Source organism: Streptomyces hainanensis (assembly GCF_004348415.1).
GTDB lineage: Bacteria > Actinomycetota > Actinomycetes > Streptomycetales > Streptomycetaceae > Streptomyces > Streptomyces hainanensis.
Genome location: NZ_SMKI01000003.1, coordinates 1 through 43,783, shown reverse-complemented (window position 1 = coordinate 43,783; position 43,783 = coordinate 1). Strand labels below are relative to the sequence as shown.

At 74.0% G+C, this 43,783-nt stretch carries 35 protein-coding genes and 1 pseudogene; 30 read left to right on the top strand and 6 right to left on the bottom strand.

The window, feature by feature from the left end; translation table 11 throughout:
- Positions 1-48 precede the first annotated feature (48 nt).
- From E1283_RS00670 to E1283_RS00635, 9 genes are all read left to right on the top strand, one after another.
- Positions 49-990: a sugar phosphate isomerase/epimerase family protein gene (locus E1283_RS00670; RefSeq protein ID WP_132815405.1), complete on the top strand. Its 942-nt coding sequence runs from the start codon at positions 49-51 to the stop codon at positions 988-990.
- Between the two features lie 193 nt (positions 991-1,183).
- Positions 1,184-3,286 (top strand): PQQ-dependent sugar dehydrogenase, encoded by a 2,103-nt coding sequence (locus E1283_RS00665; protein ID WP_207930246.1) that lies wholly within the window; start codon positions 1,184-1,186, stop codon positions 3,284-3,286.
- A 93-nt stretch (positions 3,287-3,379) separates the two neighbouring features.
- Positions 3,380-4,585, top strand: coding sequence for an inositol-3-phosphate synthase (locus E1283_RS00660; protein ID WP_132815401.1), 1,206 nt, complete (start codon positions 3,380-3,382; stop codon positions 4,583-4,585).
- The gene (locus E1283_RS39635; RefSeq protein WP_341829897.1) at positions 4,582-6,033 is read left to right on the top strand and encodes an SCO3242 family prenyltransferase; all 1,452 of its coding nucleotides are present in this window, start codon (positions 4,582-4,584) and stop codon (positions 6,031-6,033) included. The genes E1283_RS00660 and E1283_RS39635 overlap by 4 nt, the downstream gene beginning before the upstream one ends.
- Complete coding sequence (locus E1283_RS38000) at positions 6,030-6,875, top strand: sugar phosphate isomerase/epimerase family protein (RefSeq protein WP_207930244.1); 846 nt, start codon at positions 6,030-6,032, stop codon at positions 6,873-6,875. The genes E1283_RS39635 and E1283_RS38000 overlap by 4 nt, the downstream gene beginning before the upstream one ends.
- A complete protein-coding gene (locus tag E1283_RS37995) occupies positions 6,872-7,540 on the top strand; it encodes an EboA domain-containing protein (RefSeq protein ID WP_207930243.1) in 669 nt (222 codons plus the stop codon). The genes E1283_RS38000 and E1283_RS37995 overlap by 4 nt, the downstream gene beginning before the upstream one ends.
- Positions 7,540-8,403, top strand: coding sequence for a TatD family hydrolase (locus tag E1283_RS00645; protein ID WP_132815399.1), 864 nt, complete (start codon positions 7,540-7,542; stop codon positions 8,401-8,403). Before E1283_RS37995 ends, E1283_RS00645 begins: the two co-directional genes overlap by 1 nt.
- Positions 8,404-8,440: 37 nt before the next feature.
- A complete protein-coding gene (gene eboE / locus E1283_RS00640) occupies positions 8,441-9,628 on the top strand; it encodes a metabolite traffic protein EboE (RefSeq protein WP_132815397.1) in 1,188 nt (395 codons plus the stop codon).
- A complete protein-coding gene (locus E1283_RS00635; protein ID WP_132815395.1) occupies positions 9,625-11,007 on the top strand; it encodes an alkaline phosphatase family protein in 1,383 nt (460 codons plus the stop codon). The genes eboE and E1283_RS00635 overlap by 4 nt, the downstream gene beginning before the upstream one ends.
- An 81-nt stretch (positions 11,008-11,088) precedes the next feature.
- On the opposite strand, the gene E1283_RS00630 is transcribed toward E1283_RS00635, so the two are convergent.
- Both E1283_RS00630 and E1283_RS00625 read right to left on the bottom strand, forming a co-directional pair.
- Positions 11,089-12,564, bottom strand: coding sequence for a helix-turn-helix domain-containing protein (locus tag E1283_RS00630; protein WP_132815393.1), 1,476 nt, complete (start codon positions 12,562-12,564; stop codon positions 11,089-11,091).
- Positions 12,565-12,717: 153 nt separating this feature from the next.
- Positions 12,718-13,626, bottom strand: coding sequence for a LysR family transcriptional regulator (locus tag E1283_RS00625; RefSeq protein WP_132815391.1), 909 nt, complete (start codon positions 13,624-13,626; stop codon positions 12,718-12,720).
- A 97-nt stretch (positions 13,627-13,723) separates the two neighbouring features.
- On the opposite strand from E1283_RS00625, the gene E1283_RS00620 reads away from it, so the two are divergent.
- The 3 genes from E1283_RS00620 (at position 13,724) to E1283_RS00610 (ending at position 15,391) form a co-directional block, all read left to right on the top strand.
- Positions 13,724-14,104, top strand: coding sequence for a YybH family protein (locus tag E1283_RS00620; protein WP_132815389.1), 381 nt, complete (start codon positions 13,724-13,726; stop codon positions 14,102-14,104).
- A 71-nt stretch (positions 14,105-14,175) separates the two neighbouring features.
- Positions 14,176-15,003, top strand: coding sequence for a transporter substrate-binding domain-containing protein (locus E1283_RS00615; protein WP_132815387.1), 828 nt, complete (start codon positions 14,176-14,178; stop codon positions 15,001-15,003).
- 22 nt (positions 15,004-15,025) lie between these two features.
- Positions 15,026-15,391, top strand: coding sequence for a PH domain-containing protein (locus E1283_RS00610; RefSeq protein WP_132815385.1), 366 nt, complete (start codon positions 15,026-15,028; stop codon positions 15,389-15,391).
- A gap of 20 nt (positions 15,392-15,411) precedes the next feature.
- Here the strand turns inward: E1283_RS00610 and E1283_RS00605 are convergent, their stop codons facing one another.
- Entirely contained in the window at positions 15,412-16,836 is a 1,425-nt protein-coding gene (locus E1283_RS00605) for a glycoside hydrolase (RefSeq protein ID WP_132815383.1), read from the bottom strand.
- Between the two features lie 119 nt (positions 16,837-16,955).
- Between E1283_RS00605 and E1283_RS00600 the strand changes: the two genes are divergently transcribed.
- From E1283_RS00600 to E1283_RS00560, 9 genes are all read left to right on the top strand, one after another.
- The gene (locus E1283_RS00600; RefSeq protein ID WP_132815381.1) at positions 16,956-17,501 is read left to right on the top strand and encodes a GNAT family N-acetyltransferase; all 546 of its coding nucleotides are present in this window, start codon (positions 16,956-16,958) and stop codon (positions 17,499-17,501) included.
- Positions 17,502-17,668: 167 nt separating this feature from the next.
- The gene (locus E1283_RS00595; protein ID WP_132815379.1) at positions 17,669-18,472 is read left to right on the top strand and encodes a TIGR03936 family radical SAM-associated protein; all 804 of its coding nucleotides are present in this window, start codon (positions 17,669-17,671) and stop codon (positions 18,470-18,472) included.
- A gap of 205 nt (positions 18,473-18,677) precedes the next feature.
- The gene (locus tag E1283_RS00590; RefSeq protein WP_132815377.1) at positions 18,678-22,739 is read left to right on the top strand and encodes an Rne/Rng family ribonuclease; all 4,062 of its coding nucleotides are present in this window, start codon (positions 18,678-18,680) and stop codon (positions 22,737-22,739) included.
- A 274-nt stretch (positions 22,740-23,013) separates the two neighbouring features.
- Positions 23,014-23,343, top strand: coding sequence for a 50S ribosomal protein L21 (gene rplU, locus E1283_RS00585; RefSeq protein WP_132815376.1), 330 nt, complete (start codon positions 23,014-23,016; stop codon positions 23,341-23,343).
- Between the two features lie 12 nt (positions 23,344-23,355).
- The gene (gene rpmA / locus E1283_RS00580; protein ID WP_132815375.1) at positions 23,356-23,616 is read left to right on the top strand and encodes a 50S ribosomal protein L27; all 261 of its coding nucleotides are present in this window, start codon (positions 23,356-23,358) and stop codon (positions 23,614-23,616) included.
- A 177-nt stretch (positions 23,617-23,793) separates the two neighbouring features.
- The gene (gene obgE, locus E1283_RS00575; protein ID WP_132815373.1) at positions 23,794-25,248 is read left to right on the top strand and encodes a GTPase ObgE; all 1,455 of its coding nucleotides are present in this window, start codon (positions 23,794-23,796) and stop codon (positions 25,246-25,248) included.
- A 164-nt stretch (positions 25,249-25,412) separates the two neighbouring features.
- Positions 25,413-26,951 carry an SDR family NAD(P)-dependent oxidoreductase gene (locus E1283_RS00570; protein ID WP_425086116.1) on the top strand — a complete coding sequence of 513 codons (1,539 nt, stop codon included), beginning with the start codon at positions 25,413-25,415 and terminating at the stop codon, positions 26,949-26,951.
- A complete protein-coding gene (locus E1283_RS00565; protein WP_132815369.1) occupies positions 26,948-29,029 on the top strand; it encodes a hypothetical protein in 2,082 nt (693 codons plus the stop codon). Before E1283_RS00570 ends, E1283_RS00565 begins: the two co-directional genes overlap by 4 nt.
- A gap of 48 nt (positions 29,030-29,077) precedes the next feature.
- Positions 29,078-31,843, top strand: a complete 2,766-nt coding sequence (locus tag E1283_RS00560; RefSeq protein WP_341829896.1) for a CDP-glycerol glycerophosphotransferase family protein — start codon at positions 29,078-29,080, stop codon at positions 31,841-31,843.
- Between the two features lie 45 nt (positions 31,844-31,888).
- Here E1283_RS00560 and E1283_RS00555 read toward each other — a convergent pair whose 3' ends face one another.
- A complete protein-coding gene (locus E1283_RS00555; RefSeq protein WP_132815367.1) occupies positions 31,889-32,968 on the bottom strand; it encodes an acyltransferase family protein in 1,080 nt (359 codons plus the stop codon).
- A gap of 77 nt (positions 32,969-33,045) precedes the next feature.
- Between E1283_RS00555 and E1283_RS00550 the strand changes: the two genes are divergently transcribed.
- Complete coding sequence (locus E1283_RS00550) at positions 33,046-33,642, top strand: alpha/beta hydrolase family protein (protein WP_132815365.1); 597 nt, start codon at positions 33,046-33,048, stop codon at positions 33,640-33,642.
- Here the strand turns inward: E1283_RS00550 and E1283_RS00545 are convergent.
- The gene (locus E1283_RS00545) at positions 33,596-35,743 is read right to left on the bottom strand and encodes a hypothetical protein (RefSeq protein WP_132815363.1); all 2,148 of its coding nucleotides are present in this window, start codon (positions 35,741-35,743) and stop codon (positions 33,596-33,598) included. The genes E1283_RS00550 and E1283_RS00545 overlap by 47 nt on opposite strands.
- Before the next feature lie 272 nt (positions 35,744-36,015).
- Between E1283_RS00545 and proB the strand changes: the two genes are divergently transcribed.
- The 5 genes from proB to E1283_RS00520 all read left to right on the top strand — a co-directional run bounded on the left by proB (position 36,016) and on the right by E1283_RS00520 (position 41,301).
- Positions 36,016-37,137 carry a glutamate 5-kinase gene (proB, locus tag E1283_RS00540; RefSeq protein WP_243744513.1) on the top strand — a complete coding sequence of 374 codons (1,122 nt, stop codon included), beginning with the start codon at positions 36,016-36,018 and terminating at the stop codon, positions 37,135-37,137.
- Between the two features lie 314 nt (positions 37,138-37,451).
- Complete coding sequence (locus E1283_RS00535) at positions 37,452-37,856, top strand: hypothetical protein (protein WP_132815359.1); 405 nt, start codon at positions 37,452-37,454, stop codon at positions 37,854-37,856.
- A gap of 89 nt (positions 37,857-37,945) precedes the next feature.
- Complete coding sequence (locus E1283_RS00530; protein WP_132815357.1) at positions 37,946-39,229, top strand: glutamate-5-semialdehyde dehydrogenase; 1,284 nt, start codon at positions 37,946-37,948, stop codon at positions 39,227-39,229.
- 49 nt (positions 39,230-39,278) lie between these two features.
- Positions 39,279-40,046, top strand: coding sequence for an SCO2584 family spore wall biosynthesis protein (locus E1283_RS00525; RefSeq protein ID WP_132815355.1), 768 nt, complete (start codon positions 39,279-39,281; stop codon positions 40,044-40,046).
- Between the two features lie 151 nt (positions 40,047-40,197).
- Positions 40,198-41,301 carry an SCO2583 family membrane protein gene (locus tag E1283_RS00520; protein ID WP_132815354.1) on the top strand — a complete coding sequence of 368 codons (1,104 nt, stop codon included), beginning with the start codon at positions 40,198-40,200 and terminating at the stop codon, positions 41,299-41,301.
- Here E1283_RS00520 and E1283_RS00515 read toward each other — a convergent pair.
- Positions 41,261-42,454 (bottom strand): M48 family metallopeptidase, encoded by a 1,194-nt coding sequence (locus tag E1283_RS00515; RefSeq protein WP_132815353.1) that lies wholly within the window; start codon positions 42,452-42,454, stop codon positions 41,261-41,263. The two genes, E1283_RS00520 and E1283_RS00515, sit on opposite strands and share 41 nt — an antisense overlap.
- A gap of 145 nt (positions 42,455-42,599) precedes the next feature.
- Here E1283_RS00515 and E1283_RS36940 point away from each other — a divergent pair, with 145 nt between their 5' ends.
- The 3 genes and pseudogenes from E1283_RS36940 to E1283_RS00505 form a co-directional block, all read left to right on the top strand.
- Positions 42,600-42,761 carry a hypothetical protein gene (locus E1283_RS36940; protein WP_165955962.1) on the top strand — a complete coding sequence of 54 codons (162 nt, stop codon included), beginning with the start codon at positions 42,600-42,602 and terminating at the stop codon, positions 42,759-42,761.
- Between the two features lie 9 nt (positions 42,762-42,770).
- Entirely contained in the window at positions 42,771-43,442 is a 672-nt protein-coding gene (nadD, locus tag E1283_RS00510; protein ID WP_243744512.1) for a nicotinate-nucleotide adenylyltransferase, read from the top strand.
- Positions 43,443-43,462: 20 nt separating this feature from the next.
- Positions 43,463-43,783 (top strand): annotated as a pseudogene (locus tag E1283_RS00505) (LytR family transcriptional regulator); the annotation flags it as partial.

Here is a 43,783-nt window from a genome sequence, read left to right as displayed (position 1 = left end):
GCACCCACCCCCACGTGACACCACCCCCCAGGAAACACAGGAGCCGTCATGTGTTACGGATTCGACGGAGACAGATCCCTCACCGACTCACTCGCCGCCCGGGGCCTGGGCCGCCGCACGCTGCTGCGCGGCGCCGCCCTCGGCGCGATCGGCGCCGGCGCCGCCTTCGCCGCCGCCCCGACCGCCGTCGCGCACGGCAACGGGCACGGCCACGGCAACTCCCTCGTCCCGCGGAGCAAGATCAGCGTCCAGCTCTACACGCTCCGCGCGGACCTGGGCGGCGCGGCCGGCTACGACGCCACCCTCCGCTCGCTCGCCAGGATCGGCTACCGCAAGGTCGAGCAGGCCGGCTACTACGGCCGCACCGCCCGCGAACTGCGCCGCTTCCACGACAGCCTCGGCATCCGCACCACCTCCAGCCACGACGGGATCAGCGCCGACGACGCGGCCCTCGCCACCAAGCTGGAGAACGCCCGCATCATGGGCCAGAAGTACCTCAACGTGCCCTACCTCGCGTCCACCAACGCCGAGGACTGGTACCAGTGGGCCGAGCGGATGAACGTCGAGGCCCGCGCCGCGCGCCGCCACGGGCTCCACTACGGCTACCACAACCACGCCCACGAGTTCACCACCGACCTGGGCCGTGGCCGCACCCCGTGGGACATCCTCACCCGCGAACTCGACCCGCGCTACGTCCACCTGGAGATAGACCTCTACTGGACCGTCCGGGCCGCCGTCGAACTCGGCGAGCGCGACGTCGAGCGCTTCTCGCTCGACGTCATCCGCCGCGCCCCGCAGCGCGTCATCCAGTTCCACGTCAAGGACCGCAGCCGCACCGACGGCGACATGGCGGACCTCGGCACGGGCGTCATCGACTTCCCGAAGATCTTCCGCGCCCACAAGGTCGACGAGTACATCGTCGAGAACGACACCCCCGACGTCACGCCGCTCCAGTCGGCCGAGGTCGGGTACGACTACCTCGCCTCGTAGCGCGGTCCGGGCCGCGCGCCCGGGCTGACCCCTTCGACACCAGCCGCACTCCCCCCACGCACCCCCCTCGCTCCTGGTGGCGGCCGCTCCGGCCGCCACCAGGCAAGGCCCTGCCGTCTCGCTGGCACGAGCGGCACGGGCAACGAACCGTCGGCCATTCGCGCACGAAGAGGTAGCAATGCGAAGGAAAACCATGCCGACCCTCGTGGCGGTGATGGCGACCGCGCTGTTGAGCGTACCCGCTGTCGCCTACGCCCACGAGGGCCACGAGCACCCCCCCACCGAGCCCTCGACCTCCGAGTTCCAGAAGGTCACCCTCAACAGAACGCCCGGCGAACCCATCGACCTCGCCGTGCTCCCCGACGGCAGAGCGATGCACACCACCCGCAACGGGCAGGTGTGGATCAACAACCCCGACAACGGCCTCAACACGCTCGCGGCCGAGATCGACGTGTACGCGCACGACGAGGAGGGCCTGCAGAGCATAGCCGTCGACCCCGGCTTCAACGGCCGCTCCAACAGCTGGGTCTACCTGTACTACGCGCCGCCGATGGACACCCCCCTCGACGACCCGACCACCCCCAACGTCAACGAGGGCGACGCGCCCCTGACCGGCGACCCCGAGGACTTCGAGCCGTTCGAGGGCGTCACCCGGCTCTCCCGCTTCCAGCTGCGCGGCGACACGCTCGACCTGTCGACCGAGCAGGAGATCCTCGACGTCCCGGCCGACCGCGGCATCTGCTGCCACGTCGGCGGCGACATCGTCTTCGACCGCGCCGGCAACCTGTACCTGGCCACCGGTGACGACACCAACCCGTTCTCCTCCGGCGGCTACACCCCGATCGACGAGCGGGCCAACAGCAACCCCGCCTACGACGCCCAGCGCAGCTCCGCCAACACCAACGACCTGCGCGGCAAGGTGCTGCGGATCAAGGTCAACCGGGACGGCTCCTACTCCGTCCCGCGCGGCAACCTGTTCCGGCCCGGCACCGAGGGCGCCAGGCCCGAGATCTACCTGATGGGCCTGCGCAACCCGTTCCGGATCGAGATCGACCCGCAGACGGACGCGCTGTACATCGCCGACTACTCGCCCGACGCACGCGCCGACGACCCGGCGCGCGGGCCGGCGGGCACCGGCAAGTGGTTCTCGGCGACCCGCGCCGGCAACCACGGCTGGCCCTACTGCGTCACCCCCGAACTTCCCTACGTCGACTACGACTTCGCCACCAACACGTCGGGCGAGACCTTCGACTGCGCGGCGCCGGTGAACGACTCGCCGCGCAACACCGGACTCCGTGAACTGCCCCCCGTGGCGCAGCCGCAGGTGTGGTTCGGCTACGGCGAGTCGGCGGAGTTCCCGGTGCTCGGCACCGGCGGCATCGGCCCGATGGCCGGCCCCGCCTACGAGTACGAGCGTCGGGTCGCCAACCGGCCCAACTCCCGTGCCTGGCCCCAGGAGTACGACGGACAGGCGCTGTTCTACGAGTTCACCCGCGACCGCGTCTGGGGGATCGACCTCGACCGCGGGAACAACCTCTCCGGCATCGAGGAGGTGCTGGCCGACGTCGACTTCTCCTCGCTGATCGACATGGAGTTCGGCCCGGACGGCGCGCTCTACGTCCTCGAGTACGGCAAGGGGTACTTCGCCCAGAACCCGGAGGCCCAGCTCGCCCGCATCGACTACGTCGGCGACGGCAACCGCACCCCGGTGCCGCAGATCTCGGCGGACGTCACGGGCGGCCAGGCGCCGCTGACCGTCAACTTCTCCAGCGAGGGCACCACCGACCCGGACGGCGACCGGCTGCGCTACGCCTGGGACTTCGACGTGGACGGCCGGATCGACTCCCGGGAGGCCAACCCGAGCTTCACCTACACCGAGGACGGCGTCTACCGGGCCTCCGTGCGGGTCACCGACCGGACCGGCCGGGCCGCCTCGGCCGACGTGCGGATCGTCATCGGCAACCAGGTGCCCGAGGTCTCCTTCGTCACCCCGACCACCGGCCAGGAGTTCTCCTTCGGCGACACGATCCCCTTCGAGGTGACCGTCGCCGACGACCAGCCGATCGACTGCTCCCGGGTCTCCGTGACCTACAGCCTGGGGCATGACGACCACGCCCACGCCCTCACCACCGCCCGTGGCTGCACGGGCACGATCACGACCGCGCTCGACGACTCGCACGACCCGGAGCACGACAACCTCCTGGGCGTGTTCACCGCCAGCTACACCGACCCCGGCGTGAACGGGCTTCCCCCGCTCACCGGCACCGCCGAGGTCGCCCTCAACCCGGTGTTCTGACCGGGCGCGGGTGAGCCCCGGCCGGGCCCCGGTGTGACACCGGGGCCCGGCCGGGGCAACCCCATGGAAACACCCTTCAGGAGGTCAGCAGACATGTCCCCGCACCCTCAGCCGTCTTCCTCGTCGCCTCCCTCCTCCTCGCTCACGCCGCGCGTCGGGGCCTGGTTCGTCGGCGCCCGGGGCTCGGTGGCCACCACCGCCACCGTGGGCACCCTCGCGCTGCGCGCCGGGCTCGGCTCACCCGACGGCTGCGTCGCGGAACTGCCGGAGGTCGCCGTCGCCCGACCGCCGGCGCTCGGCGAACTCATCACCGGCGGCCACGAGTTGGGGCACGGCTCGCTGGCCAAGCGGGCCGAGGAACTGGCCGCGGGCGGCGTCTTCCCGGCCCACCTCGCCCGCGCGCTCAGCGCCGAACTCGCCGAGGCCGACGGCCGAATACGCCCCGGCGCCGGACCCGGCGGGGAGACCCAGCGGGCGGCCGCCCGCCGCATCCGGGACGACATCGTCGCCTTCCGGGACCGGCACGGCCTCGACCGGGTCGTCGTCGTGGACGTGTCGAGCACCGAGCCGCCGGCCCCCGACACGGCGGCGCTGCGCGACCTCGACCAGCTCGAACGGGCCCTGGACGCGGGGGAGTCGCCGCTGTCGGCGTCCTCGCTCTACGCCTACGCCGCCTACCGGGCCGGCTGCCCCGTCGTCGCCTTCACCCCCAGCCCGGGGCCGCGCCCCGCCGCGCTCGTCCAACTCGCCGCCCGCGAGGGCCTGCCGTGGGCCGGCTCGGACGGCAAGACCGGCGAGACGCTGCTCAAGTCCGCGCTCGCCCCGATGTTCGCCAGCCGCGCCCTGACGGTGCGGTCCTGGACCTCCGTCAACCTCCTGGGCGGCGGCGACGGCCGCACCCTCGCCGACCCGGCGGCCGCCGAGAGCAAGCTGCGCACCAAGGGCCAGGGCCTGGAGGCGATCCTCGGCCACCCCGTCGACGGTCCGATGCACATCGACTACGTCGCCGACCTCGGCGACTGGAAGACCGCCTGGGACCACGTCTCCTTCGAGGGCTTCCTCGGCACCCGGATGCAGCTCCAGTTCACCTGGAGCGGCTGCGACTCGGCGCTCGCCGCGCCGCTGGTGCTCGACCTGGTGCGGCTGACCGCGCGCGCCCAGGCCGCCGGCGAGACCGGCCCGCTCGCCGCCCTGGGCTTCTTCTTCAAGGACCCGGCGGGCGACGACGTCGCCCACGACCTGGGCACCCAGTGGCGCGCCCTCACCGCCTGGTGCGCGACGCTCGGGGAGCGGGCGTGAAGCTCCGTGACGCCGCCGAACTCGTCCGGCTGCCGGCCGCGTTGACCGTTCCGGGCGACAGCCTGGCCGGCGCGGTGTCGGCCGGCTGGCCCTACGGCCGCCGCACGTGGGCGGCGCCGGCCGCCTCCGCCTGCCTCTACCTGGCGGGCATGGCCCTCAACGACTTCGCCGACGCGGACCTGGACGCGCGGGAGCGGCCCGAACGGCCGATCCCGTCCGGGCGCGTCGACGCCTTCGAGGCCCTGGGCCTCGCGGCCGGGCTGACCGCCGCCGGCCTCGGCCTCGCCGCGGTGGCCGGCGGCCGGCGCGCCCTGCGGGTCGCGGTGCCGCTGGCCGCGACGGTCTGGGCCTACGACCTGTGGGCCCAACGCAACGCGGCGGGCCCCGCGTTCATGGCCGCCGCCCGTGGCCTCGACGTCCTGCTCGGCGCCGGCGGCAACGCCTCCGCCGCCGCGCTGCCGGCGCTCGCCGTCGCCACCCACACGGCGGGCGTCACGACCCTCAGCCGTGGCGAGGTCCACGGCGCCGGCCGCTTCACGGTCGCCGCGGCCCTCGCCGGCACGACCGCGGCCACCGTCCTGGCCGCGCTCGGCGCGGCCAGGACGGCCCGTCAGCCGGGCGCCGCCGTCGCGGCGGCAGCGGCCGCGGGCGGCCCACCGCCGCCCTCGCGCGCCCCGGGCACGCGTGCGGCCGGCGGCGGGGCCGCCAGGGGCGCGCGGGCCGCGTTGGCCGCGCTGCGCGCGGGCGTCGAGCGCCTTGCGGCCCCCGCGCCTGCCGGCCCCCGGGGCGGCAGGCGGCCTGCCGCCGGCACATCCACCGGTTCGCGGGGCGGCGGAGCCGCCGCGGGCGTTCGCGCGACCGTGGCCGCGCCGCGTGCCGGCGCCGCCGGCTCCGCGGACCTCTCTCGGCCCGCGCCGCGTGCCGGCGCCGCCGGTTCGGCGGCGGCGGTCGCCGTCGCGGCGGCGGAGGCCGCACGCGGCGCTGTGCGGGCGCCGCGCGCCGCGCGGGCTGCCAGCCCGCCTGCGGCCCGCGCCGGGGCCGCCACGGGCCTTCGTGGGGCCCTGCCGGCGCTGCGCGCGGGCGTTGAGCGCCTAGCGGCGCCCGCCCGCGGCGCGGAAGTCGCCGCGCGGCTCGCTGCCGGCACCACCACCGGCCCACCCGGCGGCGCGGCCGCCGCCCGTGTCGCGACGCCGCCCGTCGTCGCGGTCGGCGCGACGGCCGTGGCCGTCGCCTGGTACGTCGGAGGCGTCGGGCGGGCGCAGTTGGCCGCCGCGCGGGCGGCGGGGGACGCCGGCGTGGTGCGGGCCGCGACCGGGACGGGGGTGCGTGGCGGCATCAGGTTGCAGGCCGCGCTGCTCGCCGGCGCCGGGGCGCCGGCCGCCGCGGCCGCGTTGTCGGCGCTCGGCCCGCTCGCCCGTCTCGCCTCCCGAAGGGTCTCGCCCACATGACCACGGAACTCCGCTTCGGCTACGGCACCAACGGCTTCGCCAACCACCGCCTCGACGAGGCCCTGGCCGTCATCGCCGGCCTCGGCTACGACGGTGTCGCGCTGACCCTCGACCATCCGCACCTGGACCCGTTCGCGCCCGAACTCGCCGCCCGCACAGCCGCGTTGGCGCGCAGACTCGACGATCTCGGGCTCGGCGTCGTCGTCGAGACCGGGGCCCGCTACGTCCTGGATCCCTGGCACAAGCACGAGCCGACGCTCGTCTCCGCCGACGGCCGCGACCTCCGCGTCGACTACCTCGAACGCGCCGTGCGGGTCGCCGCCGACCTCGGCGCCGAGGCCGTCTCGTTCTGGTCCGGCACGCTGCCCGCCGGCACCTCGGAGGAGGAGGGCTGGCGGCGGCTCACCGCCGGCACCGCCCGGGTGCTGGAGGCCGCCGAACGGCACCACGTGCGCTGCGCGTTCGAGCCCGAGCCCGGCATGTTCGTCGACACCCTCGCCGGCGTCGCCGAGCTGCGCCGTCGGCTCGGCGACCCGCCCGCGCTGTGCGTGACCATCGACCTCGGGCACACCGTGTGCAACGAGGACGCGTCGACCGCCGACTGCGTCCGCGACGTCGGCCCGCTGCTCGCCAACGTGCAGGCGGACGACATGCGGCGCGGGACGCACGAACACCTGGAGTTCGGGGACGGCGAGATCGACCTGCCCGCCGCCCTCGACGCGCTGCGCGAGGTCGGGTACCGCGGGCTCGTCGCCGTCGAACTGCCCCGGCACGCGCACGCCGCGCCCACCGTCGCGGCCCGCGCGCTCGAGGCGCTGCGCAAGGCGGAGGCGGCCCGATGACGACTCCCGCCGCCGCGGCGCGGCTCGCCGAGCTCGTCACCCGGGTCACCGAGCACCCGAACCAGCTGCCGACGCTGTTCCCCGCCGTCGCGCGGCTGGTCGGCCGGGGCCCGACCGACCCGGCCGACCGGGACGGACTGCTGACCCTCCGCGTCGAGGACGACGCCCGCGTCACCCTGCTCGCCGCCGCGGCCGGCTCCGGCCGGCTGGACACGAACCAACTCGCCGCGCTCCTCACGGAGTTGTACGAGGAGGGCGACGGGGACGAGCGGCGTGCCGTGCTCCGCGCCCTCGACCGACTCGACGCCGTCGACCCGCGGGTCGGGCGCCGGCTCGTCGAGGACGCGCTCCGCAGCAACGACCCGCGGCTGATCGCCGCCGCCATGGGCCGGTTCGCCGCCCGACACCTCGGCGCCGACGCCTGGCGGCACGGCGTGCTCAAGTGCCTGTTCGTCGGCGTGCCGTTGGCGGCCGTCACCGACTGGGCCGACCGCGTCGACAGCGAACTCGTCCGCATGACGGCGGACTTCACCGCCGAACGGGAGGCCGCCGGCCGCACCGTCCCCGAGGACGCCCGTCGGATCCTCGCCGCACCCCGCCCCGACCCGGGCCCCGAGCCCTCCGAAGACCCCGAACATCCACAAGCGCGTGAAGGGGAGCGCTGATGCGCATCTTCGACCCCCACATCCACATGACGTCCCGCACCACCGACGACTACCAGGCGATGTACGACGCCGGCGTGCGCGCGGTGACCGAGCCGGCGTTCTGGCTCGGCCAACCCCGTACCTCCGTCGGCTCGTTCCGCGACTACTTCGACGGCCTCGTCGGTTGGGAGCGGTTCCGCGCCGCGCAGTTCGGCATCACCCACCACTGCACCGTGGCGCTCAACCCCAAGGAGGCCAACGACCCGCGCCTGGCCGGGGTGTTGGACCTGCTGCCCCGCTACCTGGCCAAGGACGGCGTGGTCGCCGTCGGCGAGACCGGGTTCGACGCGATGACGGAGGCCGAGGAGACCGTCTTCGTCCGCCACCTCGGCCTCGCCGCCGAACACGGCCTGCCCGTGCTGGTGCACACCCCGCACCGCGACAAGGTCGAGGGCACCCGCCGCAGCCTCGAACTCGTCGCCGGTTCCGGGCTGCCGCCCGGCATGGTGCTGATCGACCACCTCAACGAGGTGACCGTGGGCCAGGTCGCCGAGGCCGGCTGCTGGATGGGCTTCTCGATCTACCCCGACACCAAGATGGACGAGCACCGGATGGTGAAGGTGCTCTCCGAGTACGGCCTGGACCGGATGATCGTCAACTCCGCGGCCGACTGGGGGCGCAGCGATCCGCTGAAGACCCTGAAGACCGGTCGCGCGATGCTCGACGCCGGGTTCGGCGAGGACGACGTCGACCGGGTGCTGTGGCGCAACCCCGTGGAGTTCTACGCCCAGAGCGGCCGGCTGCTGCTCGACGACGCCCAGGCGGCCGACCCCACCGCCACCTGGGAGGGCAACTCCGTCCTGCGCGGACAGCGCCCCGTCTGAGTACCGGAAGGATCGAAGGAACGAAGGAGCCGACGACATGACGTTCCGACACCGCGACGGCACCCGCGTGCACCTCGCCTACTGCACCAACGTCCACCCCGCCGAGGACGCCGAGGGGCTGCACCGCCAACTCCGCGTCTTCGGCGCCGGCGTCCGCGCCCGCCTCGGCACCGACCGGCTCGGCCTCGGCCTGTGGCTGCCCGCGCCGCTGGCCGCCCGGCTGGCCGCCGAGCCGGCCGAACTCGACCGACTGCGCGGCGCCCTGGACGAACACGGCATCGAGGTCGTCACCCTCAACGCGTTCCCCTACCGCGGCTTCCACGCGCCGGTGGTCAAGAAGGCCGTCTACCGGCCCGACTGGACCGAGGATGAGCGGCTGCGCTACACGCTGGACTGCGCCCGCGTGCTGGCCGCGCTGCTGCCCGACGACGCCGCCCGGGGCAGCGTCTCCACGGTGCCGCTCGCCTGGCGCGAGCCGTGGGACGCCGGCATGCACGCCGCCACCCGAGCCCAACTCGACCGGCTGGCCGAGGGGTTGGCCAAGCTGGAGGCGGAGACCGGCCGCACCGTCCGGGTCGCGCTCGAACCCGAGCCCGGCTGCGTCGTGGAGACCGTCGACGAGGCCGTCGAGCTGCTGGCCGGCGTCGACACCCGGCGGATCGGCGTCTGCCTCGACACCTGCCACCTCGCCGTCGCCTTCGAGGACCCGAGCCGCGCCCTGGCCGCGCTCGCCGAGGCCGGCCTGCCCGTCGTCAAGGCCCAGGTCTCGGCGGCCCTGCACGCGGCCACCCCGGCCGACCCGGAGACCCGCGCCGCGCTGTCCCGCTACACCGAGGACCGCTTCCTGCACCAGGTCCGCGAACTGCCGGCCGAGGGCGGCGTGGTGGCCCGCGACGACCTGCCGGAGGCGCTGACCGGCCCCGAGCCGCTGCCCGCCGCGGGACCCTGGCGGGTGCACTTCCACGCCCCGCTGCACCAGCGCCCGGAGCCGCCGCTCGACACCACCACGGACCATCTGGAGCGCACGCTGGGCGAGTTGTTCGGCGGGGACGAGGCGCGCACCGACCACCTGGAGGTCGAGACCTACACCTGGTCGGTGCTGCCCGAGCGACACCGGCCGACCGACGACGCCGAGCTCGCCGCCGGCCTGGCGGCCGAACTGCGCTGGGCCACCGGCGCGTTGCACCGCGCGGGCCTCACCACCGAGAAGGAGGAGCGGCCATGACCGCCGACCCACAACGCGTCCTGCTGCTCGACGTCGTGGGCCTCACGCCCCGGCTGCTGGAGCACACGCCCCACCTCAGGGCCGTCGCGGAGCGCGGCTGGCAGGCCGAGTTGGCGACCGTGCTGCCCGCCGTCACCTGCTCCGTGCAGTCCACCATGCTCACCGGGCTCCCGCCGTCCGGGCACGGCATCGTCGGCAACGGCTGGTACTTCCGCGACGTCGGCGAGGTCCACCTGTGGCGGCAGCACAACCGTCTGGTGGAGGGCGAGAAGGTGTGGGAGACGGCGCGCCGCGCCAGGCCCGGCTACAAGGTGGCCAACGTCTGCTGGTGGTACGCGATGGGCGCCACCACCGACTGGACGGTCACGCCGCGCCCGGTCTACCACGCGGACGGCCGCAAGTCCCCCGACTGCTACACGCGGCCGGTCGAGCTGCACGACGAACTCACCGAGGAACTCGGCCCGTTCCCGCTGTTCCACTACTGGGGCCCGACCGCCTCGCTGCGGTCGAGCGAGTGGATCGTGGCCGCCACCCGCCGGCTGATGCCGCGCGCCGACCTGACGCTCTCCTACGTGCCGCACCTGGACTACGACCTCCAGCGGTACGGCCCCGACAGCCCGCAGGCCGCCCGCGCCGCCGCCGACGTGGACCGGATTCTGGCGCCGCTGCTGCACGACGCGAAGGAGACCGACACCCGGGTGCTGGTGGTCAGCGAGTACGGCATCACGCCGGCCAGCCGCCCGGTGCACGTCAACCGGGCGCTGCGTCGGGCCGGGCTGCTGGAGGTCTACACCCAGGAGGGCATGGAGTACCTGGACCCGTGGGTCTCCCGCGCCTTCGCGGTGGCCGACCACCAGGTGGCGCACGTCTACGTCGCGGACCCCGCCGACGTGCCGGCCGTCGCCAAGCTCTGCGCCGACCTGCCGGGCGTGGACCAGGTGCTCGACCGGGAGGGGCAGGCGGCGTACGGCCTCGACCACGAGCGGTCGGGCGAGCTGGTGCTGGTCGCCGAGCCCGAGTCGTGGTTCAGCTACTACTACTGGCTGGACGACGAGCGGGCCCCCGACTACGCGCGCGGCGTCGACATCCACCGCAAGCCCGGCTACGACCCGGCCGAGCTGTTCTTCGACCCCGCCGACCCGCGCGCCAGGCTGCGCGCCGGGCTCGGCCTGGCCCGGAAGAAGGTCGGCCTCCGCTACACCACCAACGTGGTGCCGTTGGACGGTCGTTGGGTGGGCGGCACGCACGGCCGGCTGCCGGCGGACCCGGCCGACGGACCCGTGCTGCTGTGCGACGCGTCGACGGTCCGCCGCGACCACGTCGCCGCCGCCGACGTCCGCGACCTGGTGCTGGAACTGGCCGGCCTGCGGGAGGGCTGACCGGGTTCGTCGAGACGGCGACGGAACGCGGCGGAACGCGGCGGAACGCATCGCGCTCCGCCGCGCCGCTGCCGCGCCCCGTCAGGCCACGGTGAGCACGGGGGTGTCGCGGGTGATGCGCAGCGCGTGGACGAGGTCGTGGACGCCGGAGCCGGTGTTCAGCAGATCCCGGTGGAGGAGCCGTTCCGCCGCCCGCACCCGCGCCCGGACCGTGTTCCGGCTGATGCCGAGGCGCGCCGCGGCCCGCTGGGCGTCCGCGTTGGCGTCGATCCAGGCGCGCAGGGTGGAGTCGAGGTCGCGGTGCCCGTCCTCGTGCAACGGGCTGAGGAACGCCTCGGCCCACACGACGGCGGGCTGGGTGCGGAGCAGCGCCTCCAGCGTGGGCGCGACCGGCTCCCCGCCGCCGTTGGACCCGGGGCCGACGACGGCCAGTGCCAGGGCGAGGGCCGCTCGCGTGCTGACGTCGTTCAGGTCCGCCCCGAGCGCCTCCTCCACGCGGCGGACATGCGCCCGGACCGTGTTGCGGCTGATGCCGAGCAGCCTGGCCACCCCCGCCTGCGGCACGTCCGTCGCGAAGCGTGCCACCTTGACCGTCAGCCGGGGCGCGCCGCTCAGCGGGCGCAGGAAGGAACGGGCCCAGGCGAGGGCCTCCCGCTCGGGAAGCAGGGACACGAGCGCCGCCTGGCCCCGGTAGTCGGCGATCCGGTTGGGCGCGTTGCGGGCGACCGCGAGGGCGTTGGACGCCTGCGCGTACGCGTCCGCCGCCGCGGCCAGTGGATGCGGGCCGCTGACGCCGAGCGAGTACCGCGGGTTCTCCCGCACCAGCCGGCGCAGCGTCCCGCGGTGGCTGACGGTGTCGTCGGCGTCCTCGGCCAGCACGCAGATCAGGTGGTGGTTGTAGACGGGGCAGCGCACCAGCAGATCGGGGCCGTGGAAGCCGAGCTCGTCCTGGAACACCTCGGAGATCCGGTCCCGGTCGGTCGGCCCGCACCGCAGCAGGTAGACGCGGACGGCGGCGGCGTCCAACAGCGGTGGCACGGCGCCCGCCATCATGCGGCGGGCCAGGAACGGGTGCCCTTCGAGCAGGGCGCTCAGAACCGCGAACCGCAGCTGACGTGCCCAGCCCTGGTGGTTCCTGGACAGCGCGGCCGCCGCGCGCGACCCGTGCAGCGCGGCCAACACGCCGCCGGCGGCCGAGACCAACGAGCGTGCCTCACCGGGCAGTTCCGACGAGCTCGTCACCACCAGCACCGGATGCGGAACCCGCGGCCCGAGTGCCTGGCACCGCACCCACCGACCGTCGGCCCGCTCGGCGGCCGCGGCCACGTAGCCGCCGGCCAGCCGGGGGAACACCCGCGCCAACCAGTCCGGTATCCGCGCCGGGAACCCCGGCGTGCCCGCCACCACGGTCCCGCCCTCGGCGAGCAGCCCGACCTCCGCGCCGATCCGCCGCCCCAACCACCCGACGACCAGCCCGAGGTCGGGGGCGCCGTCCCGGGACATCTGACGCGTCAACTCGCGCAGCAGCTCGTGTTCTCCCCCGCCCAGCTCGGCCATGTTCCCCCACTTCGGCGGACCGCCCCGGCTCCCCTCCGAGCCGTGGAACCCGGACTCCCCTCAGGGGACCACACCACCGGCCGGCGGTTCCAGGCCGTCCGACGTGGGCCGACGCCGTCCGACGCCGTCCGGCGCCGTCCGGCGCGCCACGTGTCAACGCGGCGGATCCTGGTGCGGCCACGCCGCCGTGCCGAAGCTGCGGCGGCAGGCCGTGAGGAAGGCCCGGGTCGCCGGGCCCGCCGGGTCCCGCCAGACCAGGGCCAGGAGGGCCGGCGTCTCGGCGTCGGTGACGGGCCGGGACGTGAGGCGGTCGGCGTAGGCCGGGGCCATCGACTCGCTCAGCACGGCGACGCCGAGGCCGCGGGCGGCCAGGTCGGCGATCGCGTCGGGGGCGGTGGCCTGGAGCGCGATGGTGGGGAGCAGGCTGCGCGCGGCGCAGGCGCGGTCGAAGGCGCTGCGCAGCCCGGTGCCGGGCGGCATGCAGATGAGCGGGTGCGCGACGAGGTCCCGGAGCCTGAGCCGCCGCTGGGCGGCGAGCGGATGGCGGGGTGGCACGGCGGCGACCAGGCGTTCGCTGAGCAGGGTCAGCGAGCCGAGGTCGGTCGGCGCGGCGGTGGCCGTGCCGACCAGCGCCAGGTCCGTCGTGCCGGCGCGGACCCCGTCGACCAGCCGGTCCGAGGCGTCCTCGACGAGGGAGACCGAGACGCCGGGGTGGGCCCGGTGGAAGGTGGCCAGCGCGTCGAACAGCGGGGTGATCGTGCAACCGACGACCATGCCGAGCGTGAGCCGGCCCCGGATCAGGCCCGTCACCTCGCCCACCGCCTCGCCCACCGAGGCGGCCGCCGCCAGCGCCGCCCTGGCCGGCTCCAGCGCCGCCTTCCCCGCCACGGTGAGGGTGACGGCGCGTCCCGAGCGGTCGAAGAGCTCGGCGCCCAGCTCCCGCTCCAGCTGCCGGACCTGGGCGCTCACGCCGGACTGGCTGATGTTCACCCGCTCCGCCGCCCGGGTGAAGTTCCGCTCCTCGGCGACCGCCACGAAGTACTCGAGCTGCCTCAGTTCCATAAGCGCTGATTCTAGTAGTCAGCAGATCCATCTGTTGGACTTCTGGCACGCGGGCGACCAGGCTGGGTGTGTCGGACCCCGAAGGAGGAACCACCCCATGACCGATCACGACGCCTACGAGAAGGCCACCCGCCCCGAGGACATCACCCGGCTCTTCGTCGAACGCTCCAACGCCGGCGACGCCGCCGGCGTCGCCGCGCTCTACGAGGAGGACGCCGTGCTCGCCTACCCGCCGGGGCAGCGGACCGTCGGCCGCGAGGCCATCCGCGCGCTCTGGGAGAAGGTGCTCGCCAACCGCCCGCACTTCGCACCGGAACCGCCGCTGCCCACCCTGATCAGCGGCGACCTGGCGCTCACCGCCACCCCGCCCAGCGACGGTGCCGGGGCCAGGGCCCAGGTCGTGCGCCGCCAGGCGGACGGCAGCTGGCTGCGCGTCCTCGACCAGCCCGAGTTCGCGGATCCGGCCAAGGGCGCCTGACCCTCGCCCAACCGGCCCTCCGGTGGCCATACTTGGCGGCGCCCAGCCGCCCCCACCGGGAAGGGACCCCCATGCGCCCGCTCCGCCGTCGTACCGCCGTGTCCGCGTTGCTGCTCGCCCTCGCCACCGGCGCGGGCGCCGGATCCACCGTCGTCGCCACCGGCGGCGGCGGTCGGCCGCACGCCGACCGCACCCTGCTCGACGAGGTGCGCGACCGCGGCGAACTACGGGTCTGCACCACGGGCGACTACCGCCCGTTCACCCATCTCGACCCGGACAGCGGCGAGTACAGCGGCATCGACGTCGACATGGCGGCCGACCTCGCCGCGTCCCTCGACGTCGAGGCCGAGTTCGTGCCCACCACCTGGGCCGAGCTGCTGCCCGACCTCACCTCGGGCGCCTGCGACATCTCCATGGGCGGCGTCTCCGTCACCCTCGCCCGCGCGCGGGAGGCGTACTTCAGCGTGCCGTACCTCGTCGACGGCAAGGCCCCCATCGCCCGCTGCGCGGACCAGGACCGCTACCGGACCCTGGAGGACATCGACCAGCCGGGCGTCCGCGTCATCGTCAACCCCGGCGGCACCAACGAGCGGTTCGTCGACGAGCACATCGAGCGCGCCACCGTCGTCCGGCACCCCGAGAACACCACCATCTTCGAGGAGATCGTGGCCGGCCGCGCCGACGTGATGATCACCGACACCAGCGAGACCCGCTACCAGGAGACGCTCCACCCCGAGCTGTGCGCCATCAACCCCGACGAGCCGTTCACCTTCGCCGAGAAGGCGTACCTGCTGCCGCGCGGCGACGAGGAGTTCCGCGCCTACGTCGACCAGTGGCTGCATCTCGCGCTGAACGACGGCACGTACGCGGGTTACGCTGCCGAGTGGGAGAACGACTGAACTTCGAGGGGGCGGGGACGCCATGGCGCTGTTCGGCAACGCACACGCGATCGATCCGGCACAGGCACACCAGGAGTACGCGCGACTGCTCGGCCCGCAGGAGCGGGTGCAGGCCGCCTTCCTGCTGATACGGGACACCATCCTGTTCACCGACCGGCGGATGATCCTCGTCGACAAGCAGGGGATCACCGGCCGGAAGGTCGAGTACCACTCCATCCCGTACAAGAGCATCAGCCACTTCGCCGTGGAGACCGCCGGTCACTTCGACCTGGACGCGGAGCTGAAGATCTGGCTCTCGGGCAACCCCACGCCGATCGAGAAGACCTTCACCAAGGGCGTCGACATCTACGAGGTGCAGGCCATCCTCAGCGAGTTCGTCGCCCGGTAGCCGCAGGGCCCGGACCGGGCCTAGTCGAGCACGACGGTGGTCAGCGAGCGCGGCGGCAACTCCACCGTGAGCCCGCCGTGCCGCACGCTCGCCCGTCCGGTCCGCTCCAACGCGTGCGTCTCGTCCGTGAGATACACGTCGCCCCTGGCGGTGCCCCGCACCCCCGACACGTCGAAGGACTGCCGCACCGGGCCCGCGTCGTGGTTCAGCAGCTCCACCACCCGGCTGCCGTCCGCGTTGCGGAACGCCGTCACCTCCACCGACGCGTGCTCGGACGCCGCCTCCACCCGCACCGCCTCGGGCCGGATGAACCTGCTGTAGGCGGCCAGCGCCCACAGCCGCCGCGAGACCCGGTAGTCCGCGCCGTCCAACTGGATCGGCGCCCGGGTCGTGCCGAGCGACGCGCCGAACCAGTAGACGTACGCGTTGACCTCGGCGTCCGCCAGCGCCTCGTGGACGTCCTCGGCCAGGCTCATCCCGTCGTACCCGGTGCCGTCGTCCCAGCCCTCCGTCCACGCGTCGCCGTTCGGGTTCCACTCCGACATCCACACCGGCTTGTCCGTGGGCAGCGGGCTCGTCGCCGGGTTCCGGTACGGGTGCCCGGTGTGCACGTCGACCAGCTCGGACGCCTCGGGGTGGGCCTCGATCGCCTCCGTGTAGGCCCGCTGCTCCGCCCAGCCGGCCGCGTCGCAGCAGGCCACGTTGAGGTCGGCGAACTCCGACTCCGCCACCGTCCGGCCGAGCACCGCCGCCATGTCGGCCGCCTGCTCGGGCGTGAACACCATCGACGCGTAGGACGTGGTGAGGTCCGGCTCGTTGGTGAAGTTCAGGTCGGTGAGCTCGATGCCCTCCCGGGCGTAGAACCGCGCGTACTGCACCAGGTAGTCGGCGTACGCCTGCCGCCAGTCGCCGCTCGCGCACGCGGCGGCCCCGGGCAGCCCGCACAGCGTGCCGCCGTTCGCGTCGTCGCCGTTGGTCTTCATGTAGCCGGGCGCGCTCCACGCGTTGGCGTAGAACCGCTCGACGCCGTACCGCCGCGCCTCGCGCGCCAGCCACACCTGGCCGCCGTCGTCGCCGTCCCACTCGTAGGCCGGCTCGGCGTCCGGGCCGCCGGGGTCGGCGGGCTGGATGGACCGCATGTGGTCGTACACGTCGTCGGCCGAGGAGCCGATGCCGAGCCGCAGGATGCTGAACCCGGCGCCGGTCTCCCGGTCGAGCAGCAGGTCGAGGACCTCCCGCTGGTGCTCGGGGGTGAGCCCGCGCGAGCCGTGCATCACGTCCGCCCGCTGGAACGCCTGCGAGAACCCGAAGCCGTCGATGGCCTGCCGCCGGTCGCCGAAGTCGATGCTCCCCCCGACCGGTCGGCCGCCGGATTCGGCGGTGGCCGAGGCCATCGGCAGTAACGACGCGGCCAGCGCGGCCGCCAGCACGGTGCGGACTCTCATGCGAACTCTCCAGTCTGGTAGCCGAATCGGTCCGACTGTTCAGACTCATGAACTGTCCGTGACCCGTCAATCCCTCGGACCGGAATCGTCGGCCGAACCCCGGCTGGCACGATGGGACGATGCCCGAGCTGGTCAGACCCACCACCGACGTCCGCCACTCCTACCTCGAAGCCGTCGCCGAGTTCCGCGCCGAGGGCCGGGGCACGCCGGACGACGAGTCGATGCTCGGCCGCGACATCCGCACCTACGGCCGGCACTGGCACGAGCCGGCCGGCTTCGCCGCCTACGCCGCCGCCCTCGCCGCCGACGCCGAGGACGACACCCCGCGCCCCGCCGGCTTCGTGCCGTCGACCACCCTCTGGTACGTCGAGGGCGACACGTTCCTCGGCCGGGTCTCCATCCGGCACCGACTCACCAGACGGCTCCTCGACTGGGGCGGCCTCGTCGGCTACGACGTCCGCCCCACCGCCCGCCGGCGCGGCCACGCCACCGCCATGCTGCGCGCCGCCCTGCCCGTCGCCCGCCGGATCGGCCACGAGTCCGTGCTGGTCACCTGCGACCACGACAACGTCGGCTCGCGCCGGGTCATCGAGGCGAACGGCGGCGTCTTCGAGGACCGCAGGGGCGGGAAGCTCCGCTACTGGATCGGCGCCCGCGAGGCGTAGGTCCTGCGCCGCGCCCCGTCCGTCCGTCGTAACCTGGAGGCAGGCAACGACCGCGACCCGGACAGGGTGGTCCGGGTCGCCGCCCCGGGCGGGACCGTCCGGCGAGACCGAAGGACTGAGGACAACTGGGCAAGCGACAGCCCGTAGGCCCGGCGCCCGCACCCGCGGTGCAGCGCGTACGACTGCGGTACACCAAGCGGGGCCGGCTGCGTTTCACCAGCCACCGCGACTTCCAGCGGGCCTTCGAGCGCGCACTGCGCAGGTCCGAGGTCCCCATGGCCTACTCCGCGGGCTTCACCCCGCACCCCAAGGTCTCGTACGCCAACGCCGCGCCGACCGGCACCGCCAGCGAGGCGGAGTACCTGGAGATCGCGCTCGCCGAGCGACGCGACCCCGAGGAGCTCAGAGCCGACCTCGACGCCTCGCTGCCCCCCGGCCTCGACATCGTCGACGCCGTCGAGGCCCGCACCCCCGACTTCGCCGAGCTGCTGCACGCCTCCCACTGGGAGCTGCGGCTGGACGGCGTCGACCCGGCCGACGCGGCGAGGGCCGTCGCGGCGTTCCTCGCCCGGGAACACGTCGAGGTCAGCCGGCAGACCAAGAAGGGCCTGCGCGCCTTCGACGCGCGTGCCGCCGTGGTGTCCCTGAGGACACTGGAGGCCCAGGAAGCCCGCGAGTGCCCAATTCGTGGGTCCGATAGGCCTGGCCCCAGCCTTTGTGCGATACTGCGCCTGGTAGTACGGCATTACACACCTGCCGTGCGACCCGACGACGTCCTGTCCGGTCTCCGCGCTACGGCCGACCTGGCGCCGCCGGTCCCCGTAGCGGTGACCAGGCTGGCGCAGGGGCCGCTCGATGAGGAGACCGGCACGGTGAACGACCCGTTCGCGCCTGACCGCGACGCTGTCTTGGCCGCCTCACCCACGGCCGCCGGACAGCAGGCCGCGGCGGCGCCGGGGATCACCGGATAGCGATGCCGTTGCCGCGCCGCCTAACCACCAGGTGCCAGGGAGCCACTCGGGTCCGGTAGTTCCGGGCGACGCACCGACCAGAAGACTTTCGCCGTAGCCGGGCTACGAAGTCCGGAACCGGCGAGCTACACGACAGCTCCCGAGCGGCGCTGCCCGCTGTCACCGGTGAGGCGCGCCCGGGAGCGTGGACGGGAGAAAAGCCCGCATGCACGAGTCCAGCGAGCCCGCCGAGGCGGGCCAGAATTCCACTACACCCAGTGACGTCCTTCCCACGCGTCGCCGTCGCGCTTCCGCACCTGCCGGAGCGAACGGCTCGAAGGCCAGCGGATCCGCGGAGGCCGAGGCCGACACGGACCAGCAGGTGTCCGAGGCGGCCGAGCAGCCGCGCAAGCGGCGCCGCGTGACCCGCGCCGCGGCGGCCCCCGAGCCCGTCGCGCGGCAGGAGCAGCCGGCGGCCGAGGTCGCCGAGGCCCCGGAGGAGCCGCGCAAGCGGCGGCGCGCCACGCGTGCCGCGGCCGCGGCCGAGCCGGTGGCGGCCGAGCAGCCCGAGCCGGCGGCCGAGGAGGCCGCGCCGCGCAAGCGCCGGCGGGCGACGCGTGAGGCGTCCGCCCCGGACACGACGCCGGAGACCACCGAGCAGGCGGCCGCGACCGAGGTCGCGGAGGAGCCGCGTAAGCGGCGGCGTGCCACGCGTGCCGCGGCGGCGGCCGAGCCGGTGGCGGAGGTCGCCGAGGAGCCCGCGCCGCGCACCCGGCGCCGGGCGGCGCACGACGCGGCGGCCCCGGAGGCCGTCGCGCGGCAGGAGCAGCCGGCGGCCGAGGTCGCCGAGGCCCCGGAGGAGCCGCGTAAGCGGCGGCGTGCCACGCGTGCCGCGGCCGCGGCCGAGCCGGTGGCGGAGGTCGCCGAGGAGCCCGCGCCGCGCACCCGGCGCCGGGCGGCGCGTGCGGAGGCCGCCGCGCCGGAGCCGGCCCCGTCGCGCACGGCGCGCGGGTCCGAGACATCGGATGTGACGCGCGTCGAGGAGCCGCCCGCCGCCTCGACGTCCCGGCCCGCGCGGCCGGTGTTCCAGGCCCCGGTCTTCCAGGCGCCCATGTTCCAGACCCCGCAGCGGGCCGCCGAGGAGGCCGCCGAGGCCGAGGCCGAGCTGCTGGCGGAGGACGAGGAGGAGGAGCCGACCCTCGACGAGGTGCAGGACGACGTCGAGGAGGACGAGGACGAGGACGAGGCGCACAGCGACCGCCCGGCGCGCCGTCGTCGCCGTGGCGGGCGGCGCAGGCGCCGTGGCGAGACCGCGGAGCGCGCCGCCGAGCAGGCCGCCGAGGCCGAGCCCGAGCCCGAGGAGCCGGCGGCGGCCACCGCCGCGCCCGAGCGCGCCGAGGCGGAGCCGGAGGACGAGGACGAGGCCGCCGAGGCCGACACCGACCAGGACGGCGAGGCCGACGAGCAGGGCGGTGGCGGTTCGCGCCGGCGCCGCAGGCGCCGCCGGCGCAGCGGCGACGGCGGGGACGAGTCGAACGGCGGCGACGACCCGGAGCGCACCGTCGTCAAGGTCCGCGAGCCGCGGCGCAAGCGGGACGAGCACGAGGCGTCCGACGGCGTGCAGTCCATCAAGGGCTCGACGCGCCTGGAGGCCAAGAAGCAGCGCCGGCGCGAGGGCCGCGAGCAGGGCCGGCGGCGGGCGCCCATCATCACCGAGGCCGAGTTCCTGGCGCGCCGGGAGGCCGTCGAGCGGGTGATGGTCGTGCGGCAGCAGGGCGAGCGCACCCAGATCGGCGTCCTCGAGGACAACGTGCTGGTCGAGCACTTCGTCAACAAGGAGCAGTCGTCCAGCTACGTCGGCAACGTCTACCTCGGCAAGGTGCAGAACGTGCTGCCCTCGATGGAGGCGGCGTTCGTCGACATCGGCAAGGGCCGTAACGCCGTGCTCTACGCCGGTGAGGTCAACTTCGAGGCGCTCGGCCTGGGCAGCGGCCCGCGTCGAATCGAGTCCGCGCTGAAGTCGGGGCAGCCGGTCCTGGTGCAGGTCACCAAGGACCCGATCGGGCACAAGGGAGCCCGCCTCACCAGCCAGATCTCGCTGCCCGGCCGCTACCTGGTCTACGTCCCCGAGGGGTCGATGACCGGCATCAGCCGCAAGCTGCCCGACACCGAGCGCACCAGGCTGAAGCAGATCCTCAAGAAGATCGTCCCCGACGACGCCGGCGTGATCGTGCGCACGGCCGCCGAGGGCGCCAGCGAGGAGGAGCTGACCAGGGACGTCGAGCGGCTCCAGGCGCAGTGGTCCGAGATCCAGAAGAAGGCCAGGAAGGGCACCGCGCCGACGCTGCTCTACGGCGAGCCCGACATGACCGTCCGGGTCGTCAGGGACATCTTCAATGAGGACTTCTCGAAGGTCATCGTCAGCGGTGACGAGGCCTGGGAGACGATCCACGGCTATGTCTCGCACGTCGCGCCCGACCTCGCGGACCGGTTGCAGCGGTGGACGTCCGAGGTGGACGTGTTCGCCACCTACCGGGTCGACGAGCAGCTGATGAAGGCGCTGGACCGCAAGGTGTGGCTGCCCAGCGGCGGTTCGCTGGTGATCGACAGGACCGAGGCCATGGTGGTCGTCGACGTCAACACCGGCCGGTTCACCGGGCAGGGCGGCAACCTCGAGGAGACCGTCACCAGGAACAACCTGGAGGCGGCCGAGGAGATCGTGCGCCAGCTGCGGCTGCGCGACCTGGGCGGCATCATCGTCATCGACTTCATCGACATGGTGCTGGAGTCCAACCGCGAGCTGGTGCTGCGCAGGCTGCTCGAGTGCCTGGGCCGGGACCGGACCAAGCACCAGGTGGCGGAGGTCACCTCGCTCGGCCTGGTGCAGATGACCCGCAAGCGGGTCGGCCAGGGGCTGCTGGAGTCGTTCTCCGAGCCCTGCGCGCACTGCAACGGCCGTGGCGTGATCGTGCACGTCGAGCACGCGCCGGCGGCCGGTGGTGGCGGTGGTGGCGGTGGCAAGAAGGGCCGCAAGCGCGGCCGTGGCGCCGAGGCCGCCGTCCCCGCCGAGCGGCCGGAGCCGGTGGGCCCGGTCGAGCCGACCGAGCCGATGGACGAGCGGCCCGTCGAGCCGGTCGTGCCGCCGGAGTCGGTCGAGTCCGAGCCCGTCGAGCCGGTGGCCCCCGTGGAGCGGGTCGCCGAGGCCGAGGAGGCCGCGCCCGCGCCGCGCCGGCGGCGTCGGGTGACGCGCCAGGTCGGCGCGCCGGTGGCCCCTGCCGGGGCCGTCGGCTCGGAAGAGGAGCGGGTCGCGGAGCCGGTCACGGCGCCTGAGCCGGAGGCGGCCGAGCCGGCCGAGCCGCGCGGGCGCCGTCGGGCGACCCGCAGGGTCGGTGCCCCGGCCGGTCCGCCGAAGGCGGCGGAGGCGGCCGAGGTGGTCGTCCCGGCCGCCGAGGGCGCGACGGAGGCCGTCGCGGAGCCGGCGGCCCCCGCCGGGGCCGTTGTCCCGGAGGAGGCCGAGCGCGAGCCCCAGGCCGTTGCCGAGCCGGAGGCGGCGCCGCGCGGGCGGCGGCGGGTGGCCCGCAGGGCCGGCGCGCCGGCCGGGCCGCCGAAGGCGGTCGAGGTCCCGGAGCCGGTCGAGGTCGCGGAGACCGAAGCGGCCAAGCCGGAGGCCGTGCCCGAGCCGGCCGCCGAGCCGGAGGCGGCGCCGCGTGCGCGGCGCAGGGCGACCCGCAGGGTCGGCGCGCCGGCGGGGTCGCCGAAGGCCGTTGAGGCCGCCGAGGCGGCCGAGCCCGAGCTGGCTCCCGAGCCGGTCACGGCGCCCGAGCCGGAGGCCGAGGCGGCGCCGCGTGCGCGGCGCAGGGCGACCCGCAGGGTCGGCGCGCCGGCCGGTCCGCCGAAGGCGGTCGAGGCGGCGGAGGCCGCCGAGGTCGTCGTCCCGGCCGTCGAGCGGCCGGCCGAGCCCGAGGCGGCTCCCGAGCCGCAGCTGGCCGCGGTGGCGCCGCCGGCGCGGCGGCGGGTGTCGGCGCCCGCCGGCTCGCCCGAGGGCGCGACGGAGGCCGTGGTGACCGTGGTCGCCCCGGGCGCCGGCAAGAAGGCGGCGGCCAAGAAGGCGCCGGCCAAGACGGCGAAGAAGGCCGCCAAGAAGGCCACGACCAAGAAGACCGCGGCCAAGAAGACCACGACGAAGAAGGCGGCGGCCAAGAAGACGACGGCCAAGAAGGCGTCCAAGAGCGCCTCGGCCGCCGAGCAGTCGCAGCCGCCGTCGGTCTCCGCCCAGACCGGGGAGTGACGACGGGGTCCGCCCGGTCCCTCCGCCCACCGCTGGCGGAGGGACCGGGCGGACCCGTGTCACGGCCCGGCCGGGCGCGAGGGAGGGGGGCGAATTTGACCCCCTTGTCTGCGCCTCCGTATTGTTGGTCGTCGGCGTGTCACCAGGCACGCCGACTGCTCCTGAGCAACTACCTCCTCACGAGGCGCGCGGTGTTCACCGCACGCGCCGGGGGAGAGGCCGGGTTCGCCCGCTGCTGGCGTCAGGGGTTCCGGATCGAAAGAGGGAGTTCCGCGTGTACGCGATCGTGCGCACCGGCGGCCGTCAGCAGAAGGTCGCTGTCGGCGATGTCATCGAGGTCGACCGACTGGCCGACAAGAGCAGCGGCGACACCGTCGAGCTCTCCGCGCTGCTCGTGGTCGACGGCGAGACCGTCACCAGCGACCCGTGGGTGCTGGCCGGCGTCAAGGTCCAGGCGGAGGTCATCGACCACCACAAGGGCGACAAGATCCGGATCCAGAAGTTCAAGAACAAGACCGGTTACCGCCGGCGGATGGGTCACCGTCAGCTGCTCACCCAGCTGAAGGTCACCGAGATCCCCGCTCCGGCCGCGAACGCGAAGTAAGGGACCAGGCAGATGGCACACAAGAAGGGCGCGTCGTCCACCCGGAACGGCCGCGACTCGAACGCCCAGTACCTCGGTGTGAAGCGCTTCGGCGGTCAGACCGTGAAGGCCGGCGAGATCCTGCTCCGCCAGCGCGGCACCCACTTCCACCCCGGTGCGGGCGTGGGCCGCGGCAAGGACGACACGCTGTTCGCGCTCCGGCCCGGCACCGTCGAGTTCGGCACCCACCGCGACCGCCGCGTCATCAACGTGGTCGCGGCCGCGGCCGAGTAACCAACGGCTTTCACCCGAGGGCGGACCGACTTCCCGGCAGATGCCGGGAAGCACGGGTCCGCCCTCGGCGTTTATCCGATACCGAGGCGGTCCGATACCGAGGCTGTCCGACAGCGCGGCCGTCGAACACGGCCCGCACCTCACACGCAGCACAGAACCCGCCGGGAGGCACACGTCATGACCACCTTCGTGGACCGCGTCGAGATCCATGTCGTCGCGGGTAACGGGGGCCACGGCTGCGCCTCCGTGCACCGGGAGAAGTACAAGCCGCTCGGCGGCCCCGACGGCGGCGACGGCGGGCGCGGCGGCGACGTCGTGCTGGTGGTCGACCAGGACGTGACAACGCTGCTCGAGTACCACCACCGGCCGCACCGGAAGGCGACCAACGGCAAGCCGGGCGGTGGCAGCCACCGCACCGGCGCGACCGGCGAGGACCTGGTGCTGCCGGTGCCGGACGGCACGGTGGTGCTCGACGCGGACGGGCAGCCGCTGGCCGACCTGGTGGGCGTGGGCACCCGGTACGTCGCCGGGCAGGGCGGCCGCGGCGGCCTCGGCAACGAGGCGCTCGCCTCGCCGCGCCGGAAGGCGCCGGGGTTCGCGCTGCTCGGCGAGCCGGGCGAGGAGCGGAACATCGTCCTGGAGCTGAAGACGGTCGCGGACGTCGCGCTGGTCGGCTTCCCGAGCGCCGGCAAGTCCTCGCTGATCTCCGTGCTCTCGGCCGCCAAGCCCAAGATCGCCGACTACCCGTTCACCACCCTGGTGCCCAACCTGGGCGTGGTCACCGCCGGGTCCACCGTCTACACCGTCGCCGACGTGCCGGGGCTGATCCCGGGCGCCAGCGAGGGCAAGGGCCTCGGCCTGGAGTTCCTGCGGCACGTGGAGCGCTGCTCGGTGCTGGTGCACGTGCTGGACTGCGCCACCCTGGAGCCGGGCCGGGACCCGCTCACCGACCTCGACGTGATCGAGGAGGAGCTGGCGATGTACGGCGGCCTCGGCGACCGGCCGCGGCTCGTGGTGCTCAACAAGACCGACATCCCGGAGGGACAGGACCTGGCCGAGATCGTCCGGCCGGATCTGGAGGCCCGCGGCCTGCGGGTGTTCGAGGTGTCCGCCGTCTCCCGCCAGGGGCTGCGGGAGCTGTCCTTCGCGCTCGGCGGGCTGGTCACCGAGGCCAGGGAGGCGCGGCCCAAGGAGGAGTCGACCCGCATCGTGATCCGCCCGAAGGCCGTGAACGACGCGGGCTTCACGGTAACCGCCGAAGGTGAGGGTTTCTTCAGGGTTCGGGGCGAGAAGCCGGAGCGCTGGGTGCGGCAGACCGACTTCGCGAACGCCGAGGCCGTGGGCTACCTCGCCGACCGGCTCAACCGGCTCGGCGTCGAGAACGAGCTGATCAAGCAGGGCGCCAGGGAGGGCGACGGGGTGGCGATCGGCGGCGACGACGACGCCGTCGTCTTCGACTTCGAGCCCGCGATGGTGGGCGGCGCCGAGATGCTGGGCCGACGTGGCGAGGATCACCGGATGGAGGAACCACGCCCCGCGGTGCAGCGGCGCAGGGAGCGCGACGCGCGCCGGCGGGACGGCGGACAGGACTCGGCCCAGCAGGAGTTCGAGAAGTTCGACCCCTTTGAGTGAGCTTGTCGCGCCTTCCCCGATGGCGACGTAGGGTAACGCGCCACGGTCACAAATGAATAACAGTCGACAACGGTTCATCCGGTTTATGGGTCAAGCTTCGGCGGGGGTTAACCTTCTCCTCGCGTAGCCGACACCTTTTGATACCGGCAGGAGCTGCCTTGTCCATCCATCCCAATGGACCGTCCCCCCACACCACAGCGGTCGTTCTCGCTGGCGGCACCGGCCAGCGGGTGGGTCTCTCCATACCGAAGCAGCTGATCAAGATCGCGGGGAAGGCCGTCATCGAGCACACGCTGGCGGTCTTCGAGGAGTCCCCGGACATCGATGACGTCATCGTGATGATGGCCCCCGGCTACGCGGCGGACGTGGAGCGGATCATCGCCAGGAGCGGCCTGACGAAGGTCAGCCGGGTCGTCGAGGGCGGCAGCACGCGCAACGAGACCACCCGGCGGGCCATCGCCGTGGTCGGCGAGGGGCTCGCCGAGGGCGAGGACCGCAACGTCCTCTTCCACGACGCCGTGCGGCCGCTGCTCTCGCAACGTGTGATATCCGACTGCGTGGCCTCCCTCGACCGCTACCAGGCCGTCGACGTGGCCATACCCTCGGCCGACACCATCATCGTGACCCGCACCCACGGCGAGGACGGCGAGTTCATCACCGACGTCCCCGACCGCTCCCGGCTCCGGCGCGGCCAGACCCCGCAGGCGTTCCGGCTCTCCACCATCCGCCGCGCCTACGAGATAGCCGCCGGCGACCCGAACTTCCAGGCCACCGACGACTGCTCCGTGGTCCTGCGCTACCTGCCCGACGTGCCGATCCACGTCGTCCCGGGTGACGAGTTCAACATGAAGGTCACCCAGCCCGTCGACGTCTTCATCGCCGACAAGATGTTCCAGCTCGCCTCCACCGCGGCCCCCCAGCAGTCCGACGAGGCCGCCTACCGCGAGCGTCTTTCCGGGAAGACCGTGGTGGTCTTCGGCGGCTCCTACGGCATCGGCAGGGACATCGCCGACCTCGCCGCCCGCCACGGCGCCACCGTCTACCCGCTGGGCCGCTCCACCACCGGCACCCACGTGGAGAAGCAGAGCGACGTCGCCGAGGCGCTGGAGAAGGCGTACGCCGAGACCGGGCGCATCGACTACGTGGTGAACACCGCCGGGGTGCTGCGCATCGGCAAGCTCGCCGAGACGGACGACGCCGCCATCGAGGAGGCGCTGACCGTCAACTACCTCGCCCCGGTCCGCATCGCCCGCGCCGCCCACAAGTACCTCGCCGAGACCCGTGGCCAGCTGCTGCTCTACACGTCCAGCAGCTACACCCGCGGCCGCGCCGAGTACAGCCTGTACTCGTCCACCAAGGCCGCCATGGTGAACCTCACCCAGGCGCTGGCCGACGAGTGGGCGGGCGACGGTATCCGCGTCAACTGCGTCAACCCCGAGCGGACCGCGACCCCGATGCGCACCAAGGCGTTCGGCCAGGAGCCCGCCGGCAGCCTGCTCTCCTCGGAGGCCGTCGCCACCACCTCGCTCGACGTCCTGCTCTCCACCATGACCGGGCACGTCATCGACGTCCGCCAGCAGGACCCCACCGCCGACGCCAGCAGCGCCGGCTCCTTCGAGCGCGCCCTGGCCGCCGCCCTGAACGCCGAGAACGCCGAGAACGCCGACGCCGCGCAGGGCCGGGTCCCGGGGGAGGTGGCATGATCCGAGCACTCCTCCGCCGCCTCGTCGGGGTGGCGTCCGGCGCCGAGCTGGTCGCGGCGCTGGTGATGGTGGTCGGCTACCCGCTGATGCTGGCCACCGCGCTCCTGCCGTCCGCCGTCGGCTTCGCCTTCGCCGCGGTCTGCTCCTACCTCGGGGACCACTTCCTGCACCGCCGCGGTTCCTACGTGCTGGTGCGCTTCGGCAAGGCGAGGCTCGGCCTCACCATCCGCTTCCTGATCCGCCAGCTGCTGCTGCTCCTGCTGCTGATCCGCTCCGAGCTGGCCGACGAGGCGGTGTTCTACGTCGCCGGCCTCCTCGTCTTCTACGGCCTGCAGGCCCCGCACACCGGCCTGGTGATGGTGCTGCGCCGGAAGCGGCGGCTGCCGATCACCACCCGCAACATCGACCTGTCGACGCTGCCGGTGCCCGACGGCCCGCCGCGCTGGCTCACCTACCGGGCCGTGGAGAAGGTGCTGCACACCGAGGTGCCGATGTTCCTCGGCCTGCTCGGCGTCGCCGCCACCGACGAGGCCGCCCTCGGCTACGCCGGCATCGCCGGCACCATCGCGCTGGTCCTCGGCTACCTGCTGGTGCTGCTGCCGTTCTTCCGCGCCCGGAAGCTGCCCCCGGACCCGGAGCGGACCCTGGAGTGGTTCGACGGGTGGCTGCGCACCCACCGGCCGACCGTCGCGCTGTACTTCTCCGGCTCCAAGGACTCCGCCTACCAGGTCAACATGTGGCTGGAGACCCTGGAGCGGCTCGACGACGAGCGGCCCGTCGTCATCCTGCGCGAGCGCGCCATCATGGCCAGGCTCGCCACCACCACCCTGCCCGTGCTGTGCGTGCCGAGCGCCGTCCACCTGATGCAGATGGACCTCTCCACGCTGCGGGTCGGCCTCTACCCGGCCAACGTCGGCAAGAACCTGCACCTGCTGCGCGTGCCCACCATGAAGCACGTCTTCGTCGGCCACGGCGACAGCGACAAGATCGCCAGCATCAACCCCTTCGCCAAGGCGTACGACGAGGTGTGGACCGCCGGCCGGGCCGGCCGCGACCGGTACGCGCTGGCCGACGTCGGGGTGCGCGACGAGGACATCGTCGAGGTGGGCCGCCCCCAGCTGGCCGGCATCACCGCCGGCACCGGGCAGCCGTCCGCCGACCACGTCCCGACCGTGCTCTACGCCCCCACCTGGGAGGGCTGGACCGACGACCCGGGCAACACCTCCCTGCTGCTGGCCGGCGAGAACATCGTCCGGCGGCTGCTGGAGTCCGAGCGCCCGGTGCGGGTGCTGTACAAGCCGCACCCGTTCACCGGCACCCGCGACCGGGAGGCCGGCGTCGTGCACCGCCGGATCGTCGCCCTGATCGAGGAGGCCGCCGCCCGGCGCGCCGCAGACCCGCGCTTCGCCGCCGAGGCCGAGCGCACCGCCGAGGAGCGGGCGCGCGCCCAGGCCGCGCTCGACGGGCTCGCCACGGCCGGCGCGGCGCTCACGCCGGCCGCCGGCTGGGACGACGCCTCCGTCTCCCGCGACGCCCAGACCCCGCTCGACCAGGCGGCCGGCGAGGAGCGGCGCCTGGCGGAGCGGAACGAGCTCTACTGGCGCGCGCTCGGCTGGTGGCAGCACCGGGTCGTCACCGGCCCCGAGCCGCGGCTCTTCGACTGCTTCAACGAGTCCGACGCCCTGGTGTCGGACATCTCCAGCGTGGTGTCCGACTGGATCGCCAGCGGCAAGCCGTACGCCGTCACCGACTCGGCCGGCCTCGGCGAGGACGAGTTCAAGCGGCAGAACACCGCCGTGCGGGCCGCCGTCGTCCTGACCAACGAGGCCACCGGGATCGACCGGCTCCTCGACGCCGCCCACGCCCCCGCCGACCCGCTGGCCGCCGCCCGCACCGAGCTCAGGGACTACCTGCTGGGGCCCGACGAGCCGCCCTCCCAGGAACGCTTCGCGGCGGCCGTCAGGGACCTGGCCACCAAGGCCGAGGCGCGCAACCTGGCCCAGGAGGCGACGTCGCCCGAAGCACGCGAGGCCACCGCCTCGCCCAGGCCCGACGGGGTCAACACCGGAGCCGTCTGACCCCGGCTTTCCGACCCGTACCGTACCGACACCAGGAAGGCTGCCCCCGTGGCTCCCAAGAAGCCTCAACCCAAACCAGAAGAGTTCATCCCGGCCGAGCTCCGGAAGGCCATGCACTGGCTGCCCGAGGCCAGCGCCGAGAAGCGCGAGGAGTTCTTCACGGCCGCGGGGGAGTTCCTGGCGACCGCCGACGCCAGGAAGCTGCGCAAGCTGCCCCCGATGATGCGGGTCAAGTGGCACCTGGCGCGTGAGCGGCGGCTCAAGGAGCTGCTGAAGGTCCTCGCCTTCGAGCGCGAGTACCGGGCCTCCTCGTTCCCGGTGGGCGGCAGGCTGCGCCCCCGGGTGCAGATCCCCGGCCTCGACTCGTCCTCGCTGCCGTCCGACGTGGTCAGGCTGCGCCGCGGCGAGCTGCCGGTGAAGGCGAAGGCCACCGAGGTGGTGTGGCGGGACGGCCGGCTGGTCGTCACCGGCTACGCCTTCGTGCAGAACGTGCCGGCCGACAGCAGGGTGCGGCTGCCCAGGATGGGCTGGCTGCGCCAGCAGGGCGCCAAGCGGCGGGTCCCGCTGCGCGTGAGGTCCCGCACGGAGCTGCGCGCCACCCGCGAGTCGGGGCAGGCGCTGCGCAGCTACGACGAGTCCGGCTTCGAGGTCGTCATCGACCCCAGGAAGCTGAAGTCGGGCGGGGAGTGGCAGCCGGGGGTCTGGCAGCTGACGCTCGCCCTGCCCTCGCCCGGCGTCGTCCGGATCGGCTCGCCCAACAAGACCGACATCGGCAGCGCCGGCCACTCCCAGGCCCGGCAACTGGCGGACGGCGTGCGGCTGGTCGCGGGCTTCGCCGAGGAGCGGATGCAGCTGACCGTCGACACCCCGCAGGCCGAGATCCTCGGTCACACCAAGGTGGACGACGCGCTGCGGCTCACCGTGCACGTCCCCGGCACCACCGCCGGCCGGCGGCCCGCCCGGCTGCGCCTCGCGCAGAAGGGCGGCGGCCTCGACCGGGCGTACGAGGTGACCGAGTCGGCCACCGGCGACGTGCTGGTGGACGTCCCGCTCGCCGACCTGTCGGTCGCCGAGTCCGAGTCCGAGGCGACCAAGGACTTCATCGCCACCCTGGAGTTCCCGGACGGCGACACCCGCCGCGCCACCGTGCGCGACGGCTTCCTGCCCGGCCAGTACCCGGTCCCCGGCGGCCGGGAGATCGCCGTCACCACCGACGGCCCCGGGCTGCTCAAGCTGCACGACCGCGGCCGACAGGCCGTCGTCGACCAGCTCCGCTGGACGGACGAGGGCGAGCTGGTGCTGGAGGGCGCCTACACCGGCAACGGTGAGGGCCTGGAGCTCGTGCTGCGGCACGGCAAGTACTCCGAGGAGAAGTACCTGCCCTTCGAGCTGCGCCACGACGGCCGGTTCACGGTGCGGATCACCCCGGACCGGATGGCGTCCTACGACGGCGAGCAGCAGCTGCGGGAGGGGCGCTGGTACCTGTCCTTCCGGCCCGAGGGCGTGGCCGAGAACAGCGACGACGTCCCCGTGAAGCTGCGCGGCGACCTCGTCGACCAGCTGCCCCTGAACCACCAGGGCGCGAACCGCCTCTACTCCCTGGAGCGGCGCTTCTTCGACCGGGTCTTCCTGGCCGCCGGCTCCCCGCTGCGCGAGGAGGACCGGGGCAAGTACCGGCAGCGCAGGCTCCGCGAGCTGTACGTCAGGGAGCGCGAGCAGCCGCTGCGCAACGCGGTCTTCTACAACTGCTACCACGGCCGGCAGTTCTCCGACTCACCGCGCGCCATCTACGAGGAGCTGGTGCGCCGCGGGGCCGACGTCGAGCACATCTGGGGCACCAACGACCAGCAGGCCGTCGTTCCGCCGGGGATGCGCACCGTGGAGTGGAAGAGCGCCGAGTGGCACGAGGCGCTGGCCCGCAGCCGGTTCATGGTCACCAACGTGATGATCTCGTCGTGGATCAAGCGCCGCACCGACCAGATGTTCGTCCAGACCTGGCACGGCACGCCGCTGAAGAAGATGGGCGCCGACCTGCTGGGCACATCCAAGGCCAACCCGGCCTACATCGCCACCCTGCCCGACCGGTTCTCGCAGTTCGACTACCTGGTGTCGCCCAACGCGTTCACCACGCCGATCATGCGGAGCGCCTTCGGCTTCCCCAACGAGATCCTCGAGTACGGGTATCCGCGCAACGACGTCTTCTACCGCGAGGACCGCGAGGAGGTCGCGGCCCGGGTGCGGAAGGCGCTGCGGCTGCCGGAGGGCAAGAAGGTGCTGCTCTACACGCCCACCTGGCGTGACGACCAGCGGTTCGGCACCGGCAAGAAGTTCAAGCTCGACCTCCAGCTGGACCTGGAGGAGTTGGAGCGGCGGCTCGGCGACGACCATGTGCTGCTGTTCCGCAAGCACCCCAAGATGCTCAACAACATCACGGGCGCCCGGGACGGCTTCGTGCGTGACGTCGCCAGCTACGCGGAGATCTCGGACCTGTACCTGGTCTCCGACGTGCTGATCACCGACTACTCGTCGTCGATGTTCGACTTCGCGCACACCGGCCGGCCGATCCTGTTCTTCACCTACGACCTGGAGCACTACCGGGACGACCTGCGCGGGTTCTACTTCGACTTCACCGGCACCTCGCCGGGACCGCTGGTCAGGACGAACGGCGAGCTGATCGACGCCATCCGCACCGTGGACGTCGTGCACAAGGAGCACGCGGACCGGTACGCGGCCTTCGTGGACAAGTTCTGCGAGCCCGCCGACGGGCGGTCCACCGCCCGGGTGGTGGACAAGATGCTGGAGTGGATGAAGTAGCGGCTTGACCCGGGGCCTCCGCCGCCGGCCCGCCGGCCCGCCGGCTCAGCCGGTGGGGCGGCGGCGGAAGGCCCAGTCGAGCTTCGGTTCCATCACCGGGCGGAAGAGCCGGCGCACCGGCGGCGTGCACAGCAGGGTGATGACCACGGCGGCCACCGCGGTGGTGACCGGCACCGAGAAGAGGATCCCGCTCATCGGCTCGCCGTCGTACCAGCCCCACTCGATGACCGCCTTCACCAGGAAGCCGTGCAGCAGGTAGCCGGAGATCGTGCCCGCGCCCAGCACCGTGAACCAGGTGCGCCGTCCGGGCACCAGGGCGAAGAAGCCGCCGATCAGCAGCACCGCGCAGCCGAAGAGGGCGAGGGACATCGCGACGCCGACCCACCAGGCCTCGCCCAGCTCCTGCGCCGTCTCGCGGTGGTAGAGCCACTGGTACGGCATCCGCTCGGCCACCAGGTACGCCACCAGCAGCGCGCCGGCGAAGACCGGCAGCGCCAGCAGCCGCACGGCGCGGCGGCGCACCAGCTGGAGGTGTTCGGGCCTCAGGACCAGGCCGAGCACGAAGAACGGCAGGAACTGCAGCACCCGCTGGATCTGCAGGTCGCCGCCGAGGGTGGGCGACGCGGTGGCGACGGCGGCGAGCGCCAGCGCCACCGGCAGCGGCCAGCGGATCGCCTTCCACACCGGCACGGTCAGCCGCCAGATGAACAGCGCCAGCAGGAACCACATCAGCCAGCGCGGCTCGAAGAAGCCGACGTAGGTGCTGTCGTCGTCGGCCAGGCGGCGCAGGTACAGCGTGTAGGCGACCTGGAAGACCACGTAGGGCACGAGCACGCCGGTGACCAGCCGCTGCACGCGGTCGGCGCGGCCGTCGAAACTCCGGGAGAGGTAGCCGGAGATGACGATGAACGCCGGCATGTGGAACGTGTAGACCGTCAGGTAGAGCGCCATGACCACGCGTGAGTCGCCGCGCAGCGGCTCCCAGGCGTGGCCGATCGCCACCAGGACGATGGCCAGGTACTTGGCGTTGTCGAAGAACGCGTCCCGCTGCTTGGGTCTGTCCGCTGCCTGGCGCGGTACGGCGGGAGTCTCCTGGGTGCCCGTGAGCTGTCGCGTCTCGTTCATCAGTACGGCACCTTAGCGTCAGCCGGCGTTAAGGCGTGGCGCGGGGGAGCGGCGTTCCGCTGCCACAGACTGGGCGCATGACCAGAACCGTGCACACCCCCTCGGGAGACGCCAGGATCAGCTGGCACGCGGCCGCCGGGGCGCGGGCCGTGCTCGCCCTCGGCCACGGCGCGGGCGGCGGCGTCGAGAGCGCCGACCTCCAGGCGCTGGCGGGCGCGCTGCCGGCCAGGGGGATCACCGTGGCGCTGGTCGAGCAGCCGTGGCGGGTGGCCGGGAAGCGGGTGGCGCCGGCGCCGCGCACGTTGGACACGGCCTGGGAGGCGCTGTGGCCGGCGTTGGAGAAGCCGGGGCTTCCGGTGTTCGCGGGCGGACGCAGCGCGGGGGCGCGGGTGGCCTGCCGCACGGCGCGGGCGCTGGGCGCGCGCGCCGTGCTGGCGTTGTCGTTCCCGCTCCATCCGCCGGGGAAGCCGGAGAAGTCGCGGGTCGACGAGCTGACCGGGGCCGGGGTGCCGGTGCTGGTGGTGCAGGGCGGCACCGACCCCTTCGGCCGTCCCGGCGAGTTCCCGGCCGGCACCGAGCTGGTCGAGGTGCCCGGGGCCCACGGACTGGCGGCGCCCGAGCCCCCCGTCATCGGGCGGATCGGGGACTGGCTGACCGCTCGGCTGGCGGGCTAGCGGTTTCCCCCTGCCGCGCCCGCCGGGCGTCGGCCGCCGCGCACAGCTCGTCCACGGCCCGCCGGAACCGGACGATCGACGGCGGGTCGGCCGGGCCGAGCAGGTACTCGGTGAGCTCGGCGCGGGCCGTCGCCAGCCGGTCGAGCGTCGGGTCGACCACGCTGTCGAGCAGCTCGCCGAGGCCGGCCGCGTCCGGGGCGAGGATGGTCGCGGCCCGCACCGTGGGGTTGGCGGCGCGGAAGTCCGCCGCCGGCAGCCCGCTGGTGTTGACCACGGCGTAGGGCTTGGCGCTTGCCAGGTGGTCGGCGACGACGCTCGACACGTCAGCGATCAGCACGTCGGCCTGGTTGAAGCAGCTGTAGATGTCGGGCCGGGGGCCGGTGAGCACCAGGTGCCCCCTGGCCGGCTGGGAGGCCCAGAACGCCGCCGCCCACGTCTCGGCGGCCGCCGCCACGCCCGCCGCCCGGCCGGCGGCCGGGGCGCCCTGCGCCCCCATCCGCTCCAGGTCGTCGGCGCCCACCCGCACCATGCCTCCGTCGCCCGCGGCGACCGGCCGCGACGTCGAGTCGGCCGGCGGGCCGTCCTCGGCGGCGTCGGCCTCCGCGGTGTCGGAGACCGACGCCGGCTCCGCGGGCTCGATCGGCCCGGCCATGGCGTCCGCCACGGCCGCGGCGGCCGGCGCGCCGTCCTCGGCGGCGCCGCCCGACTCCGCCGCCGCCGCCGCCGGCGGCGGCGCCGACGCCGCGATCAGCGCGCGGATGCGGGCGTCCGCGGCGGCCGCCTCGCGGTTGACGGTGCCCGTCATCGGGTGCGGCTTGTACAGCAGCCGCACCCTCGGGTCGGCCAGCAGCGCCCTGACCACCTGCTCGCCGGCCAGGATGACCGACGTGTTGCCCGGGTCGTCCGTCCAGCCCTCCCAGGTCGGCGCGTACAGCACGGTGACCGGCCCCCTGGCCGGCGGCGGCCCCGCGGCCGGCCTGATCGGGGCCAGCTGCGGGCGGCCCACCTCCACCACGTCCCGGTCGTCGACCCCGACGTCCGCCAGCGCGTACCGGCGTCGCGCCGCCGGGCCCGCCACCCAGACCTCGTCGTACACCTTGGCGTACGGGTTGCAGCTGGACAGCTTGTCGCTCTCGCCGTGGTTGACGAACGCGTGCTTGATGGTGGGGATACGCAGCACCTGCGACGTCCTTGGCGCGTTCGCCGGATGGATCAGCACCTTGAGCGAGGAGTGTTCGAGCAGCATCAGGTTGGCCACCCGCGGCAGGCACACCACCGGCAGGTCGGTGGCCGCGATCTGCTGGAGCATCGGCCGCTCCCGCAGCACCACCAGCGCCCGCCGGTCGAGGGCCGCCATCGTGGAGAGCCACATGTTGGCCTGGTAGGCGGTGCCCGAGCCACCCGAGAAGTACAGGCCGACCTCCGGCCGGTACTCGGCCAGCCAGCGCCTGAACCACTCGAGGACCGCCTCCTGGGCGGGCGGCCGCTTCGCCGGCAGCAGCCAGGTGGCCAGCCGGCCGGCCGCCCCGCAGAACAGCGCCAACGAGACGCCCACCCCCAGCAGCCCCCACGCCGGCCCGCCGGTCGCCGCCGTGACCAGCAGCCCGACCGTGGCCGGCGCCGAGAGCAGCGGGACCCGGCGGATCGGGCTGGTCAGCAGCCGCGGCGGGGCCGGCGAGAGCCGCAGCTCGTCGGCGTCGACGTTCCTGGTGAGGACCGGCAGCGTGCGCTGCCGCCGCACCAGCACGCCGACCGCCCGGCACAGGAAGTGGGCCGCGTAGCAGGCGAGCAGCCCGCCGACCAGCAGCAGCCCGGCGGCCCCGCCCAGGTCCGCGAGATGCCCGACGCCGACCACGGACAGCAGGTCGCGCAGCAGCTGTCTGACGGTCTCGTCGAAGCGCAGCCGGTTGAGCGGGGACAGGGTCCCCGGCCGCCAGCGGCGCAGCGCCAGCTCGAACCCGAGGCCGCCCGCGCCGGCGGCGCACAGCAGCGGCGCGTTGGGCAGCAGCGCGCCGAGGAACTGCGCGGTGAACAGGACGAGCAGGACGCCGGAGGCGGCGAGGACGTTCAGGCCGCGGCGAGGCGGCGGTCCGACGGGCAAGGTGGGGCTCCCGTGAAACGTGGTGCGGATGCGAGTGCGCACGCGCGCGAGGGCGCGGGCGGGGGAACGCGCGAGGACGCGTACCGGGGAAGCGGCCGGCGGCGTGCGAGGGCGCGACCGGCCGGAAAACGCGAGGCGGTGAACCGCCTGGTTACGGTTGTATGAGCGCCGGGGCGGTCTTCGGGCGCGCGTGGGGCGCGTGGCCGCCGCTCGCGTAGATTATGGCCCAGGGGTCGATTCGACCGGGAACGAACGAACGCAGGGGTACCACGGTGGCAGCGGCACCACGGCAGGACGTCTCCGACGCCCGCAGGATCGTCGTCAAGATCGGTTCATCCTCGCTGACCACCGCGGCCGGAGGACTGGACGCCGACCGGGTGGACGCACTGGTCGATGTGCTGGTGAAACAGGACGGAAGGCAGATCGTACTGGTTTCCTCCGGTGCGATCGCCGCCGGTCTCGCCCCGCTCGGCCTGGCGCGGCGCCCCTCGGACCTGCCCCGCCAGCAGGCCGCCGCCAGCGTCGGCCAGGGCCTGCTGCTCGCCCGCTACACCGCCTCCTTCGCCCGGTACGGCCGGCGCGTCGGCCAGGTGCTGCTCACCTCGGACGACACCAGCCGCCGCGCCCACTACCGCAACGCGTACCGCACCCTCGACCAGCTGTTCACCCTCGGCGTGGTCCCGGTCGTCAACGAGAACGACACGGTCGCCACCGACGAGATCCGGTTCGGCGACAACGACCGGCTCGCCGCCCTCGTCGCGCACCTGGTCAGGGCCGACCTGCTGGTGCTGCTCTCCGACGTCGACGGCCTCTACGACGGCGACCCGGCCAAGCCGGGCACCAGCCGGATAGCGGAGGTCACGGGGCCCGAGGACCTGGCCGGCGTCGAGATCGGCCGGGCCGGCCGGGCCGGCGTCGGCACCGGCGGCATGGTCACCAAGGTGGAGGCCGCCGCCATCGCCACCGGCGCCGGCATCCCGGTGGTCCTCGCCTCCGCGAGCCGGGTCGCCGACGCGCTCTCCGGCGCGGGCGTCGGCACCTACTTCCGCCCCACCGGGCGGCGCTCCGCCGGCCGGCTGCTGTGGCTCGCCCACGCCTCGACCCCGCGCGGCTCGGTCACCCTGGACGCGGGCGCCGTGCGCGCCATCACCGAGCGCGGCAGCTCGCTGCTGCCGGCCGGCATCACGGGCGTGTCGGGGGAGTTCACCGCCGGCGAGCCGATCGAACTGCTCGACGAGTCGGGGCTCCCGGTGGCCCGCGGCCTCGTCAACTTCGACGCCCGCGAGATCCCCCGGCTGATCGGTCGCTCCACCCACGACCTGGCCCGCGAACTCGGCCCCGCCTACGAACGCGAGGTCGTCCACCGCGATGACCTGGTGCTGTTGCGGGCATAAGACCCGTCGGCACTCCGTGGCGGCCCCGTGTTACACGGGACGGACACCGGAGCGGTGCCGGATCTGTGAAAGACCAGTCTTTCCACCGAAGGTTCCGGGAAACGGCCCCCATCGCGTCCCGCGAACTGGTCCACTCGATCCGCGTGGTCCGCGCGCGGTGTCGGGCGTGTCGCGCGTGGCGCGCACCGGGGGGCGTCGAGCACCGCGCCACGCGGCGCGCCTCAGCACCACGAGGCACCCGGACACCCGGGCAGCCGGGCACACAGACACACAGGCACACGAGGCACCACGAGCAGCACGTCAGGAGGCCGCCGGTGAGGCGACTGGCCAGCGTCCAGGGAGGCACCCGGGCGGCGGGGGAGGACGGCCAGCGGCCCGCCGCCCGGCTGTGGCACATCACGCTCAGCGTGGCCGGCGCCGCCGCGCCGCTGCAGGACGTCCGCCGCGGCCTCGAACGGCTGGCGAACGACCACCCCTTCCTGCTCACCAGCCGCTACGCCCCGGACCACGCCGAGATCAGGTACTGGGAGGAGGCGCGGGACCTGCACGACGCGGCGGCCGTCGCGCTGCGGCTCTGGGGCGAGCACCGCCGCACCGCGCAGCTGCCGCCGTGGGAGATCGTCGGCCTGGAGGTCATCAGCCGGGAGACGTACCACCAGCGGATCGCCGAGGGCTACGGCCCGCCGCCCGCGGTGCCGGTCGGCGTCCACCCGTTCTAGCCCGCCCGCCGGCCCGCCTCCGGGCCGGCCGGGGACCGCTCCGTGGAACGCGTTCGGCCGCCGGCACCCGGGCGACTACCCTGCACAGCATGACCAGCAGCGCACCCGCAAGCGACTCTCCCGTCCTCGCCGCCGCCCGCCGGGCCAGGGAGGCCGCGGCCGCCCTCGCCCCGCTGCCGCGGACGGTCAGGGACCGGGCGCTGCTGGCCATCGCGGACGCGCTGGAGGCGCGGGCCGCCGAGGTGGTCGAGGCCAACGCGGCCGACGTGGCCAGGGCGCGCGCGGCCGGCACCTCGGAAACCGTGATCGACCGGCTCACCCTCACCCGGGAGCGGGTCGCCGCCATCGCCTCCGACGTGCGCGACGTGGTGGCGCTCCCCGACCCGGTGGGCGAGGTGGTGCGCGGTTCGACCCTGCCGAACGGGCTGGAGCTGCGGCAGGTCCGCGTCCCGCTCGGCGTCGTCGGCATCATCTACGAGGGCCGCCCCAACGTCACGGTGGACGCCGCCGCGCTCTGCCTCAAGTCGGGCAACGCGGCGCTGTTGCGCGGCTCGTCCTCCGCCTACGCCTCCAACGAGGCCCTGGTCGGGGTGTTGCGGGACGCCGTGGCGGGCGCCGGACTGCCGGCCGACGCCGTCCAGTTGGTGCCGGGCGAGAGCCGGGAGTCGGTGCACGAGCTGATGCGGGCGCGCGGCCTGGTGGACGTGCTGATCCCGCGCGGCGGCGCCTCGCTCATCCGGACCGTGGTGACCGAGTCCACGGTGCCGGTGATCGAGACCGGCACCGGCAACTGCCACGTCTACGTCGACGAACTGGCCGACCTGGACATGGCCGTCGAACTGCTGGTCAACTCCAAGGCGCAGCGCCCCGGCGTGTGCAACGCGGCGGAGACGGTGCTGGTGCACGCCGGCGTCGCGGACCGCTTCCTGCCGCTGGCGCTGGCCGCGCTCACCGCCGCCGGGGTCACCGTGCATGGCGACGAGGCGTGGCAGAAGGCGGGGGCCGGCGCCGGCGTCCGGGTGGAGCCGGCCACCGACGTCGACTGGGAGACGGAGTACCTGAGTTACGACATCGCGGCCGCCGTCGTGCCCGACCTGGACGCGGCCGTCGCGCACATCCGCCGCTGGACCTCGGGGCACACCGAGGCCATCGTCACCCGGGACACCGCCGCGGCCCGGCGGTTCGTCTCGCTGATGGACTCGGCGGCCGTGATGGTCAACGCCTCCACCCGCTTCACGGACGGCGCCCGGTTCGGCTTCGGCGCGGAGATCGGCATCTCGACCCAGAAGTTGCACGCCCGGGGTCCGATGGGGCTGCCCGAGTTGACCACCACCCGCTATGTGATCACCGGCGAGGGTCACACCGTGGAGTGAAATCCGGATGGCCCTCCCCCTGGCCGCGTATTCGGCCTACGCTGGAGTTGTGCCGGACGACGTGGGGGGCCTTCCGTCGCCGAATGGCGAGGGGCCCAACAGCGAGGACGTGGGGGCCGCCGACGAGGCGTTCGCCTCCGTGGTGCTGGACGAGGCGTTCATCGAGGCGGCCGAGGTTCACGAGCCCACCGCGGCCGAGCGGATCCTGTACGCGGCTCTGGAGCGCGCCGAGTCCGAGGCCGAGTTGGAGGCCGAGGCGGGCGGCGAGATCGGGTTCTACCGGGATCCCGACCTGGATCCCGGCTCCTCGGACGGCCTCGCCGGGTTCGAGCCCGGCGGTGGCCAGGCCGGCTTCCTCGGCGAGGGGCCGGACGACGAGGACGACGGCGACGACGAGGGCCGGTTCGACAGCTCCGACTACACGCGTTACCTCGCCGACCTGCCGGACGGCGAGTACGACGACCAGGCCGAGCAGGACGAGTTGGCGTTCGGCGGCCCCTACCCGCCCTACGACGGCGGCTACGGCGGCGTGGTGATACCCGGCTCGGGCGGTGCGGTGGGCCCGGGGCCCGCCCACGCGGAGTCCGCCGCCGGCTGGCGCCCGGTGCGCTGGCAGCGGCCGGTCGCCTGCGTGCTCGCCATGGTGATGGGGATCAGCGTGATCGCCTTCGCCCTGATAGCCATCCAGCGCGCCGGCTCCGGGAGTTCCCGGCTGCCGACGCCGCCCGCCCCCACCGAGCCCACGGATCCGGAAGGCCCGGGCGACGAGGGCACCACCGTGGAGGCCGAGTTCTCCGACGGGGACGGAACCCGGTAGCGCCGGCCGCCGTCGGGCCAGGCCGGTGGGCGGCACACCGGGCGCCACGCGCCCGGGTGGGCCCGCGCGCGCCGGCACACTCCGGCGGGGTCGGCAAAATCCCCGCTGACTGGGGCTGTTGACCGTCCGCTCGGCGACTTACGCTGGACGGGTGGCCGGGCGCACAGACCCTCCAGAAGGACTACCCGGGGGCGCCCCGGGAGCCGGGGACGAGGAATACCAGTCGACCGTCTTCGACGAGTCGTTCGTCAGAGCTGCCCGACTCCAGGAGTTCTCGGCGCAGGAGCGCCTCGAGGACCACACGACGGCCGTGCGGCGGCGCGACCCCGAGCCGGGCCGCGGCCGTACGGTGCCCAGGCAGGGGATCGCCCTGGCGCTGATCATCCTGCTGGCCTTCGCGGCCGCCATCTACCTCGGGAACAACAACCCCTACGACACCCCGGTCCGGCTCAACTCCGACCCGCCGTCCGCCGACACCACCGTGCTGGTGCCGGACGGCGAGGTGCCGGGCGGGGCCGACGCCGACGCGGCCTATGCCGACACCCCGGCCGCCGACTACGGGCTCGGCGCCGGCGGCGTCCACCTGCCCGACCCGCGGGCCACCGACAACTTCTCGCGCGAGCAGGTGCTCACCGCGCTCACCCTGGCCAAGGAGTACGTGGTGGCCAGCGGGCTCACCCCCGAAGTGCTGCTGGGGGACACGGTGACGCCGGTCAGGGACCTGCTCGGCGCCGAGCAGCAGCGGCAGTTCGACAACGCGACGCAGGCTCACGGCCTGCAGTCGGTGCCCACCGACTGGCTGATCCGCTTCGACACCGACGCCGTCGAACTGGCCGACCTGCAGGTGCGGGTGGACGGCGGCTTCACCTTCGTCGAGACCAACGACGACACCCTCCAGGTCACCGCCCGCCACGTCCTGGCGTACGCGCTGCGCGCCGCCGGCACCGGCGGTGAGGGCGCCCCGGCGCCGGTCGTCGTGTTCACCGCGCATCGGCAGCTGCGGCTCCAGTTCGGCAAGGAGGAGCTGCGCGACCGCAACGTGCTGGTGCGCGAGGTCGAGCAGCTGCTCGGCCCGATGGACTGCGCCGCCGACCCGTCGGACGCGCTGCGCCCGCTGCTGCCGGGCGAGCGGGCGGACCCGCCGGCGGCCGCCGCCGTCGACCCGTTCGCGTTGGACGGCGGCCGCGCGGTGCTGTGCGGCGAGTACGCCCCGTTCAGCGATCCTCGGGCGCACGCCCCGCTGCTGAACCGTTAGGCCCCTCACCGCCACCGGTGTCACGGCCGGTGTCGCCGCCGGTGGCGTCGCCCTTGCCCGTGGACCGGGACCTGCTCTGCCCGGTGGCGAAGTCCCGCAGCCGGCCGCCGAGTTCGCCGGCGCCCCCGGCCACGTCGTTGACCAGCCTCATCAGCGGGTCCTTGCTGGACCGCACGCGCTCCGTGTAGTGCCCGGCCGACTCGCGGAAGGCGTCGGTGACCCGCGCCTCGCCGTCCCCGTCGCGGCGCGGGTAGTGGCCGTCCATGATCCGCTGGTGGTCGCGGCCGCCCGCCCAGCGGCGCAGCTCGGCCGCCCGCACCGCCGCGAACGGGTGGCTGCGCGGCAGCACGTTGAGGATCTTCAGCACCGAGTCCCGCAGGTCGCCGCCCGCCTCGTACTCGTCGGCCTGCTTCAGGAACTCGTCCACGTTCATCTCGTGCAGGTGGTTGCCGCCGGCCAGCTTCATCAGCCCGCGCAGCGACGCCGCCTCGTCCTGACCGACCAGCAGCCCGGCCCGGTCGGCCGACAGCTCGGACTTGCGGAACCACTCGCGGAGCGCGGTGACGATCGCCATGATCGCGATGCTGCCCAGCGGGATCCACGCGACCCGGACGGCGAGGTTGGTGAGGAACAGCAGGATGGTGCGGTAGACCGCGTGCCCGGACAGCGCGTGCCCGACCTCGTGGCCGACGACCGCCCGCATCTCGTCCTCGTCGAGCAGCTCCACGAGGCCGGTGGTGACCACGATGATCGGCTGGTCGAGGCCGATGCACATCGCGTTCGGGTTCGGGTCCTGGGTGACGTAGAACGGCGGGATCCGCTCCAGGTCCAGGATGTGGCAGGCGTCGAGCAGCATCTCGTGCAGGTGCGCGAACTGCCGCTCGTTCACCCGCACCGAGTCGGAGAGGAACAGCAGCCGCAGGCTGCGCTCGGGGAGCATCCCGCTCAGTGTCCTGAAGACCGTGTCGAAACCGGTGAGCTTGCGCAGCGCCACCAGCGCCGAGCGGTCGGCCGGGTGTTCGTAGGCCCGGGACGAGATCCCGGGGAAGCTCCGCCGCCCGCCGCCGCGCGCCCCCGTCTCGGTGCCGTCGTCCGTCGTGCCGTCGCTCGCTATGCCGTCCGTGCTGTCCGTTCCGCCGGCGTTGTCCGTCATGGGGCCCCCTCCGTGTGCTGCGCCGCCCGCGCCGGGGCCCAGCGCACCGCACTCGGAGCGGTGGGGGCAAGAGGCCGCGGCCGGCTCGTCCGCTTACGATGACCCTACGTTTCAGCCGTCAGCCACGTTCCCGGATAGGCCAGCCATGATGACGCTCTCCGCCTCACCCGCCGCCGAAGCCCTGGTCAGCCTCGCCAACGAGGGCGGCCAGCACGACTCCCTGAACGCCTATGCCATCGGTGGCGGCGCCCTGGCGGGCCTGCTGCTCCTGCTCTGGATCACGACCCGCCTCAACCGCGACCGCTAAGGTCGGTCCATGCGAGAGCGGATAGCCCGTGCCAAGCGGCGCATCGGCGTGATGGGCGGCACGTTCGACCCCGTCCATCACGGGCACCTCGTGGCCGCGAGCGAGGTGGCCGCGCTGTTCCACCTCGACGAGGTCGTCTTCGTGCCCACCGGCAAGCCCTGGCAGAAGGACCACAGGTCCGTCTCCCCGGCCGAGGACCGCTATCTGATGACGGTCATCGCCACGGCGTCCAACCCGCAGTTCTCCGTCAGCCGCATCGACATCGACCGCGGCGGCAAGACGTACACCATCGACACGCTGCGCGAGCTGCGTGCCGAGCACGCCGACGCGGACCTGTTCTTCATCACCGGCGCCGACGCGCTGGCACAGATCCTGGGGTGGCGGGACGCCGAGGAGTTGTTCGCGCTCGCCCACTTCATCGGTGTCACCAGGCCGGGGCATCCGCTCGCCGACCCCGGACTGCCGAGCGGCGGGGTCTCGCTGGTCGAGGTCCCCGCGCTCGCCATCTCGTCCACCGACTGCCGCGAACGGGTCGCCCGCGGCGATCCGGTCTGGTATCTGGTGCCGGACGGGGTGGTGCGCTACATCAACAAACGCGCCCTCTACCGGGACCTTCCCCCGGCTCCGACGGGTGGGCACCCCCAGGACGACGCCGAGGGACCGAGGCAATCGGCGCGCTGAACGGCTGAAGGGCGGCACTGGTGAGCGACCGACAGGACCCGTACGGGCAGTTCGGCCAGCCCGGACAGATCTACGGCTACGACGAGTACGGTCGTCCCGTCTACGGCACGGAGCCGCAACAGCCGCCCGCGCAGGGGGAGTACGACTACGGCTACGGCGCCACGCCCCAGGACCAGGGCGCCGCGCAGGGCTACGCCGGCGGCTACGGCTACCCCACGGGCCAGCAGGCGCCCGTCGCCGACCCGAACGCGCCGCCCCCGAACCCGAACGCCTACGACGGCTACGGCTACGGCTACGGGGGCGGCGCGGGCACCGGCTACGACCAGGGGCAGGGGCAGGGG

Coding starts and splice junctions, on each gene's coding strand:
- rpmA (WP_132815375.1), top strand. CDS start 23,356: ATGGCACACAAGAAGGGCGCGTCGTCCACCCGGAACGGCCGCGACTCG.
- E1283_RS00645 (WP_132815399.1), top strand. CDS start 7,540: ATGCGCATCTTCGACCCCCACATCCACATGACGTCCCGCACCACCGAC.
- E1283_RS00590 (WP_132815377.1), top strand. CDS start 18,678: ATGCACGAGTCCAGCGAGCCCGCCGAGGCGGGCCAGAATTCCACTACA.
- E1283_RS00515 (WP_132815353.1), bottom strand. CDS start 42,454: ATGACGGACAACGCCGGCGGAACGGACAGCACGGACGGCATAGCGAGC.
- E1283_RS00635 (WP_132815395.1), top strand. CDS start 9,625: ATGACCGCCGACCCACAACGCGTCCTGCTGCTCGACGTCGTGGGCCTC.
- E1283_RS00620 (WP_132815389.1), top strand. CDS start 13,724: ATGACCGATCACGACGCCTACGAGAAGGCCACCCGCCCCGAGGACATC.
- obgE (WP_132815373.1), top strand. CDS start 23,794: ATGACCACCTTCGTGGACCGCGTCGAGATCCATGTCGTCGCGGGTAAC.
- E1283_RS00605 (WP_132815383.1), bottom strand. CDS start 16,836: ATGAGAGTCCGCACCGTGCTGGCGGCCGCGCTGGCCGCGTCGTTACTG.
- E1283_RS00615 (WP_132815387.1), top strand. CDS start 14,176: ATGCGCCCGCTCCGCCGTCGTACCGCCGTGTCCGCGTTGCTGCTCGCC.
- E1283_RS38000 (WP_207930244.1), top strand. CDS start 6,030: ATGACCACGGAACTCCGCTTCGGCTACGGCACCAACGGCTTCGCCAAC.
- E1283_RS00565 (WP_132815369.1), top strand. CDS start 26,948: ATGATCCGAGCACTCCTCCGCCGCCTCGTCGGGGTGGCGTCCGGCGCC.
- E1283_RS00625 (WP_132815391.1), bottom strand. CDS start 13,626: ATGGAACTGAGGCAGCTCGAGTACTTCGTGGCGGTCGCCGAGGAGCGG.
- E1283_RS00600 (WP_132815381.1), top strand. CDS start 16,956: ATGCCCGAGCTGGTCAGACCCACCACCGACGTCCGCCACTCCTACCTC.
- E1283_RS00660 (WP_132815401.1), top strand. CDS start 3,380: ATGTCCCCGCACCCTCAGCCGTCTTCCTCGTCGCCTCCCTCCTCCTCG.
- E1283_RS00665 (WP_207930246.1), top strand. CDS start 1,184: ATGCCGACCCTCGTGGCGGTGATGGCGACCGCGCTGTTGAGCGTACCC.
- E1283_RS37995 (WP_207930243.1), top strand. CDS start 6,872: ATGACGACTCCCGCCGCCGCGGCGCGGCTCGCCGAGCTCGTCACCCGG.
- E1283_RS36940 (WP_165955962.1), top strand. CDS start 42,600: ATGATGACGCTCTCCGCCTCACCCGCCGCCGAAGCCCTGGTCAGCCTC.
- E1283_RS00550 (WP_132815365.1), top strand. CDS start 33,046: ATGACCAGAACCGTGCACACCCCCTCGGGAGACGCCAGGATCAGCTGG.
- E1283_RS00670 (WP_132815405.1), top strand. CDS start 49: ATGTGTTACGGATTCGACGGAGACAGATCCCTCACCGACTCACTCGCC.
- eboE (WP_132815397.1), top strand. CDS start 8,441: ATGACGTTCCGACACCGCGACGGCACCCGCGTGCACCTCGCCTACTGC.
- E1283_RS00630 (WP_132815393.1), bottom strand. CDS start 12,564: ATGGCCGAGCTGGGCGGGGGAGAACACGAGCTGCTGCGCGAGTTGACG.
- E1283_RS00555 (WP_132815367.1), bottom strand. CDS start 32,968: ATGAACGAGACGCGACAGCTCACGGGCACCCAGGAGACTCCCGCCGTA.
- nadD (WP_243744512.1), top strand. CDS start 42,771: ATGCGAGAGCGGATAGCCCGTGCCAAGCGGCGCATCGGCGTGATGGGC.
- E1283_RS00530 (WP_132815357.1), top strand. CDS start 37,946: ATGACCAGCAGCGCACCCGCAAGCGACTCTCCCGTCCTCGCCGCCGCC.
- E1283_RS00610 (WP_132815385.1), top strand. CDS start 15,026: ATGGCGCTGTTCGGCAACGCACACGCGATCGATCCGGCACAGGCACAC.